Origin of the sequence: Pseudomonas lurida, assembly GCF_013522705.1 — a bacterium.
GTDB classification, from domain to species: domain Bacteria; phylum Pseudomonadota; class Gammaproteobacteria; order Pseudomonadales; family Pseudomonadaceae; genus Aquipseudomonas; species Aquipseudomonas quebecensis.
On record NZ_JAAMRE010000005.1, the window covers coordinates 1 to 56,541 of the forward strand.

53 protein-coding genes (1 of these 53 only partly in view) are annotated in these 56,541 nt (G+C 60.9%); 22 read left to right on the forward strand and 31 right to left on the reverse strand.

The window, feature by feature from the left end:
* Positions 1-337: 337 nt before the first annotated feature.
* The 7 genes from G7025_RS05905 (at position 338) to G7025_RS05935 (ending at position 8,087) form a co-directional block, all read left to right on the forward strand.
* Positions 338-1,996 (forward strand): Na/Pi cotransporter family protein, encoded by a 1,659-nt coding sequence (locus tag G7025_RS05905; RefSeq protein ID WP_181077372.1) that lies wholly within the window; start codon positions 338-340, stop codon positions 1,994-1,996.
* A 57-nt stretch (positions 1,997-2,053) separates the two neighbouring features.
* Complete coding sequence (locus G7025_RS05910; protein WP_181077374.1) at positions 2,054-3,436, forward strand: M16 family metallopeptidase; 1,383 nt, start codon at positions 2,054-2,056, stop codon at positions 3,434-3,436.
* A gap of 69 nt (positions 3,437-3,505) precedes the next feature.
* Entirely contained in the window at positions 3,506-4,537 is a 1,032-nt protein-coding gene (locus tag G7025_RS05915) for a DUF5924 family protein (RefSeq protein ID WP_181077375.1), read from the forward strand.
* 53 nt (positions 4,538-4,590) lie between these two features.
* Positions 4,591-5,739, forward strand: coding sequence for an ABC transporter permease (locus G7025_RS05920; protein ID WP_181077377.1), 1,149 nt, complete (start codon positions 4,591-4,593; stop codon positions 5,737-5,739).
* Complete coding sequence (locus tag G7025_RS05925; protein WP_181077379.1) at positions 5,736-6,539, forward strand: ABC transporter ATP-binding protein; 804 nt, start codon at positions 5,736-5,738, stop codon at positions 6,537-6,539. Before G7025_RS05920 ends, G7025_RS05925 begins: the two co-directional genes overlap by 4 nt.
* Position 6,540: 1 nt before the next feature.
* Positions 6,541-7,479 carry an MlaD family protein gene (locus G7025_RS05930; RefSeq protein WP_181077381.1) on the forward strand — a complete coding sequence of 313 codons (939 nt, stop codon included), beginning with the start codon at positions 6,541-6,543 and terminating at the stop codon, positions 7,477-7,479.
* A complete protein-coding gene (locus G7025_RS05935; RefSeq protein ID WP_181077382.1) occupies positions 7,476-8,087 on the forward strand; it encodes an ABC-type transport auxiliary lipoprotein family protein in 612 nt (203 codons plus the stop codon). Before G7025_RS05930 ends, G7025_RS05935 begins: the two co-directional genes overlap by 4 nt.
* Before the next feature lie 91 nt (positions 8,088-8,178).
* Here G7025_RS05935 and G7025_RS05940 read toward each other — a convergent pair whose 3' ends face one another.
* The 5 genes from G7025_RS05940 to G7025_RS05960 form a co-directional block, all read right to left on the reverse strand.
* Entirely contained in the window at positions 8,179-9,408 is a 1,230-nt protein-coding gene (locus G7025_RS05940; protein WP_181077384.1) for a nucleoside recognition domain-containing protein, read from the reverse strand.
* A gap of 99 nt (positions 9,409-9,507) precedes the next feature.
* The gene (gltP, locus tag G7025_RS05945; protein ID WP_181077386.1) at positions 9,508-10,839 is read right to left on the reverse strand and encodes a glutamate/aspartate:proton symporter GltP; all 1,332 of its coding nucleotides are present in this window, start codon (positions 10,837-10,839) and stop codon (positions 9,508-9,510) included.
* Positions 10,840-11,562: 723 nt separating this feature from the next.
* A complete protein-coding gene (locus G7025_RS05950; RefSeq protein WP_181077387.1) occupies positions 11,563-12,030 on the reverse strand; it encodes an inhibitor of vertebrate lysozyme family protein in 468 nt (155 codons plus the stop codon).
* Positions 12,031-12,032: 2 nt separating this feature from the next.
* Positions 12,033-12,197, reverse strand: coding sequence for a DUF1328 domain-containing protein (locus G7025_RS05955; protein ID WP_003170804.1), 165 nt, complete (start codon positions 12,195-12,197; stop codon positions 12,033-12,035).
* An 81-nt stretch (positions 12,198-12,278) separates the two neighbouring features.
* Positions 12,279-12,578, reverse strand: a complete 300-nt coding sequence (locus G7025_RS05960; RefSeq protein WP_181077389.1) for a hypothetical protein — start codon at positions 12,576-12,578, stop codon at positions 12,279-12,281.
* A gap of 393 nt (positions 12,579-12,971) precedes the next feature.
* On the opposite strand from G7025_RS05960, the gene algB reads away from it, so the two are divergent.
* Positions 12,972-14,318, forward strand: a complete 1,347-nt coding sequence (algB, locus tag G7025_RS05965) for a sigma-54-dependent response regulator transcription factor AlgB (protein ID WP_124384508.1) — start codon at positions 12,972-12,974, stop codon at positions 14,316-14,318.
* Between the two features lie 10 nt (positions 14,319-14,328).
* Positions 14,329-16,116: a KinB sensor domain-containing domain gene (locus G7025_RS05970; RefSeq protein WP_181077390.1), complete on the forward strand. Its 1,788-nt coding sequence runs from the start codon at positions 14,329-14,331 to the stop codon at positions 16,114-16,116.
* Between the two features lie 3 nt (positions 16,117-16,119).
* Here G7025_RS05970 and G7025_RS05975 read toward each other — a convergent pair whose 3' ends face one another.
* The 6 genes from G7025_RS05975 to G7025_RS06000 all read right to left on the reverse strand — a co-directional run bounded on the left by G7025_RS05975 (position 16,120) and on the right by G7025_RS06000 (position 21,671).
* On the reverse strand, positions 16,120-16,896 hold the full coding sequence (locus G7025_RS05975; RefSeq protein WP_181077392.1) for an N-acetylmuramoyl-L-alanine amidase: 777 nt from the start codon (positions 16,894-16,896) through the stop codon (positions 16,120-16,122).
* Positions 16,897-16,983: 87 nt separating this feature from the next.
* Positions 16,984-19,032, reverse strand: coding sequence for a GGDEF domain-containing protein (locus tag G7025_RS05980; protein ID WP_181077394.1), 2,049 nt, complete (start codon positions 19,030-19,032; stop codon positions 16,984-16,986).
* Entirely contained in the window at positions 19,029-19,907 is an 879-nt protein-coding gene (locus G7025_RS05985) for an endonuclease/exonuclease/phosphatase family protein (protein ID WP_181077395.1), read from the reverse strand. Before G7025_RS05985 ends, G7025_RS05980 begins: the two co-directional genes overlap by 4 nt.
* A 10-nt stretch (positions 19,908-19,917) precedes the next feature.
* The gene (locus tag G7025_RS05990; RefSeq protein ID WP_181077397.1) at positions 19,918-20,553 is read right to left on the reverse strand and encodes a thiol:disulfide interchange protein DsbA/DsbL; all 636 of its coding nucleotides are present in this window, start codon (positions 20,551-20,553) and stop codon (positions 19,918-19,920) included.
* Between the two features lie 169 nt (positions 20,554-20,722).
* The gene (locus G7025_RS05995) at positions 20,723-21,334 is read right to left on the reverse strand and encodes a c-type cytochrome (RefSeq protein WP_181077399.1); all 612 of its coding nucleotides are present in this window, start codon (positions 21,332-21,334) and stop codon (positions 20,723-20,725) included.
* A 34-nt stretch (positions 21,335-21,368) separates the two neighbouring features.
* The gene (locus G7025_RS06000) at positions 21,369-21,671 is read right to left on the reverse strand and encodes a c-type cytochrome (RefSeq protein WP_181077401.1); all 303 of its coding nucleotides are present in this window, start codon (positions 21,669-21,671) and stop codon (positions 21,369-21,371) included.
* Between the two features lie 192 nt (positions 21,672-21,863).
* Between G7025_RS06000 and yihA the strand changes: the two genes are divergently transcribed.
* Positions 21,864-22,505 (forward strand): ribosome biogenesis GTP-binding protein YihA/YsxC, encoded by a 642-nt coding sequence (gene yihA, locus G7025_RS06005; protein WP_181077402.1) that lies wholly within the window; start codon positions 21,864-21,866, stop codon positions 22,503-22,505.
* A gap of 269 nt (positions 22,506-22,774) precedes the next feature.
* Here the strand turns inward: yihA and polA are convergent, their stop codons facing one another.
* Positions 22,775-25,570, reverse strand: coding sequence for a DNA polymerase I (gene polA, locus G7025_RS06010; RefSeq protein ID WP_181077404.1), 2,796 nt, complete (start codon positions 25,568-25,570; stop codon positions 22,775-22,777).
* A 74-nt stretch (positions 25,571-25,644) separates the two neighbouring features.
* Between polA and G7025_RS06015 the strand changes: the two genes are divergently transcribed.
* Both G7025_RS06015 and G7025_RS06020 read left to right on the forward strand, forming a co-directional pair.
* Positions 25,645-25,935, forward strand: a complete 291-nt coding sequence (locus G7025_RS06015) for a DUF2782 domain-containing protein (RefSeq protein ID WP_017528747.1) — start codon at positions 25,645-25,647, stop codon at positions 25,933-25,935.
* A 56-nt stretch (positions 25,936-25,991) separates the two neighbouring features.
* Entirely contained in the window at positions 25,992-26,945 is a 954-nt protein-coding gene (locus G7025_RS06020) for a homoserine kinase (RefSeq protein WP_181077406.1), read from the forward strand.
* Between the two features lie 64 nt (positions 26,946-27,009).
* Here the strand turns inward: G7025_RS06020 and G7025_RS06025 are convergent, their stop codons facing one another.
* Positions 27,010-27,939, reverse strand: coding sequence for a zinc ABC transporter substrate-binding protein (locus tag G7025_RS06025; protein WP_181077407.1), 930 nt, complete (start codon positions 27,937-27,939; stop codon positions 27,010-27,012).
* A gap of 58 nt (positions 27,940-27,997) precedes the next feature.
* Between G7025_RS06025 and zur the strand changes: the two genes are divergently transcribed.
* Genes zur through G7025_RS06045 form a run of 4 tightly spaced genes read left to right on the forward strand, consistent with a single transcriptional unit; the run spans position 27,998 to position 30,803 of the window.
* Positions 27,998-28,480 carry a zinc uptake transcriptional repressor Zur gene (gene zur / locus G7025_RS06030; protein WP_181077409.1) on the forward strand — a complete coding sequence of 161 codons (483 nt, stop codon included), beginning with the start codon at positions 27,998-28,000 and terminating at the stop codon, positions 28,478-28,480.
* Positions 28,480-29,265 carry a zinc ABC transporter ATP-binding protein ZnuC gene (gene znuC / locus G7025_RS06035; RefSeq protein ID WP_181077411.1) on the forward strand — a complete coding sequence of 262 codons (786 nt, stop codon included), beginning with the start codon at positions 28,480-28,482 and terminating at the stop codon, positions 29,263-29,265. Before zur ends, znuC begins: the two co-directional genes overlap by 1 nt.
* Positions 29,258-30,046 (forward strand): zinc ABC transporter permease subunit ZnuB, encoded by a 789-nt coding sequence (gene znuB / locus G7025_RS06040; protein WP_181077413.1) that lies wholly within the window; start codon positions 29,258-29,260, stop codon positions 30,044-30,046. Before znuC ends, znuB begins: the two co-directional genes overlap by 8 nt.
* Before the next feature lie 37 nt (positions 30,047-30,083).
* Complete coding sequence (locus G7025_RS06045; protein WP_181077415.1) at positions 30,084-30,803, forward strand: PA5502 family lipoprotein; 720 nt, start codon at positions 30,084-30,086, stop codon at positions 30,801-30,803.
* Positions 30,804-30,909: 106 nt separating this feature from the next.
* Here the strand turns inward: G7025_RS06045 and katE are convergent, their stop codons facing one another.
* Positions 30,910-33,051 carry a catalase HPII gene (gene katE / locus G7025_RS06050; protein WP_181077417.1) on the reverse strand — a complete coding sequence of 714 codons (2,142 nt, stop codon included), beginning with the start codon at positions 33,049-33,051 and terminating at the stop codon, positions 30,910-30,912.
* 266 nt (positions 33,052-33,317) lie between these two features.
* Here katE and G7025_RS06055 point away from each other — a divergent pair, with 266 nt between their 5' ends.
* From G7025_RS06055 to G7025_RS06065, 3 genes are read left to right on the forward strand one after another with little or no spacing between them, the layout of a single operon-like run.
* Positions 33,318-34,325: a methionine ABC transporter ATP-binding protein gene (locus G7025_RS06055; protein WP_181077418.1), complete on the forward strand. Its 1,008-nt coding sequence runs from the start codon at positions 33,318-33,320 to the stop codon at positions 34,323-34,325.
* On the forward strand, positions 34,325-34,999 hold the full coding sequence (locus G7025_RS06060) for a methionine ABC transporter permease (protein WP_034101701.1): 675 nt from the start codon (positions 34,325-34,327) through the stop codon (positions 34,997-34,999). Before G7025_RS06055 ends, G7025_RS06060 begins: the two co-directional genes overlap by 1 nt.
* Positions 35,000-35,050: 51 nt before the next feature.
* Positions 35,051-35,824 carry a MetQ/NlpA family ABC transporter substrate-binding protein gene (locus G7025_RS06065; protein ID WP_181077420.1) on the forward strand — a complete coding sequence of 258 codons (774 nt, stop codon included), beginning with the start codon at positions 35,051-35,053 and terminating at the stop codon, positions 35,822-35,824.
* Positions 35,825-36,227: 403 nt separating this feature from the next.
* Here G7025_RS06065 and G7025_RS06070 read toward each other — a convergent pair whose 3' ends face one another.
* From G7025_RS06070 to G7025_RS06090, 5 genes are read right to left on the reverse strand one after another with little or no spacing between them, the layout of a single operon-like run.
* A complete protein-coding gene (locus G7025_RS06070; protein WP_181077422.1) occupies positions 36,228-36,863 on the reverse strand; it encodes an SCO family protein in 636 nt (211 codons plus the stop codon).
* Positions 36,860-37,759, reverse strand: a complete 900-nt coding sequence (cyoE, locus tag G7025_RS06075) for a heme o synthase (RefSeq protein WP_181077424.1) — start codon at positions 37,757-37,759, stop codon at positions 36,860-36,862. The genes G7025_RS06070 and cyoE overlap by 4 nt, the downstream gene beginning before the upstream one ends.
* Positions 37,747-38,826: a COX15/CtaA family protein gene (locus G7025_RS06080; protein ID WP_181077425.1), complete on the reverse strand. Its 1,080-nt coding sequence runs from the start codon at positions 38,824-38,826 to the stop codon at positions 37,747-37,749. The genes cyoE and G7025_RS06080 overlap by 13 nt, the downstream gene beginning before the upstream one ends.
* Positions 38,827-38,836: 10 nt before the next feature.
* Positions 38,837-39,421, reverse strand: coding sequence for a hypothetical protein (locus G7025_RS06085; RefSeq protein ID WP_181077427.1), 585 nt, complete (start codon positions 39,419-39,421; stop codon positions 38,837-38,839).
* On the reverse strand, positions 39,387-40,154 hold the full coding sequence (locus G7025_RS06090; protein ID WP_181077429.1) for an SURF1 family protein: 768 nt from the start codon (positions 40,152-40,154) through the stop codon (positions 39,387-39,389). The genes G7025_RS06085 and G7025_RS06090 overlap by 35 nt, the downstream gene beginning before the upstream one ends.
* A gap of 33 nt (positions 40,155-40,187) precedes the next feature.
* Between G7025_RS06090 and G7025_RS06095 the strand changes: the two genes are divergently transcribed.
* A complete protein-coding gene (locus tag G7025_RS06095; protein WP_181077430.1) occupies positions 40,188-40,391 on the forward strand; it encodes a twin transmembrane helix small protein in 204 nt (67 codons plus the stop codon).
* Between the two features lie 6 nt (positions 40,392-40,397).
* Here G7025_RS06095 and G7025_RS06100 read toward each other — a convergent pair whose 3' ends face one another.
* The 4 genes from G7025_RS06100 to coxB all read right to left on the reverse strand — a co-directional run bounded on the left by G7025_RS06100 (position 40,398) and on the right by coxB (position 44,738).
* Positions 40,398-41,285, reverse strand: a complete 888-nt coding sequence (locus tag G7025_RS06100; RefSeq protein ID WP_181077432.1) for a cytochrome c oxidase subunit 3 — start codon at positions 41,283-41,285, stop codon at positions 40,398-40,400.
* A gap of 35 nt (positions 41,286-41,320) precedes the next feature.
* Positions 41,321-41,872 carry a cytochrome c oxidase assembly protein gene (locus G7025_RS06105; protein ID WP_181077434.1) on the reverse strand — a complete coding sequence of 184 codons (552 nt, stop codon included), beginning with the start codon at positions 41,870-41,872 and terminating at the stop codon, positions 41,321-41,323.
* 90 nt (positions 41,873-41,962) lie between these two features.
* The gene (gene ctaD / locus G7025_RS06110) at positions 41,963-43,552 is read right to left on the reverse strand and encodes a cytochrome c oxidase subunit I (protein WP_181077435.1); all 1,590 of its coding nucleotides are present in this window, start codon (positions 43,550-43,552) and stop codon (positions 41,963-41,965) included.
* A 58-nt stretch (positions 43,553-43,610) separates the two neighbouring features.
* A complete protein-coding gene (gene coxB, locus G7025_RS06115) occupies positions 43,611-44,738 on the reverse strand; it encodes a cytochrome c oxidase subunit II (RefSeq protein WP_181077437.1) in 1,128 nt (375 codons plus the stop codon).
* Positions 44,739-45,106: 368 nt separating this feature from the next.
* Here coxB and G7025_RS06120 point away from each other — a divergent pair, with 368 nt between their 5' ends.
* Positions 45,107-45,754, forward strand: a complete 648-nt coding sequence (locus tag G7025_RS06120; RefSeq protein ID WP_181077438.1) for a hypothetical protein — start codon at positions 45,107-45,109, stop codon at positions 45,752-45,754.
* Positions 45,755-45,811: 57 nt separating this feature from the next.
* Here the strand turns inward: G7025_RS06120 and G7025_RS06125 are convergent, their stop codons facing one another.
* The 6 genes from G7025_RS06125 to G7025_RS06150 form a co-directional block, all read right to left on the reverse strand.
* The gene (locus G7025_RS06125) at positions 45,812-47,359 is read right to left on the reverse strand and encodes a SulP family inorganic anion transporter (RefSeq protein WP_181077440.1); all 1,548 of its coding nucleotides are present in this window, start codon (positions 47,357-47,359) and stop codon (positions 45,812-45,814) included.
* A gap of 85 nt (positions 47,360-47,444) precedes the next feature.
* Positions 47,445-48,176, reverse strand: coding sequence for a carbonic anhydrase (locus G7025_RS06130; RefSeq protein ID WP_181077441.1), 732 nt, complete (start codon positions 48,174-48,176; stop codon positions 47,445-47,447).
* A 227-nt stretch (positions 48,177-48,403) separates the two neighbouring features.
* Positions 48,404-49,462, reverse strand: a complete 1,059-nt coding sequence (locus G7025_RS06135; protein WP_181077443.1) for a PA0069 family radical SAM protein — start codon at positions 49,460-49,462, stop codon at positions 48,404-48,406.
* Between the two features lie 82 nt (positions 49,463-49,544).
* Positions 49,545-50,843, reverse strand: a complete 1,299-nt coding sequence (locus tag G7025_RS06140) for a cytochrome c (RefSeq protein WP_181077444.1) — start codon at positions 50,841-50,843, stop codon at positions 49,545-49,547.
* 12 nt (positions 50,844-50,855) lie between these two features.
* Positions 50,856-52,640 (reverse strand): GMC family oxidoreductase, encoded by a 1,785-nt coding sequence (locus G7025_RS06145; protein ID WP_181077446.1) that lies wholly within the window; start codon positions 52,638-52,640, stop codon positions 50,856-50,858.
* A 2-nt stretch (positions 52,641-52,642) separates the two neighbouring features.
* Positions 52,643-53,395 (reverse strand): gluconate 2-dehydrogenase subunit 3 family protein, encoded by a 753-nt coding sequence (locus G7025_RS06150; RefSeq protein ID WP_181077447.1) that lies wholly within the window; start codon positions 53,393-53,395, stop codon positions 52,643-52,645.
* Between the two features lie 284 nt (positions 53,396-53,679).
* Between G7025_RS06150 and G7025_RS06155 the strand changes: the two genes are divergently transcribed.
* On the forward strand, positions 53,680-54,336 hold the full coding sequence (locus G7025_RS06155; protein ID WP_181077449.1) for a tyrosine-protein phosphatase: 657 nt from the start codon (positions 53,680-53,682) through the stop codon (positions 54,334-54,336).
* Positions 54,337-54,394: 58 nt separating this feature from the next.
* Here G7025_RS06155 and G7025_RS06160 read toward each other — a convergent pair whose 3' ends face one another.
* Complete coding sequence (locus G7025_RS06160; RefSeq protein WP_181077450.1) at positions 54,395-54,667, reverse strand: YheV family putative zinc ribbon protein; 273 nt, start codon at positions 54,665-54,667, stop codon at positions 54,395-54,397.
* A protein-coding gene (prlC, locus tag G7025_RS06165; protein ID WP_267165232.1) for an oligopeptidase A crosses the window boundary here: on the reverse strand, positions 54,664-56,541 show its 3' portion. The gene runs 174 nt beyond the window's last position; the window shows 1,878 of its 2,052 coding nt (coding positions 175-2,052); its start codon lies off the right edge, out of view — the gene reads right to left on this strand; its stop codon occupies positions 54,664-54,666. The genes G7025_RS06160 and prlC overlap by 4 nt, the downstream gene beginning before the upstream one ends.

Sequence of the window (56,541 nt, forward strand, 5' to 3'; positions counted from 1 at the left end):
GCGTTGGGCTGCGAAGCAGCCCCAAAACATAGTCCCGGAGCTGCCTGGCATACTGCGACGCTCCTATTGGGGGCTGCTGCGCAGCCCAACGCGGGGCAAGCCCGCTCGCCACAGTTACAGTGTTCCTCCTTAACTGACTGGCATTAGGCCCTCGCGCCCCGTTTTTTTTGATCGCAAAAAGCTGATTTCATGACAGTTTTGTTTCAATCCCCACTTTAGCTATGCGATGCTGGCGCCGAGCCCATTCGCCAACTACAGCTTAAGTACAAGACGTAGAACGGCACGCGGCAATTTTTCATTGGCTCCTTCTGGAGCCCACCTACACGGGGGGCCGAGCATGCTGACCTTGCTCAATCTGCTTTCCGCCGTGACCCTGCTCATCTGGGGCACGCACATCGTCCGTACCGGCATCCTGCGGGTCTACGGTTCCAACTTGCGCCAAGTCATCGGTCAGAACATGGCCAAGCGCTGGCTGGCGTTTATCGCCGGCATTCTGGTGACGGCCATGGTGCAGAGCAGCAACGCCACGGCCATGCTGGTGACGTCGTTCGTCGGCCAGGGCCTGATGGGGCTGATGCCCGCCATGGCGACCATGCTCGGTGCCGATGTGGGCACCGCCCTGATGGCACGGGTGCTCACCTTTGACCTGTCCTGGCTGTCGCCGCTGTTGATCTTCCTGGGGGTGATTTTCTTCCTGTCGCGCAAACAGACGCGGGCAGGGCAGTTGGGTCGGGTGGGCATCGGCCTGGGGCTGATCATTCTGGCACTGCAGTTGATCGTCGAAGCGGCGGGGCCAATCACCCATGCCCAGGGCGTCAAAGTCATCTTTGCCTCGCTGACCGGCGACATCCTGCTCGATGCCTTGGTCGGCGCCCTGTTCGCGATGATCTCCTACTCCAGCCTGGCCGCCGTGCTGCTGACCGCCACCCTCGCCGGTGCCGGTGTGATCGGCCTGCATGTGGCAATCGGTCTGGTGATCGGCGCCAATATCGGCAGCGGCGTGCTGGCGTTTCTCAGTACCAGCATGCAAAACGCAGCCGGTCGCCAAGTGGCACTCGGCAGCCTGCTGTACAAACTGATCGGCCTGTTGCTGATCATCCCGGTGCTCGACCCGCTCGTACGCTGGATGGATAACCTGGACTACAGCGCCCAGGGCATGGTCATCACCTTTCATCTGCTCTACAACGTCAGCCGCTGCCTGATCCTGCTGCCGACCATCGGCCCCATGGCGCGCCTGTGTGCCTGGTTGCTGCCCGAGCGTGAAGAGGTCAACGGCAAAGCCAAACCACGGCATCTGGACCCTACCGCCCTCACCACCCCTAGCTTGGCGCTAGCCAACGCCGCGCGAGAAACCCTGCGCCTGGGCGACCTGATCGACAATATGCTCACCGCCATGCAGGAAGTGCTGCGCGGCAAACAGACAGCGATCACCCAGGAAATGCGCAGCCTCAGCGACGATGTCGAAGCACTCTACAGCGCCATCAAACTTTATCTGGCGCAAATGCCGCGTGAAGACCTCAGCGAACAAGACAGCCGTCGCTGGGCCGAAATCATTGAACTGTCGATCAACCTGAAGCTGGCCGGCGACTTGATCGAACGCATGCTGCGCAAGGTCCAGCAGCAGAAAACGTCCCAGCGCCGACAATTCTCGGAGGTGGGCCTGGAAGAACTCACCGACCTGCACAGCCAGTTGATCGCCAACCTGCGCCTGGGCCTGTCGGTGTTTCTGAGCGCCGACCCGGAAAGTGCCCGCCAGTTGCTGCGCGAGAAACGCCGCTTCCGCGCGCAGGAGCGGCGCCTGGCCCACGCCCATGTAAGCCGTCTGCAGCGCAAGATCGTACAGAGCCTGGAAACCAGTTCCCTGCACCTTGAGCTGATTGCCGACATGAAGCGTCTGAACTCGTTGTTTTGCAGCAGTGCCTACGTCGTATTGGAAACGTCCGACACCGGCGCACTCTCGGCCGAAGATATTGCCGACATCACGCATTCCCCCTGAACGTAAGATGGCCCGTGAAGTCAGTTACAACTGACCTCACTCGCCAGGAAGCCAGTTATGCGTCGCCTGTTTTTCGTCTGCCTGCTGTTGGGCGCCGCTCATGCCTTTGCCTTTGACCGCTTGCAAGTCGAGGGCTACACCTTGCCCAACGGTCTGCAATTGCTGCTCAAACCCGGCACCGAGCGCGGGCATGTGGCTATTCGCCTGGTGGTCGGCGTGGGCCTGGATGACTTCCCGTGCGAAGACAAAGAGCTGCCCCATCTGTTCGAGCACTTGCTGTTCAGCGGCATCGATGGCGGCGGCGAGGGCGACCTAGAAGAGCGCATGCAGGCCCTGGGCGGCGAATGGAACGCCTACACCAGTAATGCGGACACCACCTTCGTGATCGAGGCCCCCGCGTACAACCAGCGCAAAGTGCTGGACCTGCTGCTGGCGATCCTCACCCGCACCGAGCTGACCGACGCCCACATCAATGCAGCCAAACAGGTGGTGGAGCGTGAGGACGGCGGCCATTACTCACGGCTGCAACGCCTGCTTGATCGCCAGGATCTGGGCCACACCGCCAGCAACCAGCTGGCCGTCGAACTGGGGCTCAAATGCGCCGAACGTGCCGAGGTCAATCACCTGACCCGCGATCAATTGCAAACGCTACGCAAGGACTGGTACGCGCCCAATAACATGACGCTGATCATCGTCGGCGACCTCGATAAACTGCTGCCGGCCTATCTCGAGCGCACCTACGGGCAACTGACGCCGGTCGAGCCCAGCGAACATTTGCCGCTGCCGCAGATCCAGCAAACGGCCGCCAGTCATCGCGAACTGATCCACGGTTGGGTAGGCAACAGCGCCAAATTGCACTGGCTGCTGCCGGAACCGGTACTGGACGACCAACATGATGAAACCTATGACCTGCTCAAGGACTACCTGGACTGGGCGCTGTACCGCCAGTTGCGCCTCAGGCATGGGTTGTCCTACGGCCCCTGGGCCGAGCGCGAAGTGCTCGGAGGCGTCGGCTTTCTGAGCCTGAATGCCGATCTTGAGCGCGAAAACCTCGACGAAGCCGAACAGGTGCTGCACGACCTCAAGGCGCAACTGCTCAAGGACGGCCTGGACCCGGCCACCTTTACACGCCTGCAACAAGCGGCCATCGCCCGACAAGCCTGGGCCGTGCAGGGCAACAGCGCACTGGCCGACTACTACTGGAGTGCCGCAGGCGACTACGACAACGGCCATTTCAGCGACCCCGCCAAGCGCATCAAGGCCATCAAGCTGGACCAGGCAAACCAGGCCTTGCGCGAGCTTCTCAAGCAACCGGGCTACTGGCGCATCGAAAAGCCGCTGTTCAGTTACGACACCCTCAGTTGGAGCGGCGCAGGCCTGCTGGCACTGATGGTGATCGGCTGGGTGGGCGTGCGCCGTTATCGCAAACGGGTTGAGTAATGAGGCACCGAACAGCAGCCTAAGACGCTATTCTGTCTAAGATTTCTCCTACACAGTGCGAACCGCCGAATGCCCAACCTGACCCACTATATCCAGCGCATCCTCGAACTGATGAAGCGCTACCCAGGGGTGATTGCACTCGGCGGCTTCATCTCGGGGGTAGGCAGCTTCATTCTGGTGGACCGTCAGCAGGGGATGGCCAGCTGGATCGCCGTGATCATGCTGGTGAGCTGGCTCTGGCTGATGCTCGAGAACAGTTTTACCCAACTGTTCACCAAACTCTTCAAGCGCGAGATCCCCGAGCCCCTGCTGCGCTACGCGACCCAGATGATCCACCAGGAAAGCCTGTTTTTCGTACTGCCGTTCTTCTTCGTCACCACCGCGTGGAACAGCGGCCAATCGGTGTTCACAGGGCTGCTCGGCGCGGCAGCGCTGGTGTCGATCATCGACCCGTTGTACTACAAATGGCTGGCGCCCAAGCGTTCACTGTTCCTGGCCCTGCACACCCTGACCCTGTTCGCCGCGCTGCTCACTGCGCTGCCGATCATCCTGCACCTGACCACCGCCGAGAGCTACAAACTCGCCCTTGGCGTGGCCATGGCGCTATCAATTCCAAGCCTGGCGGTGAGCATGCCGCTGCGCAGTCTTAAAGGTTGGGCCATGTTGCTGGGTGTTACTGCGGCCATTGGTTGTGCCGGCTGGTTCCTGCGCAGCTGGGTGCCGCCGGCCACCCTGTGGATGACAGAGGTGGCCATCAGCACCCAGCTGCAGGACCGTACGCCGGGACATGACCTCAAGGAAGTCTCCGCCGCACAACTGCGCAGCGGCGGGCTGTACGCTTATACCGCGATTAACGCGCCGCGCGGGTTGGATGAACGCATCTACCATGTGTGGAAATTCAACGGTAAGGAAGTAGACCGCATTGCCCTGGACATTCATGGCGGGCGCAAGGAAGGCTACCGTGCCTGGACCCACAAGCAGAACTTCCCGGGGGACTCGGCAGGGCGCTGGCAGGTCCAGGTATTGACCGAGGATGGACAGGTTATCGGCGTGCTGCGCTTTAAAGTCACCGACACAGCACAAACGGACAACCCACAGTAGGCAGCTTCGTGCTATTACGTAGGGCTTTGTGAAAACAGACACGCTCGCAGCTTATGACCACCCGCATCACGGCCGGCGCCGCCCATCTCGATACGTCCACCACCCCTCCGTTGCTCAGGATTACGGGGGACTGGACGCTTGCCCACTATGCGAGCCTGAAGAAGCTGTCGGACAAACTCGACGGCCAATACGATGCCGGCGCGCGTATCGACCTCAACGGGCTCGGTGCCCTGGACACCGCCGGCGCGTCGCTGCTGGTGGAACTGCTGGGGCCGACTCGCATCGAGCAATCCGCCGAGCAGACCGATTGCAGCCTGTCCGCCGCCGACCGCGCACTGCTTAAAACGGTGTATCGCTCCCTCAACGACTTCTGCGTGCCGGACAAAGCGCCCGAAGAAGCCACCGGTATTCAGGTGCTGGCGCGTATCGGCGCGGCCGTGGACAAGGTGTGGCAGGACAGCAAGCAACTGCTCGGCTTTATCGGCCTGATCCTCGAAACCCTGGCCCGCGGCCTGTTGCGCCCCAAACGCTGGCGCCTGACCCCGATGGTCGCTCACCTTGAACAGGTTGGCCTGGACGCCGCGCCCATCGTGGCCTTGCTCACGTTCCTGGTAGGCGCCGTGGTGGCCTTTCTCGGCGCCACCGTGCTTAAAAGCTTCGGCGCGACAATTTTTACCGTGGACTTGGTGGCGTTCTCTTTCCTACGGGAATTCGGCGTGTTGCTGACCGCGATCCTGATCGCCGGCCGCACCGCCAGTGCGTTTACCGCGCAAATCGGTTCGATGAAAGCCAATGAAGAAATCGACGCCATCCGCACCCTGGGCCTGGACCCGATGGAGCTGCTGGTACTGCCCCGCGTGCTGGCGCTGCTGGTGGCGCTGCCGATGCTGACGTTCCTGGCGATGCTCTCGGGGATTATCGGCGGCGGCGTGGTGTGCGCCGTGGCGCTGGATATTTCGCCGGCGATGTTTCTCTCGCTGCTGCAATCGGACATTGGCGTTCAACACTTTCTGGTAGGCATGGTGAAAGCGCCGGTGTTCGCCTTCCTGATCGCCGCCATTGGCTGCCTGGAAGGATTCAAGGTCAGCGGCAGCGCCGAGTCGGTCGGTGCGCACACCACTTCCAGCGTGGTGCAATCGATCTTTGTAGTGATCGTGCTGGATGCGGTCGCGGCGCTGTTCTTCATGGAGATGAGCTGGTGAGCCGTCTACACCGAACACCCGCCGAGGCGGTGATTGAAGTGCGCGGCCTGTGCAATCGCTTTGGCAGCCAAAGCGTGCATGAAAACCTCGACCTGGACTTGTACAAGGGCGAAATACTCGCCGTGGTCGGCGGTTCCGGCAGCGGTAAGTCAGTGCTGCTGCGCAGCATCGTCGGCCTGCGCCGGCCAAGCGAGGGTGAAGTGCGGGTGTTCGGCAAAAACCTGCCAAACCTGCCGGAACAGGAGCGTTCCCTGGTGGAACGGCGCTTTGGTGTGTTGTTCCAGAAGGGCGCGCTGTTTTCCTCGCTGACGGTGACCGAAAACGTCGCGCTGCCGTTGATCGAGCATGCGGGCCTCAGCCGTGCCGATGCCGAGCATTTGGCCGCGGTGAAGCTGGCGCTGGCCGGGCTTCCGCTGTCGGCGGCCGACAAGTACCCGGCGTCGCTGTCCGGCGGCATGATCAAGCGCGCCGCCCTGGCCCGCGCCTTGGCGCTGGATCCGGACATCCTGTTTCTGGATGAGCCCACCGCCGGCCTCGACCCGATCGGCGCGGCGCAATTTGACCAACTGATCCTGACCCTGCGCGACGCGTTGGGCTTGAGTGTGTTCCTGGTGACCCACGACCTGGACACGCTGTACACCATCACCGACCGCGTGGCGGTGCTGGCCCGGAAAAAAGTGCTGGTGGCCGATGCCATCGATGTCGTCTCGGAAACGGACGACGCGTGGATTCACGAATATTTCCACGGCCCCCGTGGCCGCGCGGCATTGGATGCCGCTCAATCGCTCAACGAGGTATGACATGGAAACCCGAGCCCATCATGTGATGATCGGACTGTTCAGCGTGATCGTGGTGGTCGGCGCCATGCTGTTTGGCCTGTGGCTGGCCAAGTCCAGCGTCGACAGCGCGTTCCAGGACTACGAAGTGGTCTTCAACGAAGCGGTCAGCGGTCTGTCACAGGGCAGCGCGGTGCAATACAGCGGCATCAAGGTGGGTGACGTGATCAGCCTGCGCCTGGATCCCAAAGACCCGCGGCGCGTCCTCGCCCGCATTCGCCTGGCCGGGCAGACGCCGATCAAGGAAGACACTCAGGCCAAGCTCGCGCTGACCGGCATCACCGGTACCTCGATCATCCAGCTCAGCGGCGGCACGCCACAAAGCCCCGAACTCAAGGGTAAGAATGGCAATCTGCCGGAAATCATCGCCTCGCCTTCGCCCATCGCGCGCCTGCTCAATAACAGCAATGACCTGATGACCAGCATTAATGTGCTGCTGCACAACGCCAACAGCATGTTCTCTGCGCAAAACGTCGAGCACCTGAGCAACACCCTGGCGCATTTGGAGCAAACCACAGGCGCCATCGCCGATCAGCGTGGCGATATCAAAGTGGTGATGCAGCAACTGTTGCAGGTCAGCAAACAGGCTACGGCTGCGCTGGAGCAGACGACCGTGCTGATGCGCAATGCCAATGGCCTGCTGAACGAGCAGGGCAAGCAGGCCTTCGGCAGCGCCGAACAGGCCATGAAGTCCCTTGAGCAAAGCACTGCCACCATCAATACCTTGCTGACCAACAACAAGGATTCGGTTAACAGCGGCATGCAAGGGCTCAACGAACTGGCGCCGGCCGTGCGCGAACTGCGCGAAACCCTCGGTTCGCTGCGCGCCATCTCCCGCCGCCTGGAAGCCAACCCCAGCGGCTACCTGCTGGGCAGTGACAAGAACAAGGAGTTCACGCCATGAAGCGTGCATATCAACTGATCGCCCCTATGGCCCTGGTGTTGATCAGCGCGTGTTCGATCCTGCCCAAGGCCGACCCGTCCGACGTGTACCGTCTGGCGTCGGCCCAAGCCACGGCCCAAGGCACACCGGTGAGTTGGTCGCTGCGCGTGACCAAGCCGCAAACCAGCGAATTTCTCGACAGCCCACGCATTGCCGTGGTGCCCAATGGCGACTTGATCAGCAGCTATGCAAACGCGCGCTGGAGCGATCCGGCTCCCGTGCTGTTGCGCAATCGCCTGCTCGACGGCTTCCAGCGCGATGGTCGGGTAACGCTGCTCAGCACCGACGACACCAACCTGCAGGCCGACTATGAGCTTGGCGGGCAGTTGCAGGCGTTTCAGAGTGAGTACCGAGGCCGCGCGGTGGACGTAGTGATCCGCCTCGACGCGCGATTGGTGCGAGGGAACGATCAACGGATTATTGCCAGTCGGCGCTTTGAAGTGCGCCAGCCGGTGAGCGATACCCAGGTGCCGGCGGTGGTGGCTGCTTTTGGTCAGGCTGGGGATCAGCTGAATAAGCAGGTGGTGGATTGGGTGGTGGCACAGGGCAACATGGGTGTGAAACGCTGAGGGCCTCATCGGGGGCAAGCCCCCTCCCACATTTGAATGTATTCACAGGCCAATAGGTGGGAGGAGCTTGCCCCCTATAGCTATCTAAGCCTCAGCCAAAGAACCAGTAGCACACCGAAATAGCCGCCACGACGCCGGCAAACTCAGCCAGCAATGCACAACCCACCGCATGCCGCGCGCGCTGGATGCCCACCGAGCCGAAGTACACCGCCAACACGTAGAAGGTGGTTTCGGTACTGCCCTGAATCGTCGCGGCTACCAGCGCCGGAAAACTGTCCACGCCCTGCGTCTGCATGGTTTCGATCAGCATCGCCCGTGCGGCACTGCCGGAGAACGGCTTGACCATGGCGGTCGGCAAGGCATCGACAAAGCGCGTGTCCATGCCCGTCCACGCCACCACATGGCGAATACCTTCAAGGCCGAAATCCAGCGCGCCGGAGGCACGTAACACGCCCACCGCACATAGCATCGCCACCAGGTACGGCAGCAGGTTTTTGGCGACGTCGAAGCCTTCTTTGGCGCCTTCGACAAATGCCTCGTACACCTTCACCTTGCGCAACGCGCCGATCAGCAGGAACAACATGATCAGGCCGAAGAGGGTCAGGTTGCCGAGAATCGACGACAACCCGGCCAGCGCCGTGGCGGACAGGGTCGCCAGTAACGCCATAAAGCCGCCCAGCACCAGCGCGCCGGGTATCAGATAGGCCAGCACCACAGGGTCCCACAACCGCAGGCGCTGCATGATGGCGACCGACAGCAGGCCCACCAGTGTCGACGCGCTGGTCGCCAGCAGGATCGGCAGGAACACCAGCGTCGGGTCGGCGGCACCCTGCTGGGCGCGATACATGAAGATGGTCACCGGCAGCAGCGTCAACGACGAGGCGTTGAGCACCAGGAACAGGATCTGCGCATTGCTCGCCGTGGTCGGCAGCGGGTTGAGTTCCTGCAGCGCCTTCATGGCTTTGAGGCCGATGGGGGTGGCGGCGTTGTCCAGGCCCAGGCCGTTGGCGGCGAAGTTGAGGGTGATCAGGCCGATGGCAGGGTGGCCAGCCGGCACTTCCGGCATCAGGCGACGGAACAAGGGGCCCAGTGCCTTGGCCAGCCAATCGACGATCCCGGCTTTCTCGGCGATGCGCAAAAAGCCCAGCCATAAGGTCAGGGTGCCGAACAGCAGCACCATCACTTCCACCGACAATTTGGCCATGGCGAAAATGCTTTCCACCATCGCCGCGAAAATCCCGGCGTTACCGCCCACCAGCCATTGCGCCAAGGCTGAGACCATTGCCACGACAAAGAAGCCAAGCCACAGGCCATTGAGCATCAGTTGAATCCCCTCGAATGATGGGGCGAATGATAGCGGGGCTGGCAGAAACGACAAACCCCGGATTTCTCCGGGGTTTGGGTCAGTGCCAGCGTGCGATCAACCGCGAGTGGCCTGAGCAGTCGGCATCGCCGGCTTACTGCGCCAGTGCGGCAGCGAGTTCCAGTAGCGCTCGCCCTTGGCATCGTCGTACATGCCTTCCCAACGGGAAATCACCAGTACCGCCAGGGCGTTGCCGATCACGTTCAGGGCGGTACGCGCCATGTCCATCACACGGTCGACACCGGCAATGAACGCCAGGCCTTCGAGCGGAATGCCCACACTGCCCAGGGTGGCCAGCAGCACCACGAAGGACACACCCGGTACGCCGGCGATGCCTTTGGAGGTGACCATCAGGGTCAGTACCAGCATCAATTGCTGACCGATCGACAGGTCGATGCCATACAGCTGGGCGATGAAGATCGCGGCGATGCTCTGATACAAGGTCGAACCGTCGAGGTTGAACGAGTACCCGGTCGGCACTACAAAGCTGCAGATCGCCTTCGGCGCGCCGTAGGCTTCCATCTTCTCGATCACGCGTGGCAACACCGTTTCGGAACTGGCGGTGGAGTAGGCGAGCACCAGCTCATCCTTGAAGATGCGCATCAGCTTGATCACCGAGAAGCCGAACAGGCGCGCGATCAGGCCCAGGACCACGAAGGCGAAGAACAGAATGGCGACATAAACCAGGATCACCAGCTTGGCCAGCGGCAGCAGCGAGGCGAACCCGAAGTTGGCCACGGTCACGGCGATCAGGGCGAATACACCGATCGGCGCGTACTTCATGATCATGTGGGTGACTTTGAACATGCTCTCGGACACGCCCTGGAACATCGTGACCAGCGGCTCGCGCAGTTCTGGCTTGAGGCTCGACAGGCCCAGGCCGAACAGCACGGAGAAGAAGATGATCGGCAGCATTTCACCACGGGCGACGGCGGCGAAAATGTTGGAGGGGATCAGGTTGAGGATGGTCTGGATAAACGCATGCTCGTGCTGCACCTCGGCGGCAGTCGCCTGGTACTTGGAAATGTCCACGGTACCCAGGGTACTCATGTCGATCCCGGCACCGGGATGGAACAGGTTGGCCAGCAACAGGCCGACCACGATGGCGATGGTGGTGACCACTTCGAAGTAAAGGATGGTTTTGACGCCGATGCGACCGAGTTTCTTCGCATCGCCGACACCGGCAATGCCGACGATCAGCGAGGAAATCACAATCGGGATCACGATCATCTTGATCAGGCGGATAAAGATATCGCCCGCCGGCTGCAGCACATTGCTGATCCACCAGGCCTTTTCGGCACTGAAATGGTTGAGCACTGCGCCGATTGCGATCCCCAGTACCAAACCGATGAGGATCTGCCAGGCGAGGCTTAGCTTTGCCTTCTTCATGTCATTACCCTTACTTCAAGTGGACTTAAGGCAAATGCGCCAGCTGGAACGCTCGAGAGCGAAAAAGTGTGAGCATCCGCCTCCATGGAAGGTCGCCGCCCGATGGCCGAAATGGCTTATTGGCAGGCGAAAAAAGGCGCAACTATTCCCATGCAAGGGGGCGACGTCTAATGCCGTAAACGCCTACCCTATGCCGAATCGGCATGGCTTTTTGCAATGATAACTGTCCGAACGGTCAGTTCAAATGCGACATATTGCCCGTTGAATATGCCGTAAAACGGCCAAACCAGGCTTATGCAGGGATGAAGGAGGGGTTGGATCGATCGGCACAAATGCCTGGGAATTCAGCTGTCTGGTGTCGGAAATGTCCTATACACCCGGCGAAACTTTCTCGATAGATGGTCAACGCGACACACCCAGTAATGGTTGAGAGCGAGCAAAACCAAAATAAGCGGCTATGGGCGGCATAAGGCACGCAGGACGCTGTAAGCCCGCCGCAAGTTCAGCAAGTCGATGACTTGTGAACTTGCGTCGCAGCTTGTCACCTGACCCGGCCCTTGCGCAGGCACTACCTGTACCCGTAGGTCACGCCGATCCCAATCGATCAGAGCGACCCGGCCCCCTGGTCATGCACGGCTCTTGTCGAATCGTGCAGCTAGAAAGAAGCGAGGGGCTTCTTTCTATGGACGCCGGCTCCGACTGCGGCAGCGCCGCAAGCGAAACCTAGTACCAATTCGGATCTTTCTTAAGCTGTTCCATCAGCAGTTTTTGCATGCCTTCGTCCGGCTTACCGATAAAACGGTAATCGGCATGCCGCGTAGGGGATTTGTCCGCCGGCAGGCCGGCAGGCACTTCCACCAACATGGCGTAGGCGTCTTCCTTGTCGAAGCTGAAAGCAACGATCAAGCGCTTGTTCAGGCAGGTGTCAGCGGTTTCGCAGAGCGGCCCGACCAAGTACTTATCGCCATCTTCTTCAACGGCGTTCATCTGTTCAGCCGTACCGGTCAGGTTCATTACCCATTCCGGCAAGCGCTCTTCTTTCTTCACCACGCCTTGCCAGGTTTCACGGTATTGCGGATCCGCGCTGAGCAATTCGTTGGCCCGCGTCTGGCCATCATTGGCGGCCATCGCCAGACCGCTGCCGCCCAGCAACAGGGCGGCAACAATGGCTTTGAGAGACAAAGTGCTCATATTCAGCCTCGGCCGCGACGACCAAAGAAGAACGAAGCAATGAACATCACCAGGAAGACGACAAACAGGATCTTGGCGATACCGGTTGCGGTGCCCGCGATACCACCGAAGCCCAGCACTGCAGCAACAATGGCGATGATCAGAAATGTGATTGCCCAACTCAACATGGTGATTCTCCTTACGCTTCTATTAGAGGTTACAGCGGTCATGCCGTACGGACGCCCGGTGCGGACGACCGCTTGTTTTGCTTAGAAAACCCACCGTTCCTGGGCTGGCAGCTGATCCAGGGTTGAATCCTGATCAGCCACTCGCAATTGCTTGACGCTGACCTCACCCGCAACACTGGCAACGGGACGGCCCTGCATCGAACTGAAATGGGTCTGCATCATGGCCGGACGCTCGAATACTTGGGCTTGCTGCTGACTCTCCTGCCAATGCTGAATGTGCTGGCCTGCAATCAACGTGACCATCAGGGCCAGGCTGGCAAACAGACCTTGCTGCAAGCGCAGTGGCGATACACGCAATTGGCTGAGGGTTTGGCGAGTCATGCTGCTGTTCTCCCGCATTCTGATTATTCATTCATGACGCTCTTGTGAGGGGATATTGCAGAGCCCATGCCAGGTTTTTAACAAAATAAAACCTTTTAAAATCAGCAGGTTATAGATTCATGCTCGATGACAAGGCCAGCATCCTGCACGATGCCCCCCTATAGGCCGTGCGAAATGCACGATGGTCAGCGGTCGGATCAACGGATAGAAAGCGGGGCCGTTGATGCCCAATTGAGCGCAAGGCGGGAAAACCCAGGCTGATCTCGCCCGTTGTAAGAAGATGCGCAGATACCTGCACGACGTTGCCGTTTATCGATCAGAATAAACCATGCAACTTGCCCGATTATTCCGGGACTAAACACCATCATTTATCAGTTAAGGAGCGCGGGACAGATGGAATCAGCCAAGGAACTTCAAGGCCGCATTCTTTTAGTGGATGACGAGTCCGCGATCCTCCGCACCTTCCGTTATTGCCTGGAAGATGAAGGCTACACCGTCGCCACCGCTAACAGCGCCGCCCAAGCCGACGCGCTGATGCAACGCCAAGTGTTCGACCTGTGCTTCCTGGATCTGCGCCTGGGCGAAGACAATGGCCTGGATGTACTGGCCCAGATGCGCATACAGGCGCCATGGATGCGCGTGGTGATCGTGACGGCGCACTCTGCCGTGGACACCGCTGTGGATGCCATCCAGGCCGGCGCCGCTGACTATCTGGTCAAGCCCTGCAGCCCGGACCAACTGCGTCTGGCTACGGCCAAGCAGTTGGAGGTGCGCCAACTCTCGGCTCGCCTGGAAGCGCTGGAAGGCGCCGTGCGCCAGCCCAAGGACGGCCTCGACTCCCATAGCCCGGCGATGATGGTGGTGCTGGAAACCGCGCGCCAAGTGGCCGGCACAGACGCCAACATCCTGATCCTCGGCGAGTCGGGCACCGGTAAAGGTGAACTGGCGCGGGCCATCCACGGCTGGAGCAAACGCTCGAAGAAGTCCTGCGTGACCATCAACTGCCCTTCGCTGACCGCCGAATTGATGGAAAGCGAACTGTTCGGCCATAGCCGCGGCGCGTTTACCGGCGCCAGCGAAAGCACCCTGGGCCGGGTCAACCAGGCCGACGGCGGTACGTTGTTTCTTGACGAGATTGGCGACTTTCCCCTCACGTTGCAGCCTAAACTCCTGCGCTTCATCCAGGATAAGGAGTACGAGCGCGTGGGCGATCCGGTGACCCGGCGCGCCGATGTGCGCATCCTCGCCGCCACTAACCTGAACCTGGAAGACATGGTGCGCGACGGCCGCTTTCGGGAAGACTTGCTGTACCGCCTCAATGTCATCACGCTCCACCTGCCGCCGCTGCGTGAGCGCAGTGAAGACATTCTGACTCTCGCCGACCGCTTCCTGGCCCGCTTCGTCAAGGAATACGCACGGCCCGCGCGGGGGTTCAGCGACCAGGCACGTGAAGCGCTGCTCAACTACCGCTGGCCGGGTAATATCCGCGAGCTGCGCAACGTGGTGGAGCGCGCGAGCATTATCTGCCCGCAGGAAAAGGTTGAAATCAGCCACTTGGGGATGGCCGAGCAACCGACCAACAACGCTCCGCGCATCGGTGCCGCGCTGAGCCTGGATGAGCTGGAAAAAGCCCACATCGGCGCCGTACTGGCCACCAGCGACACGCTCGATCAGGCGGCCCGCACCCTCGGCATTGACGCGTCGACGCTGTACCGCAAACGAAAACAGTACAACCTGTGAGCTGTACCTTATGAAGTTAGCGATGAAGCTGCGGACTCGGCTGTTCTTGAGTATCTCGGCGCTGATCACCGTCGCCCTGCTTGGATTGATCCTGGGCCTGGTCAGCGTCATGCAGATGGCCAAGACCCAGGAGTCACTGATCCGCAGCAATTTCGTCACCCTGGAACTGGGCCTGAAGCTGCGCCAGAGCCTGGGCGACCAGTTGATCCTGATGCTCGACGAACGCCCCAATCCAAAAGCCCTGGAGGCCTCCAAACAGCAGTATTTCGAACTGTTGGACGAAGGCATCGCCCATGAGCGGCAGGACGGCATGACCAGCGGATTCAGCCAGGCGCGCAGCGACTACCTGAATTTCCTCAAGGCCTTCGACGAATCCCAACCGGCCTCGCTGATCAGCGGCAATAACGACAAGCTCACCCAGACATTCAACGTGCTGCGCAACGGTTTGATCGCCGAGCACAAGCGCGCGCTGGAAGCCATCAATACCAGCGAGCGCAAATCCCGCGACCGCGCGCTGCTGATCGCTGGACTGATGGGCCTGGTGGGCCTTGCGGTGCTGATCATCGGTTTCGTGACTGCCCACGGAATCGCACGGCGCTTCGGCGGCCCCATCGAAGCGCTGGCCAAGGCTGCCGATAAAATCGGCCAGGGTGATTTCGAAGTCACACTGCCGATCTCGTCAGCGGCGGAAATGAACCAGTTGACCCGGCGCTTCGGGATCATGGCCGAGGCATTGCGCCAGCACCAAGCCACCAATGTGGACGAATTGTTGGCCGGCCAGCAGCGCCTGCAGGCGGTGCTCGACAGCATTGATGATGGCCTGTTGATGATTGACCGCCAAGGGCGCCTGGAACACCTCAACCCGGTTGCCCAACGCCAGCTGGGTTGGGACGAAGAACGCCTCGGCCAGGGCCTGGGAGAAGCGCTGTCGCGCCCGGAGCTGGATGAACAGCTGCACCTGGTGCTGCGCGGCGGCAACCTTGAGCGCGCGCCGGAAGATCTTGAAGTGGAAGTCGAGGGTGAGCTGCGCCTGCTGACCTACAGCCTGACGCCGGTGAGCCACACTCAGGGCCACATCCTTGGCGCGGTAATGGTCATGCACGACGTGACCGAGCAACGCGCCTTCGAACGTGTGCGCAGTGAATTTGTGCTGCGCGCCTCCCATGAGCTGCGCACCCCCGTGACCGGCATGCACATGGCGTTCGGGCTGTTTCGCGAGCGCGCCAAATTCCCCGCCGAGTCCCGTGAAGCGGACCTGCTGGATACGGTAAACGAAGAAATGCAGCGCTTGATGCAATTGATCAACGACCTGCTCAACTTCTCGCGCTACCAGAACGGCCTGCAGAAACTCACCCTCGGGCCCTGCGAGATTCCCGACCTGCTGGAACATGCCCGCGGGCGCTTCATTGAGCAGGCCAACGCGCAGCACATCGAACTGCTCATAGAAGCGCAGCCCGACCTGCCACGACTGTACGCCGACCGGGCGCAATTGGAGCGGGTGCTCGACAACCTGTTGGCCAACGCCCTGCGCCATACGGCCGACGGAGGCCAGATTCGCCTGCAGGCACGCCGTCATGGCGAGCGGGTGATTATCAGCGTCGAAGACAATGGCGAAGGCATTGCCTATGGGCAGCAAGGCCGCATCTTCGAGCCCTTTGTGCAAGTGGGCCGCAAAAAAGGCGGCGCCGGCCTGGGGTTGGCGCTATGCAAGGAGATCGTGCAATTGCACGGTGGCCGCATGGGCGTGTATTCGCGACCGGGGCAGGGCACTCAGTTCTACATGGCGCTGCCGCTCTAAGGGTCAGCGCCGGCTGAGGGCACGCAGGATCGCCGCACTTTCAGCATCCGGCGTGCCGTCGAACAACGCTGGCCGGAAATGCATCTGGAACGCCGCCAGCACATGCCGCGTGGCCACATCCAGTTCACCCGTTTGCGGGGTCTGGTAGCCCAGGCGAGCCAGCTCTTCCTGGAACCAGGTGATGCTTGGCAAACCCGCAGCGTACTGCAGCTTGAACCGCGCTACTGCCTGCGCATCCGGCCACATACCCAGCCCTTCATCGGCCAGGCGCTTCCACGGGAACAGCGGCCCCGGGTCGAGCTTGCGCAGCGGCGCTATATCGCTATGGCCGATGATATTTTTCGGGTCGATGCCGTTGCGTTTGCTGATGTCTTTGAGCAGCACGATCAACGCTTTCACCTGCGCGTCCGAATACGGGTACCACAGGCGCCCTGTCGGCGTATCCGTGTAACCGGGGTTCACGATCTCAATACCGATAGAGCTGGAGTTGAGCCAGGTGCGGCCCATCCATTCACTCTCACCGGCGTGCCAGGCGCGCTGGCTTTCATCCACCAGCTTGTAGATGGTTGCCGAAGCGTCATCGCCGATCAGGTAATGGCTGCTCACCTGCCCGTGGGTCAACAGGGCCAGGGAACGTTCAAGATTGGCCGAGGTGTAGTGGACGACCACGAATTGCACGCGGTTGTCATAGTTGACCGAAGGGTGGCTGGTATTCAGGCGCGGGCCGCTGGCGCAACCGGCGAGCAGAAGAACCGCAAAGGCGAAACAAAGGGATTTCATGGCGGAGAACAGTACACTGAAGACGATAATGCAACAGTGTAACGTACCGCTTGAGGCGCAGCGGGCAATTTACACAGAAGGAACATCTTAAGCCGCCTGCACCTGATTGCGCCCCGCCGCCTTGGCTCGATACAACGCTTCATCGGCACGCTTGAGCGCCAACTCACTGCGCTCGCCAGACTGCAACTGCGCCACGCCCATCGAGACCGTGACCGTCACCCGTTCGCCCTTGAAGTGGAACGGACAGGCCTGAATCGCCTCACGCAATCCTTCCCCAACCGCCAAGGCGTCGGCCAGGGACGAGTCGGGCATCAGCAACACAAACTCTTCACCGCCAAAACGCGCGATAAAATCGTTAGGCCGCAGACGTTTGCTCAACACGCTGGCGATGATCTTCAACACCTTATCGCCGGCCAGGTGGCCGTAGCCGTCGTTGATGCGTTTGAAATGGTCCAGGTCCAGCATGGCCAGTGAAAGGTTGTTGCCGCGCTGGTGCCACGCATTGATTTCGTGGTCCAGGCGCTCGCTCCAGGCCGCGCGGTTGGGCAAGCCGGTCAGGGGGTCGATCAGGGCTTTCTGGCGCTGCACTTCCAAGTGCTCACGGTAGCCCTGAGCTTCCTGCTCCATGTTGGCGACCCGCTCGGCCAAGCCTTTGAGGCGCGCCGCCACTTCCTGCTCGCGCTGGTCGCGTTGTTGCTGATGCTGGTCCATGGTGCCCAGCAGACCCTCCAGATGGTTCTCCAGCAGCTGCTTGAGGCTGTCCAGGTCGGCGGCGTCCTGAACGCTGCTTTGCAGGCCGTCGACCTGTTCGCGAATCTGCGTATCCAGCTCCCGCGCGGCGCAGTTACTGTCGGCGTGTTCATCAGTGGCGACCTTCAAGTGCCCCTGGAAAGCTTCCAGGCGTTCATTGAGCCGCTTGAGATAAGCCTCGAACTCATGCTGGCCACTGTCGGTAATCGCCAGCATCAGGATCGCCAGATCATCCAGGATCGGCAGCAGCTCGTACCAGTTCAAGCCGTTGGCCAAGCGCTCGCGCAGGGCTTCGGCCTGGGGTCGATGACGCTCCGGCAGGTCCAGCTCTTCGAGCAGGCCAATCAACGTGTCTTCGATGTGCTTGGCCACGGAGCTGTAGGAAGGCTCCGGCGAATCCGGTAACGCATACTGGGCGTCCGCTTGCAGCTCGTCGGGGTCGAGCGACTCGACACTCAGCACAGGAGGAAGCGAGAGGCTACCGATAGCGGTTTCCTGCGGCGCCTCAGGTGCATCGTGCTCGTCTATAAAAGCGGCCAGGGCGCTTTCAGAGGGCGGCGCTTGCGTCGGCGATTCCGGGAGCTGCGCGGGTGTCGCGACAGCGTCGGGCAGCTGCGCCACTGCGTTGGCTTGGACCGGAGCCTCGTAAATAAACGTTTCGCCAGTGACGTGGGCAGGCTCGGCTGGCGTATCGGCAGCGGGTTCTGCGGCAGCAGCTTGCGGCGCAAAGGCACGCAAGGCGTGAGTCAATTCCTCGGATTGCTCCGACTCCTGGGGCTCAACGGGAACCTGGGGCACGGCAGGGGGTGCCGCAGCGGGCGAGGCAGGCTCGCCGGCGGCAGGCTCACTGACGGCTTCCTTGGTACCGAACAACCGCTGCAGAAGCCCAGGCCCGGGCCGCGCGATTTCGCCATCCGGCTCCAGGTTATCCAGCGCCTGCCCCTGCAGCCCGCTCAGTTCGCTGAGCAACAGGGGGATCTCCCGAGCCTGGCCGACACGACTGTCCAATTGCTTGGCAAAGGCTTTCAGCGGGCGCGCCACTTCGCGGGGCAGCGGTAATTTCTGTAACTGCGTGACCAGCGCGGTGAGCGCGGTATTCATCTGCTCCACCCGCGTCTCGCGGCGCTGCTCCGAGTCCAGCACGGCCTTTTCGAGGCGCGGCAGCAAAGCAGCAAGGGCGGCGTCCATGTCGTCGGTGCGCACCACGTCACGCATTTCCTTCATGCACTGGTCAACGGCGCGATCGGTGCCTTCCGCCGCCAGAGTGCTGCGTACCAGCCCCCGGCGCAGCAAGTCCAGACGTGCGGCCCAGCGGCGCTCGAGCTTTTCTTGTTGCTCAACGCTTAACAGGTATTTTTCTTTCCAGCGCTGGGCATCGTCGCTCATGCAAGAGGTCCGCGAGGGCCTGGGCTCAACGCGGGTAATGCATCCGCCGTGAGCGAACCCGGCAGACGTATTTCTACCGCGACCGGCAGGTGATCGGAAATGGGCTGCGCCAGCACCTGCACGCTTTCAAGCGTGAGGGTAGGGCTGAGCAGGATATGGTCAAGACAGCGTTGCGGGCGCCAGCTCGGGAATGTGGCTTCGGCCTGTGGCGCCAGCAAGCCGAGGTCACGCAGCGGGGAATTCAAAAGCAGATCGTTGGCATGGGTGTTCATGTCCCCCATGAGCACCTGATGCTTGTAGTTGCCGATCATGTCGCGCACATAGGCCAGCTGCAGATTGCGCGTCCGCCCCCCGAGCGCCAGGTGCATCATGACCACGACCAGGGCTTCCGGTCCTTCGCCGAAACGCACAAGGATCGCACCACGCCCCTTGGGGCCTGGCAGCGGATGGTCTTCGATAGCGGACGGTTTGAGGCGGCTGAGCACGCCGTTGCTATGTTGCGCCAGACGCCCGAGGTTGCGATTGAGTTGCTGGTACCAATAGGGAAACGCCCCAAGCTTGGCCAGGTGTTCCACCTGGTTGATGTAGCCGGAGCGCATGCTGCCGCCATCGGCCTCCTGCAGCGCCACCAGGTCGAAATCGCTCAGCAGGTCGCCGATCTTCTGCAGGTTGCCGGCCCGCCCGTTGTGCGGCAGCAAGTGCTGCCAGCCACGGGTGAGGTAGTGTCGATACTTCTCGGTGCTGTTACCGACTTGGATATTGAAGCTGAGCAGGCGCAGGCGGCTGTCTGCCGCCAGGCCCGTGGATTCCAGATGATCCTCATTGACCCGCGCATCATGCAGGCCAACGACGCGTTCGGTACCCCAGCGGCGCATGACAGGCCCCTTACTTGGCTGCGCGCTCTTTGGCGATCAGCTGGTCGGCGACGTTGAGGGTCTGTTCAGGACCACCGGTGGAGCCCAGGTCGAAACGGTATTTGCCGTTGACGATCATGGTCGGAACGCCTTGCACGCCGTACTTCTGCGCCAGCTCCCTGGCCTGTTTGATCTGGCCCTGGATGGCGAAGGAGTTGAAGGTGGCCATGAACTTGTCTCTGTCGACACCCTGAGTGGCAACGAAGTCAGCCATGTCATCAGGCTTGGTCAGGCGCTTGCCTTCTTTCTGGATAGCATTGAACACCGCATTGTGGACCTTGTGCTCAACACCCATGGCTTCCAGGGTCAGGAACAGTTGGCCGTGGGCGTCCCACGGGCCGCCGAACATGGCCGGAATGCGCTTGAAGTTAACGTCTTTCGGCAATTTTTCAACCCATGGGTTGATGGTCGGTTCAAAAGCGTAGCAATGCGGGCAGCCGTACCAGAACAGCTCAACCACTTCGATCTTGCCCGGCACCGAGACTGGCACTGGGTTGGCCAATTCAACATAGGTTTTACCGGCTTCAAGCGGCACGTCGGCAGCTTGCGCGGTCATGCCGAAAAGGCTGGCAGTGACGAGAGCGGCGCTGAGGATCAGATTACGCATGCTTTACTCCTGGACAAATAAAGTCGCCTCACGCGACCTTGGTTGTGACCGGTCTACGCGGGCATGAGTTCGTTAGTGTAACGGCAGCGGCCACAAAAAAGGGCGGCCAAAGCCACCCTTTTTATGCTTGCATCGCTGTATTAATCGAGCGTTAACGTCGCCGCGTCGATCAGTGCAGGCCCTGGATGTAACTGGACACGGCCGCGATGTCCTCGTCGCTGAGCTTGCGGGCGATGGTGCGCATGGTCATCGCATCGCCATCGTTGGCACGGCCGGCTTCTTCCTTGCGGAAATCGGTCAGTTGCTTGGCGATGTACTGCGCGTGCTGGCCACCCAGATGTGGGAACCCGGCGGCGGCATTACCCGCGCCATTGGGCGAGTGGCAACCGGTACAGGCCGGCAGGCCTTTGTCCAGGTCGCCGCCACGGAACAGCTTCTCCCCGCGCGCCACCAGCTTCGGATCGGCAGCTCCCACACTGCCTTTCTGGCCGGCGAAATAGGCGGCGAGATCCGCCAGGTCCTGATCGCTGAGGTTGGTCAGCAAGCCGGTCATTTCCAGCACCGTGCGCTTGCCGCTCTTGATGTCCTGCAACTGCTTGGTCAGGTAACGTTCACCCTGGCCGGCCAGCTTGGGGAAGTTCGGCGCCGGGCTGTTGCCATCCGGCCCGTGGCAAGCACCACACACGGCGGCTTTCGCCTGGCCCGCAGCAGCGTCGCCTGCAGCATGGGCCACACCGGTGATGCCCAGGGTCAACAGCAGACTCACGATCAGTTTGTTCATCAGCTAATCCAACTACGGCTAAGGGGTTTAAGAGTTATCTACCGGGTCTACTCACCATCAACTCAATGACGGCCTGGTAGTCCTCAGTACTGCAGTCCATGCACAAACCACGCGGCGGCATTGCCTTGAAACCCTGTGTCACGTGCTGCACCAGCGTGTCCATGCCTTGCGCCAGTCTTGGCGCCCAGGCTGCCGCGTCACCCCGCTTCGGGGCGCTCGGCAACTGGCCAGCATGGCAAGCCCCGCAAACTCGGTTGTACAGCGCCTCCGGATCCTGTGTAGCCTGCGCGCCATAAAGCGGTATCAGGGCTCCGAACGCGAGCAACCAGCGGGTCATACGTCGACCCATTCAGGGTTTGAGAGCGTTTTGCGTTCTAATGCGCAATAAAGGTCTATCGCTCCCGTGAACTTCATCCTTCGCTGGGACAAAGCACACACAAAATCTGCGGCATTATATACTGGCGCTACTGAAACGGAAACGACACCGCTTGCCGCACCCTTTTTCGGCACCGCCCACATCGGAAATCTCATGCAACTCAAGAATCCCATCCTCGGCCTGTGCCAACAGTCCACGTTTATGCTCAGCGCTGCCAAAGTTGACCAATGCCCCGATGACGAAGGCTTCGAAGTCGCCTTCGCCGGCCGCTCCAATGCCGGTAAATCCAGCGCCCTGAACACCCTGACTCACGCCAGCCTGGCGCGCACCTCGAAAACCCCGGGTCGCACGCAACTGCTCAATTTCTTCAAGCTAGACGATGATCGGCGTCTGGTCGACCTGCCGGGCTACGGTTACGCAAAAGTACCTATCCCGTTGAAGCTGCACTGGCAGCGTCACCTGGAGGCTTATCTGGGTGGCCGGGAGAGTTTGAAGGGCTTGATCCTGATGATGGACATCCGTCATCCAATGACCGACTTCGACCTGCTGATGCTCGATTGGGCCGTTGCCAGCGGCATGCCGATGCACATTCTGTTGACCAAAGCCGACAAGCTGACCTACGGCGCCGCCAAGAACACCTTGCTCAAAGTGCAATCCGAAATCCGCAAGGGTTGGGGCGACACGAGCACCATCCAATTGTTCTCCGCCCCTAAGCGCCTGGGCTTGGAAGAGGCTTACACCGTTCTCGCGGGCTGGATGGAATTGGCCGACAAGGGCGCGGAAATCGCTGAATAACTTTTCTGCAGGCAAAAAAAACCCCGGACTTCTTATGGGGAGGGGAAGTTCGGGGTTCAAGTTCCGGACCGCTAGGGCGGGGCCCAGATATCTGCCAACACTTAACACAACATAGGAGCATTGAAGGGCTTCACCACCCATTCAGTAACTCTGAGTGGCAGTTCACAGGTTAAGTTCCGGGCTGCTCGAAAACTATTGGAAATAACTGTCAGGCGTTTCCGACATAAGGCGCATCGCCACCGCGCAGGGTGGTGGCAACGCGTCGACAATCAATGTGCTTCGTCCCAGTTATCGCCCACACCTACTTCTACCAGCAGCGGCACATCCAGTTGCGCCGCCGCGCTCATGTGCTCGCGGATCTTCTCGCTGACTTGCGGCACCAGATCCTCACGCACTTCCAGCACCAGTTCATCGTGCACCTGCAGGATCACCTTGGCATCCAGGCCCGAATCGGTCAGCCAGTTGTCCACCCGCACCATGGCTTTCTTGATGATGTCCGCCGCGGTGCCTTGCATCGGCGCGTTGATCGCGGTGCGTTCCGCCGCCGCGCGCTCCTGCGGTTTATTGGAGTTGATGTCAGGCAGGTATAGCCGGCGTCCGAAAAAGGTCTCGACATACCCTTGATCGGCCGCCTGGGCACGGGTGCGCTCCATGTATTCGCGCACGCCCGGGTAGCGGGCGAAGTAGACGTCGATGTAAGCCTTGGCGGTCTTGGTATCAACACCGATGTCCTTGCCCAGCTTCTGCGCACCCATGCCGTAGATCAGGCCAAAGTTGATCGCTTTGGCGCTGCGACGCTGGTCGGACGTGACCGCATCCAGCTCGACCTTGAACACTTCGGCTGCCGTGGCCGTATGCACATCCAGGTTATGGCGGAAGGCATTCATCAGCCCTTCGTCCTTGGACAAGTGCGCCATGATTCGCAGCTCGATCTGCGAATAGTCCGCCGCCAGCAGCTTGTAGCCCTTGGGCGCGACAAACGCCTGGCGGATGCGCCGCCCCTCGGCGGTACGCACGGGAATGTTCTGCAGGTTCGGGTCGCTGGAAGACAGTCGCCCGGTCGCTGCGACCGCCTGTTGATAAGACGTGTGGATGCGCCCGGTGCGCGGGTTGATCTGCTGCGGCAGGCGATCGGTGTAGGTGCTCTTGAGTTTGCTCATGCTGCGGTACTGCATCAGCACCTTGGGCAGCGGGTAATCATCTTCGGCCAGCTTCGCCAGCACTTCTTCAGCGGTGGAGGCCTGGCCTTTGCCGGTTTTCTTCAGCACCGGCAGCCCGAGTTTTTCATAGAGAATCGCCCCCAGTTGCTTGGGTGAACCGAGGTTGAACGCCTCACCGGCGATCTCGTACGCCTGGCGCTCCAGCTCCACCATCTTATTGCCCAGCTCGATACTCTGGACACCCAGCAGGTCGGCATCCACCAAGGCACCCTGGCGTTCAATGCGCGCCAACACCGGGACCAACGGCATTTCGATATCCGTCAGTACATCGGCCAGGCTCGGGATAGCGGCCAGCTGCGCGTGCAGCGCCTGGTGCAGACGCAGCGTTATATCCGCATCTTCGGCGGCATAGGGGCCAGCCTGCTCAAGCGCAATCTGGTCGAACGTGAGTTGCTTGGCGCCTTTGCCGGCGATGTCCTGGAAGCTGACGGTGTCGTAGTCCAGGTATTTCTTCGCCAGGCTGTCCATATCGTGGCGAGTCGCGGTGGAGTTGAGCACATAGGATTCGAGCATGGTGTCGAACGCGATGCCGCGCACCGTGATGCCGTGCGCGGGATCACCGCCGATGGCGCAGTTGGCCAGGATGTTCATGTCGAACTTGGCGTGCTGGCCGACCTTGAGCTTGTTCGGGTCTTCCAGCAGTGGTTTGAGGGCCAGCAGCACGGTATCACGATCCAGTTGCTGCGGCGCGCCGATGTAGGAATGAGTCAGCGGGACGTAGGCCGCTTCGTGGGGTTGCACGGCAAAGGACACACCGACCAACTGCGCCTGATGGGCGTCGACCCCGGTAGTTTCGGTGTCAAACGCAATCAACGTCGCAGCGTCGAGCTTGCGCAACCAGGCGTCGAATGTGGCCTGGTCAAGAATGGTGGTGTATACCGCCTCGACGGGGGCGATGACCACTGCGTCCGCCACCGCTGCAACGGCAGGTATGACTTCGGTCGAAGCCTTGAGCTCGACACGCTTGGCGTCGCGCTGCACTTCGTCGTACCAGCTCTTGAATTCCAGCAGGGTATACAACTCCAGCAGCTTGTCCCGGTCCGGCTCGATCAGGTGCAGGTCGTCCAGGCCGACATCAAGGGGTACATCGATCTTGATGGTCGCCAATTGGTAGGAAAGAAACGCCATCTCCTTATGTTCTTCCAGCTTGGCCGGCAGGTTCTTGGCCCCACGGATCGGCAGCGTCGGCACCATATCCAGCTGTTCATAAAGTTCTTTGAGACCGCCATTGACACCCACCAGCAGGCCGGAGGCGGTTTTGGGACCGATGCCGGGAACGCCGGGGATGTTGTCGGACGAGTCCCCCATCAGTGCCAGATAATCGATGATCTGCTCGGGAGCGACGCCAAATTTCTCCTTTACGCCCTCCACGTCCAGGGCGCTACCGGTCATGGTATTGACCAGGGTAATGTGCCCGTCGACCAACTGCGCCATGTCCTTGTCACCCGTGGAGATCACCACCGGGCGGTCAGCGGCCGCACTGCTGCGCGCCAGGGTGCCGATCACGTCGTCGGCCTCGACGCCTTCGACACACAGCAACGGGAAGCCCAGGGCGATCACGCTCTGATGCAGCGGTTCGATCTGCAGGCGCATGTCGTCGGGCATGCTGGGGCGGTTGGCCTTGTATTGGGCGTACATGTCATCGCGAAAAGTCCCGCCCTTGGCGTCGAACACCACCGCGAACGGGCTGTCCGGGTACTGTTTGCGCAGACTCTTGAGCATGTTCAACACGCCCTTGACCGCACCGGTCGGCAGGCCTTTGGAGGTGGTGAGCGGAGGCAGCGCGTGGAAGGCGCGGTACAGGTAGGACGAACCGTCCACCAGGACGAGGGGGGCTTGGCTCATGTGCAGGATCAACCTTTTCGGCGGGTCAGGCGCTAGAATAGCCGGACCAATGAAAACAAAGGGACAAGGTTATCATGCGTACATTCAATCGCCTGCTGTTGACCGGCTTGATTGCACTCGCTCCGATGGCTGCCATGGCGGCGGACGATGCGCCCTCGGGCGACCCGGAAGTCACCATTCGCACGGAAGGCGACAAGACCATTCAGGAGTATCGCCAAAACGGTTTTCTGTACGCCATCAAGGTGACTCCGAAGGGAGCCCCTCCGTATTTCCTGGTGCGCGCGGACGGAACCGACGCGAACTTCATCCGCTCTGACCAGCCGGATATGCTGATCCCGTCATGGAAGATCTTCGAATGGAAATGATTTCTTAACTTCAATCGGCGCCGCCCACCGCGGCGCCCGTACTGGCAGTTTTAACCATGTCTGTGTTTACCCCCCTGGCTCGGCCCGAGCTGGAAACCTTTCTTGCCCCCTACGGGCTCGGCCGCCTGCTTGATTTCCAGGGGATTGCCGCCGGTAGCGAAAACACCAACTTCTTTATCAGCCTGGAGCAGGGCGAGTTTGTCCTGACCCTGGTCGAACGTGGCCCGGTGCAGGAGATGCCGTTCTTCATCGAGTTGCTGGACGTGCTCCACGACGCCGACCTCCCCGTTCCATACGCCCTGCGCACCGCCGACGGCGTGGCCCTGCGCGAACTGGCCGGTAAACCGGCCCTGCTGCAACCGCGTCTGGCCGGCAAGCACATCAAGGACGCCAATGCCCAGCACTGCGCCCAGGTCGGCGAACTGCTCGGCCACCTGCACTTGGCGACTCAGGGTGACAAGCTGCTGGAGCGCAAGACCGATCGCGGGCTGGACTGGATGCTCAGCGAAGGCAAGCAGCTGATTTCTCACCTCAATAACGACCAGCAGCGCCTGCTGCAGGCCGCGCTCGATGAAATCACTGCGCATAAGGCGCAGATCCTCGCCTTGCCTCGCGCTAACGTGCACGCGGACCTGTTTCGCGACAACGCGATGTTCGAAGGCACGCACCTGACCGGTCTGATCGACTTCTACAATGCCTGCTCGGGCCCGATGCTGTACGACGTGGCGATTGCCCTGAACGACTGGTGTTCGGACGCTGAGGGTGTGATCGACGCCCCCCGTGCCCGCGCACTGCTGGGTGCCTATGCGAGCCTGCGGCCCTTTACCGCCAAGGAAGCCGAACTGTGGCCGACCCTGCTGCGGGTGGCGTGTGTACGCTTTTGGCTGTCGCGCCTGATCGCGGCCGAGTCGTTTGCCGGGCAGGATGTTCTCATCCACGATCCCGCCGAGTTCGAGCATCGCCTGGCGCAGCGTCAGCAGGTCACCGTCCACCTGCCATTCGCACTCTGAGGAGCAGCCCGGTCGAACATGCGGGAGGGCGCAAACCTTTCCCGCATATGATCGTCGCTGAGGCTTACAACGACTCCAGGCACCCCGCCAAGTCATTGCCCAGCTTTTCCAGCACCTGCTCATAACCTTGCGCAGTCGCAGGGGTGTAACCACCCAACGCGTCCAGCTCCGCCAGTTTCACCGGCAGACCTGCCACCAGGGTTTCAGCCAAACGCGGACGCAGCGGGGGCTCGCTGAACACACAGGTCTTGCCCACCTCCTGCAACCGCGTACGCATCGCTGCGACGTGCTGGGCGCCCGGCTGAACCTCGGCCGCGACGCTGAACACGCCCGCATGCTTGAGGCCGTAAGCGGCTTCGAAATAATCGAAGGCTTCGTGGAAGACGAAGTAGGGTTTGTCGCCGATCCCGGCCAGACGCGCCTTCAGGCGCGCATCCAACGCATCCAGGCGTGCGGCGAAAGCCTTGGCGTTGCTCTGATAACGCGCGGCGTTGGCAGGGTCGGCGCTGGCGAGGTCGGACGCCATGCGCGCGGCAATCACGCGGGCGTTCACTGTCGATAGCCACAGGTGGGCATCCACACTGCCAGGACGATGATCGTGGTCATGCTCGTCGGCTTCGTCGGCGTGAGAATGGCTGTCTTCGGCGAAACGGCGCAATTGCATGCCCGGCAGGTCCTGCACGGCCGCGGTTGTGGCTGTACGATTTTTGAGCACGCGAGGCAGGAAGGTTTCCATGTCCGGCCCGATCCAATACAGCAGATCGACCGACTGCACGCGCCGTACGTCGGATGGGCGCAAAGCAAAGTTATGCGGCGACGCACCCGGCGGCAACAGCACCTCCGGAACCGCCACGCCGTCCTGTACCGCCGCGGCGATCAGCTGCAATGGCTTGATGCTGGTAAGCACCTTGACCTCGGCCTGAGCAGCGCCGACAACGAATAAACTGGTGACAAATACGACAAAAACGGGAAAAAGTCGGGACACGATGACCACTCAATGGCGTAGGAACGGGTAACATAATAACGTCTCTATCAAATATCTGTCGCCGCTCATGCCTATAACACCGCTTGCCAGCCGTCCCCACGACCACTCTCACTGCGTGCACACCGCGCTGTCGGAGGCCGATGCGCTGTGCGCACGCCAGGGCCTGCGCCTGACCGCCCTGCGGCGGCGCGTGCTGGAACTGGTTTGGCAAAGCCACAAACCGCTGGGCGCCTACGACATTCTCGGCGTGCTCAGCGAACAGGACGGTCGCCGCGCCGCGCCGCCCACGGTGTACCGCGCACTGGATTTCCTGCTGGAAAACGGCTTGGTTCACCGCATCGCCTCCCTCAACGCGTTTGTCGGCTGCAACCACCCGGAGCATGCGCACCAAGGTCAGTTCCTGATCTGCCGGGTGTGCCACGCCGCTATCGAACTTGAACAAAAAACCATCAGCGATGCGATTATCCACAGCGCCGCCGAGGTTGGCTTTCGGGTCGAAGGGCAAACGGTCGAAGTCGTCGGCCTGTGCTCGGGCTGCCAGGGGGCTTGATGAGCAACGCGTTGATTCGCCTGGAGCAGGTCGGCGTCACGTTCGCCGGGCAAAACGTGCTGGATAACATTGCGCTGAGCGTGGAGCCGGGGCAGATCGTCACCCTGATCGGCCCCAATGGCGCCGGCAAGACCACCCTGGTGCGCGCCGTGCTCGGCCTGCTCAAACCCGACAGAGGCAGTGTGTGGCGCAAGCCCAGACTGCGCGTGGGCTATATGCCACAGAAACTGCATGTGGACCCGACCCTGCCATTGTCCGTGTTGCGCTTCCTGCGCCTGGTGCCGGGTGTGGACCGTGCCCGCGCCCAAGCCGCACTCAAGGAAGTCGGTGCCGAACAGGTGATCGACAGCCCGGTGCAGAGCATCTCCGGTGGCGAAATGCAACGCGTGCTACTGGCCCGCGCCCTGCTGCGCGAGCCGGAACTGTTAGTGCTCGACGAACCTGTGCAAGGCGTCGATGTCGCCGGCCAGGCGGAGCTCTACAGCCTGATCACTCGCCTGCGCGACCGCCATGGCTGCGGCGTGCTGATGGTGTCCCACGATCTGCATCTGGTCATGAGCACCACCGACCAAGTGGTATGCCTCAACCGCCATGTGTGCTGCTCCGGCCACCCGGAACAGGTCAGCGGCGACCCGGCATTTGTCGAGCTGTTCGGCAAAAACGCGCAGAGCCTGGCGATTTACCACCACCATCACGACCATGCGCATGACCTGCATGGCGCGGTGGTCGATGACCCGAGCACGTCTCATACCCACGTTCATGGAGATAGCTGCAAGCATGGCTGATTTTCTGCTCTACGCCCTGCTGGCAGGCTTGGCTCTGGCACTGGTCGCGGGCCCTTTGGGCTCGTTCGTGGTCTGGCGGCGCATGGCCTATTTTGGCGACACCTTGTCACACGCCGCGCTGCTGGGCGTGGCGATGGGCTTTCTGTTGGATGTGAGCCCGACCATCGCCGTGACCGCAGGCTGCCTGCTGCTCGCGGTGCTGTTGGTGACGCTGCAACAACGCCAGCCGCTGGCTTCAGACACCCTGCTGGGGATTCTGGCACCGAGCACCTTATCCCTGGGTCTGGTGGTACTGAGCTTCATGCACGAAGTGCGCATCGACCTGATGGCTTACCTGTTCGGCGATCTGCTGGCGATCAGCCCCACCGACCTGGCCTGGATCCTCGGCGGCAGTGCGATGGTGCTGGTGTTGCTGGTGACGCTGTGGCGCCCGTTGCTGGCGGTCACCGTGCATGAAGAACTGGCCAGGGTCGAAGGCCTGCCGGTGCCCGCGCTGCGCATGGCTCTGATGTTGCTGATCGCGGTGGTGATTGCTGTCGCGATGAAGATTGTCGGCGTATTGTTGATCACATCGCTGCTGATCATTCCCGCCGCCGCCGCCCAGCGTCACGCCCGCTCACCGGAGCAGATGGCGATCGGCGCCAGCCTGCTGGGGATGCTTGCAGTGTGTGGGGGCCTGGCGTTGTCGTGGTTCAAGGACACTCCGGCCGGACCGTCGATCGTGGTCACCGCCGCCGCCCTGTTTCTGCTGAGTTTTGTCCTGCCCCGTCGAGGGGTGTAGACTTGCTCGCTTTTTGCGCAAATAGAGAGTCGCAGGAATGAAGCCGTTCACCGCACGTTATCTGCTCCTTGCCGCATTTTCCCTGCTGCTGGGTGCCTGTCAAAGCACACCGCCCGCGGCCCCCGAGGCAACGGACCCGCGCGCCGCCGCCATCGCGCAGCTGGAGCAAAACCTGGCCAGCAGTGAGCTGGCCACCGCCGAAGATCAGCTCGCCACGCTGCAGGCCCAGACGCCTGACGATCCGGCGCTGGAAACCTATCAGCGCCAGCTGGCCGAAGCCTATCTGCAGCGCAGCCAGATCGTGCTGCAAAAAGGCGACGTCAACGCAGCCGCCACCGCCCTGAGCCGCGCCCGGGCTCTGATGCCCAAGGCACCGGCGCTGACCGGCGGCGTCAACAGCGCAATCACCCATGCCCGCAAAGTCGAGCTGGATAAAGCCGAGGAGGCCCTTAAAGCTGCTGAAGCCAAGCCTGCCGCCAAGGTCATCGACCCGGCAGCGCCGAGCACCACAGTGGCGCTGGACCTCACCCACATTCAAGACATGCGCCATCAGCTCGACGCCATTGCCACCGACGTGGTGAATTACCAGTGCGACGTGAGCATCCAGGTGCCACGCACGGAAGATTACCCGTGGCTGGCCAGCCTGCTGACCAAACGGGTAAAGCGCATCGATTCGGGGTATGACCTGAAGATCCACCGGCAGATTCTGAAGAATATCCCGGCGCAGATCGTGTTGATTCCGCGCAAGGCGCAGTGAAGTAAAAGCATCGGGGGCAAGCCCCCTCCCACACATTGAACTGTGAATACATTCAAATGTGGGAGGGGGCTTGCCCCCGATAGCTATCTAACTAACAACTCCTGCCTTAAGCCGGAATCGCCTTGGCCTTCGGCTCACGCTCCCACACTCGGTGCTGCGCAATCGCGGCGAAAAACGCCTTGAACGCCTTGGCATCCGAGCCGACGATCAGTCCCGCATCCGCTTCAAGCTTCAGCTGATCCAGCAGCGGCTTCACGTCCGCACCCACGGCAATCGCCTTCAAGTGCTTGTAGGCTTCCAGCACGTAATGCAACGCCACACCGTCGCCGCTCAAGGCGTTCACCGAGTCTTTGCCGCCTGGGATAAACACCGCATCGAACGCAATGGATGGCATACCTTCCATCGACGCATCCACCGCCAGGGTTTTGCCATCGGCCGTCTTCACCGGCGCCGAGGTCGGCCCCAGCAGTTTGGCGTGAGCACCTTCGGCCTCCAGAGCCTTTTTCAACGCATCAATCGCGGCGCCATCCACACCGTTGGCCGCCAGGATCGCGACTTTGCGTGTTTTGATATCCCCCGACAGCAGGTTCACCTGGCTCAACGCCGGCGATGTTTTCACCGAGGTCTCGCGTGGCGGCACGGTGCCCTTGGTCGGCGCCGGCAGGCCCAGGTTCTGCGCCACGCGCTTGGCCAGTTCCAGATCGATGTTGGCGAGGATCTCGTTCACCTGGCGCGCACGAATATGCTCGCGCTCAACCTTGCCCAGCTCAAAGCTGTAGGCGGCGATGATGTGCTCTTTCTCGTGGTGGCTCATGCTGTTGAAAAACAGCGTGGCCTGGGAGAAGTGATCGCCGAACGATTCACTGCGCTCACGCACCTTATTGGCATCGACGCGCTCGTAATAGGTTTCGAAACCGCCATCGGTCGGGCCTGGCGGGGTCTCTTTCGGCCAGCCGCCATCGATCGAATTCGGTTCGTACGCCGCGCGGCCCTTGTCGATCACACTGCGGTGCTGCGCGTCGCGCTGGCCATTATGGAACGGCGCCACGGGTCGGTTGATCGGGATTTCATGGAAGTTCGGACCACCCAGGCGGCTGATCTGCGTGTCCGTGTAGGAAAACAGACGGCCTTGCAGCAGCGGGTCGTTGGTAAAATCGATACCCGGCACGATATGCCCAGGGCAGAACGCCACCTGCTCGACTTCGGCAAAGAAGTTGTCCGGGTTGCGGTTAAGCACCATCTTGCCAAGCGGCGTAATCGGCACCAGCTCTTCGGGGATAATCTTGGTCGGGTCGAGCAGGTCGAAGTCAAACTTATGCTCGTCCTCTTCGGCGACGATCTGTACGCCCAATTCCCATTCGGGGTAGTCACCGCTCTCGATGGACTCCCACAGGTCGCGGCGATGGTAGTCGGTATCTTTACCGGCGAGCTTCTGCGCTTCGTCCCACACCAGGGAGCAGGTGCCCACCTTCGGACGCCAGTGGAATTTGACGAAGCTGGACTTGCCCTCGGTGTTGATCAGGCGAAAGGTGTGCACGCCAAAGCCCTGCATGGCGCGCAGGCTTTTAGGAATCGCACGGTCGGACATTGCCCACACCACCATGTGCGCCGACTCCGGCACCAGGGAGACGAAGTCCCAGAAAGTGTCGTGCGCCGAGCCGCCGGTAGGAATTTCGTTGTGAGGCTCGGGTTTTACCGCATGCACGAAGTCAGGAAACTTGATCGCATCCTGAATGAAAAACACCGGCATGTTATTGCCCACCAGGTCGAAGTTGCCTTCTTCGGTGAAAAACTTCACGGCAAAGCCGCGCACGTCGCGCACCGTGTCACCCGAACCACGCGGGCCCTGCACGGTGGAGAATCGCGCAAATACCGGGGTTTTATGCTCGGGGGTGCGCAGGAACCCGGCCTTGGTCAGTGCCGAGTGATCTTCGTAAGTCTGGAAATAGCCATGGGCACCGGTACCGCGAGCATGCACGATGCGCTCCGGGATACGTTCATGGTCAAAATGCGTGATTTTTTCCCGCATGATGAAATCTTCGAGCAGCGAGGGGCCCCGGGAGCCAACTTTCAAGCTGTTCTGGTTGTCGGAAATCTTCACGCCCTGGTTGGTGCGCAAAGCCTGGCCGGTGGCGTCGGAGCGGAAAGCTTCCAAGGCCTGCAGCTTGGCATTGGTATTGCCGCGGTCCAGGGTATCGGTCCCCGCGAGTTCGCTCTTGGGCGGGGTAGCTGGCTTGTTGTCGCTCATCAGTCAAAACTCCTTATTCAAAGTGGCCAGAGCGTTCCCCCGGCTCGTTTGAGCAAAACCCCAGGCACGGCACCTGAGAAATCGAGTTGCTTAAATAGGGACTGACAGGGTTTTGCGCCGTTCCTTTTTTATGACCTTTGATCGCGTTATTGCCAAATCGCTGGTTGGATGCGAAATAAATGCTAAGAAACGCTAAACGGACAGGCTAAAATGCGCGCCCGGCTAACCGCTGATCCCCTTTTCATGCGCCCCACAAGGTTCGCTACGTGATCGAGTTTCAAAACGTCCATAAAACCTACCGTGTCGACGGTAGGGATATCCCCGCGCTGCATCCCACCAGCCTGCGTGTCGAGAACGGCCAGGTGTTCGGCCTGATCGGCCATTCGGGTGCGGGTAAAAGCACACTGCTACGCTTGATCAACCGCCTGGAAGAGCCCAGTGGCGGTCAGATCACGGTCGATGGCGAAGAAGTCACCGCCCTGGACGCCAACGGCCTGCGCCGTTTCCGCCAGCAGGTCGGCATGATCTTCCAGCACTTCAACCTGCTGGCGTCCAAGACTGTCGCCGACAACGTGGCGCTGCCGTTGACCCTGGCCGGCGAATTGTCGCGCAAGGCTATCGACCAACGCGTGGCTGAACTGCTGGCCCGCGTCGGCTTGTCGGACCACGCCAAAAAGTACCCGGCGCAATTGTCAGGCGGCCAGAAGCAACGCGTCGGCATCGCCCGCGCCCTGGCGACCAAGCCCAAGATTTTGCTGTGCGACGAAGCCACCAGCGCACTCGACCCGCAGACCACCGCGTCGGTGCTGCAACTGCTGGCTGAAATCAACCGCGAGTTGAAGCTGACCATCGTGCTGATCACCCATGAAATGGACGTGATCCGTCGCGTATGCGACCAGGTCGCCGTGATGGACGCCGGTGTGATCGTGGAGCAGGGTTCGGTGGCGGATGTGTTCCTGCATCCTAAGCACCCGACCACCAAGCGTTTTGTGCAGGAAGCCGACCAAATCGACGAAAGCGAACAGCGCGATGACTTCGCTCACGTGCCTGGCCGTATCGTGCGCCTGACATTCCAGGGCGAAGCGACTTACGCGCCATTGTTGGGTACCGTCGCGCGCGAGACGGGAGTGGACTACAGCATCCTTGCCGGTCGTATCGATCGCATCAAAGACATTCCCTACGGGCAACTGACTCTGGCCATCACCGGCGGTGATATGGAAGCAGCTTTCGCCCGCTTCACCGCAGCCGACGTACATATGGAGGTCCTGCGTTAATGGACGTGTTACTGCATTACTTCGACAAGGTGGATTGGGCCGACATTTGGGTCGCCACCGGTGACACCATGCTGATGCTCAGCACTTCGCTACTGTTCACCGTGCTGGTCGGCCTGCCGCTCGGCATCCTGCTCTTCCTGTTCAGCCCACGTCAGTTGCTGGAGCAGAAAGCCACCTACGGCGTTCTGGCGTTTATCGTCAACGCTATACGCTCACTGCCGTTTATCATTCTGCTGATTGTGATGATTCCTACAACGATCTTTATCACCGGCACATCCCTGGGAGTGGCCGGCGCGATTCCGCCGTTGGTGGTAGGCGCCTCAACGTTCTTCGCGCGGCTGGTGGAAACGGCTCTGCGCGAAGTGGATCGCGGCATCATCGAAGCAACACAAGCCATGGGCGCTACCACTCGGCAGATCATCGTCAAGGCACTTTTGCCCGAGGCGAAGCCTGGCATCATTGCCGCAATCACCGTGACCGCCATTGCACTGGTGGGCTACACCGCCATGGCCGGCGTGGTCGGTGCCGGCGGGTTGGGTGACCTGGCGATCCGCTATGGATACCAGCGTTTCCAGGACGACGTCATGGTCGTCACCGTCATCATGTTGATTGTGCTGGTGCAGATTCTGCAAACCATCGGCGACAAGCTGGTGACACACTATTCTCGAAAATAACGGCCATTGCCGGCCAACTGCCGGCAGATGCCCGAACAAGGAGCTTGCTGGATGAAAAAACTACTGGTTGCTTTCGCCGCCGTTGCCGCGTTTTCCGCTCACGCGGACGAGACCCTCACCGTCGCGGCTTCGCCGGTGCCCCACGCGGAAATCCTCGAATTCGTGAAGCCGGCCCTGGCTAAAGAAGGCGTGGACCTCAAGGTCAAGGTGTTCACCGATTACGTGCAACCCAACGTACAAGTGGCCGAGAAGCGACTGGATGCCAACTTCTTCCAGCACCAGCCGTACCTCGATGAGTTCAACAAGACCAAGGGCAGTCACTTGGTAAGCGTGGGAGGGGTACACCTGGAGCCTCTGGGCGCTTACTCCAGCAAGTACAAAAAACTGGACGAGCTGCCAAGCGGCGCCAACGTTGTGATACCGAACGACGCCACCAACGGTGGCCGCGCCCTGCTGCTTCTGGCCAACAACGGCCTGATTACCCTGAAGGACCCAACCAACATCCTGTCGACCACCAAAGACATTACCGCCAACCCGAAAAACCTGAAGTTCCGCGAACTGGAAGCCGCCACCCTGCCGCGCGTGCTGACTCAGGTCGACCTGGCGCTGATCAACACCAACTACGCCCTCGAAGCCAAGCTGGACCCTTCCAAGGACGCCCTGTTGATTGAAGGCAGCGACTCGCCGTATGTGAACATCCTGGTCACCCGCGAAGACAACAAGGACGCGGACGCCGTGAAGAAACTGATCGCCGCTTTGCACACCCCTGAGGTGAAGCAATTCATCGAAGAAAAATACAAAGGCGCGATCAAGCCGGCGTTCTGATCCTGAAGAAACAACCTGATCCCCAGTCCACTCGCGATCAACAATATGGGAGGGGGCTTGCTCCCGATAGCAATGCTTCAGTCGGCATCTACATCGACTGGCACTCTGCTATCGGGGGCAAGCCCCCTCCCACATTAGGTTTGTGCAAGATTCGAATGTGCTAATCGACGACCAACCGTAGTGCCTCTGACATCGGCCACCTGATGGGCTTGCATCTCGATTCAGCATTACGGCGTGAACTCGATTCCGATCAACAGCAGACGCTGGCCCCGATCCCTCAGGCAACACAAAGCAAATGTGGGAGGGGGCTTGCCCCCGATGGCAGTGCTTCAGTCGGCATCTACATCGGCTGACACTCTGCTATCGGGGCAAGCCCCCTTCCACATGTGTGGTGTGTCGGCTATTACTGACGCTGCAACAACCCTGGCAATTGCGCCACCAGCTTCTGGTTGTTCAACGGCGCGCGGATAAAACCACGTTGCGTCCCGTCCGGGCCGATCAGCGCGAGGTTGCCGCTGTGATCGACGGTGTAGTTGGGCTTGCTGGTATCGGCCGGGATGAACGGGATACTCACGGCGTTCGAGACCTTTTGCACCTCAGCCACATTTGCGCCGGTCAGACCCTGGAATTGCGGATCGAAATAGCCCAGGTATTGCTTGAGCTGGGTCGGGGTATCGCGGTTGGGGTCGACGCTCACCAGGATCACCTGAAGTTTATCCACAACGTCCTTGGGCAGCTCGCTTTTGATCTGGCGCAGCTGGGCGAGGGTAGTAGGGCAGATGTCCGGGCAGAAGGTGTAGCCGAAGAACAGCAGACTCCACTTGCCCTTCAATTCATTGATCAGCACCGGCTGGCCGTCCTGATTGGCCATGGTCACCGGCGGCAGCGCACGGCTTTGCGGCAGCAGGATAATGCCGGCGTCGATTAACGCGGTCGGGTCGCCCTGGCCTTTGCCGTTGAGCACTTTGTTGACGGTCAGGCCCATGATCAACGCGACGATGGCCACCAGGATAAAGACGGTTTTTTGAGTTCGAGTCATAGGTTCAACAGTAAGTAGTGGTCTACGAGCAGCGCGATAAACAGCAGGAACAGGTACCAGACAGAGTACTTGAAGGTGTTGATCGCCGCGTGCGGCCGACCGCCACGGTACAACACCCAGGCCCATTGCAGAAAGCGCGCACCCAAGACCAGCGCGCAACCCAGGTAGAGCGGGCCGCTCATATGGATCACATAGGGCATAAGGCTTACCGCCAGCAGGGCGAAGGTGTAGAGCAGGATATGCACCTTGGTGTAATGCTCGCCGTGGGTTACCGGCAGCATCGGAATATCGGCCTTGGCATATTCCTCCTTGCGGTGAATGGCCAGGGCCCAGAAGTGCGGCGGGGTCCAGGCGAAGATAATCAGCACCAGCAGCAGCGGCTCGGCGCTGACATGCCCGGTAACCGCAACCCAGCCCAGCAACGGCGGCGCGGCCCCGGCCAGGCCGCCGATGACGATATTCTGCGGCGTCGCGCGCTTGAGAAGACCGGTGTAGATCACCGCATAGCCCAATAACGACGCCAAGGTCAGCCACGCCGCCAGCGCATTGGTAAACGCCAGCAACAGCGTAAGCCCGGCCACCGCCAACACCAACGCAAAGGCCAGCGCGGCCACGGGCTGCACGCGCCCTTGCGCCAGCGGCCGCTTGTGGGTGCGAGCCATCACGGCGTCGATCCGCCGGTCCACCACGTGGTTGATCGCCGCGGCGCCGCCGGCACACAGAGCGATCCCCAGGTTGCCGAAAACCAGTACTGTCCACGGCACCCCTGCGCGGGTTGCGAGAAACATACCAACCAGGGACGTGATCAGCATCAGCACCACCACTTTCGGCTTGGTCAGCTCCAGATAATCGCGCCAGAGCGCCTGGTCGTGCCGCGCGCCGGTCAAGGTCGCCATGGCATCTCTCCTTTAAGGGTGATCAGGCCCGATACCGGTTTGCGCGGGATAAAACGCCAGCCGTACGGCCGCTGACTGCGCGCCCGCACCAGGCTGGTACGCGCGTGGTAATTGACCAGCACCAGCGTCAGCAACAACCCGGCGCCGCCGGCGTTATGGGCCACGGCCACCGGCAGCGGCAGATGGAAATACACATTGCTCAAGCCCAGGCCGATCTGCGCGGCCATGGCGATCAGCAACAGGCCCGCCAGCCGCGTCATGCCCACTGCGCGCAGTTGCCAGGCCAGGCCGAGCAGAGCCAAAGTGACGATAACCGCGCCCACGCGGTGGGTCAGGTGAATGGCCGTGCGCGCCTCGCTGTCGAGTTGCCCGCCCAGGTAGTTCGGGCCGATGTGCTGGGTCAGGTGAAAGCCGTTGGCAAAGTCCGCCGCCGGCCACCATTGACCATGGCAGGTAGGCAGGTCGATGCAGGCCACCGCCGCGTAGTTGGAGCTCACCCAGCCGCCCAGGGCGATCTGTCCGATCACCAGCACCAGCCCGGCCGTCGCCCAATACTGCAGGCGCCTGGGCACGACCAGCGCCGGCAGTACACCGGACAATCGCAGGGTCAACAGGAACAGCAGGCTCAAGGTGGCAAAGCCGCCCAGCAGATGCCCGGTGACGACCTGGGGCCACAGCTTCAACGTCACCGTCCACATGCCGAATGCGGCCTGGGCAACTACCACGACCAACAAAAACAGCGGCAATTTCACCGGCTGGCCGGGATCGCGCCGATGGCTCCAGCACCGCGCCGCCAGCACGCCGATCACCAACCCCAAGGTGCCGGCGAAGTAGCGGTGGATCATCTCGCTCCAGCCTTTGCCAGCCTCCACCGGCGTATCGGGAAAATGCAGCTCGGCATGGGCCAGCTGGGCTTCGCTGTTGGGCACGGCGATAAAGCCGTAGCAACCGGGCCAGTCAGGGCAGCCCAGGCCGGCGTGGGTCAGGCGCGTATAGGCACCGAGCAGCACGACGATCAGCGCCAGCAGGGTGGCAAACAACGCGAGGCGAAATCCAGGCTTGGCCATGACGATGCCCTTATCCGATATTTGACAGTTTCAGCAGGTGACGCAGGTCGTTGAGCAGATCCTTGCCCTTGACCGTGGCGTCGTAGCGCAGAACCAGGTTGCCGTGGGGGTCGACGATCCACAGCTGCGCCTCACCCGGCGCGGCGGCGTTTCGGTTGAAGGTCGATAGATCCAGCACATAGCGTTGCAACTGCGGATATTCGGCCTTGAGCCTGGCGTCGTAGTCCGCACTCAGCGGCTGCGCGCTGGCCAGCGCGTGGCTGGCGCGGGAGGCATCGCGCCCCAGACCGATCTGCAGCTGCCGGGCCAGATACACCAGTTGCCGGCAATCGGTGGCGCAGGCGGTGGGCGCGGTCACCAACAGTTGCCAGCGCTGCTCGTCGGCCTGCACGCCGATATCGGCGCGGGTCTGGCCATCACCGATCATCTCGCCGTGATAGCTGCGGCTGTCAGGCACCCAGAACTGCAGCTTGTACATGAGCGTGGCCAACACCATCGGGCCGATGACCATCAGCAGGATCAGGATCAATTGCCAGCGACCTTTGCGGCGGTCGGGCAGCTCAGACAGGTCGGGTGGATTCATGGCCGCTCCCATGGGGCTTCTCCTTTTTTGTGTGGTGCCATCCGAGATAGAGATAAAGCGCCAGCAGCGCCACTGCCATGGCGAACCACTGCACGGCATACGCCAAGTGTTTTTCCGGCCCCATGGCCACTACCGGCCACTGGGTTTCGTAGGTGGCAGGGCCAGGTTCGGCGCGCAGCTCGTAGGCATAACCGCTGCGGCCCAGCTCGGCCCACAATGCGACCGGGTGCAGTGCGGTGAGCAAGCGCGGCCAACTCGACACGACCGGGTCGGCCTGCAACTGGAAGGTCTCGCCCGGTGCCACGTACACCCAGGCGTCGAGATTCAGCGGTTGTTCAGGGGTGGTAAAGGCCGGCGGCGTGCGCCGGTCCGGCCAGGGCAGCCAGCCGCGATTGAGCAGCAACCACAGACCGCTGGCCTGGTCATGGAAGGGTTGCAGCAGCTCGACGCCGGCCTTGCCATCGCGCATGCGGTTGTCGAGCAGTACGCTGTGTTCGGCATCGAACCGCCCGCGCAGGTGAACTCGGCGAAATGCGGGGTCCACCTGTTGCGTGAGCTGGTCGCTGGTGATGGGTTCGGCGGCGCGGCGCTCTGCGTAGCTGTCCATCAACGCCTGCTTTTCCTGGCCGCGAGACAGCTGCCAGCAGCCCAGCCCCACCATCAGCGGTAACAGCAGCAGCACCACTACCGTCGGCGCGATACCGGGACGAAAGCGCTGCCAGGCACTGGCTATACTGGATTCCATCGCCCCTCCCCTTGAAAGCCCAGGAGCCGCACCATGCTCAAAGCAGCCATTGCCCTGATGCTGATCGCGACCGTCGTGAGCCTGTTCAGTGGCTTGTTCTTCCTGGTCAAGGACGAGGGCCACTCCAGCCGCCTCGTCACCGCCCTGACCGTGCGCGTGGTGCTGGCCGTGATCACCCTGGGATTGATCACCTGGGGCTTTTTCAGCGGCCAGCTGGTGTCGCACGCGCCGTGGTGAAACGCCTCACAGCACGTATACGAAGAAAAACAGGCCGATCCACACCACATCCACAAAGTGCCAATACCAACTGGCCGCTTCGAAGCCGAACTGGTGCTCGGCATTGAAATGCCCACGCAGGATGCGCATCAGCATCACAAATAGAATGACCGTGCCGATGGTGACGTGGGCGCCGTGGAAACCGGTGAGCATAAAGAACGTCGCGCCGTACACGCCCGAGCCCAATGTCAGGCCCAGTTCCTTATATGCATGGATATATTCCTCAGCCTGGAACCCCAGGAACGCCAGGCCCAGCAGAACAGTGATAGCCAACCAGAGTTTCAGCGCGCCGCGATGGCCTTTGCGCAGGGCATGGTGGGCGATGGTGATGGTGACGCTGGAACTGACCAGCAGAATCGTATTAACCAGCGGCAAGCCCCACGGGCTGATAGTGCCTTCCGGCGCGGGGTAGAGTTTCGGGTCCGGGTTGTTGAGCAACGGCCAGGCAAATTCAAAGTTCGGCCACAGCATGTGCGCAATGCCTTTGGGCCCTTCGCCGGCCAACGCGGGACCGGACACATGGCGCACATAGAACAGCGCGCCGAAGAACGCGATAAAGAACATCACTTCGGAAAAGATGAACCAGCTCATCCCCCAGCGAAACGAGCGATCCATCTGCGCACTGTACAAACCGGCGCGACTTTCCTTTATTACCGCGCCGAACCAGCCGAAGAGCATGTAGGCCAACAGCAAGCCACCGACGAAAAAGATCCACGGCCCGTGGGATTCCGGGCGCGCCGCCTTGAGATCGTTGAACCACAGGCCCAGGCCGTACACGGTGATCAACAGGCCAAACGTGGCAATTATTGGCCATTTGCTTTGCGCTGGTACGTAGTACGTATCATGAGTCGACATGTATTCGCTCTCCTGATTGAGCGGGCAAACAGTAGCTAGCCGCCGCTGTGGGCGGCCACGGGCGGTTGGCGCGCGGTGATATCAAACAGCGTGTACGCCAGGGTCAGATGCTTCACATCCTTGGGCATGTCACGGTCGACGATGAACCGCACGGGCATTTCGATGCGCTCGCCGGGCTGCAGCACTTGCTGTGTGAAGCAAAAGCACTCGGTTTTGTGGAAGTACACCGCCGCTTCGGCCGGGGAAATGCTCGGGATCGCCTGCGCAGTCATCGGTTTTTTGCTGGGGTTGTAGGCTACGAACAGCATCTCGTTGACCGCCCCGGGGTTGACCACCAGCTCATCGGCCTTGGAGCGAAATTCCCAGACCATGTCGATGGCATTAGTGGCCAGAAACTGCACGCGCACTTGGCGCGACGGGTCCACTACCTGCGAGCCCTCGTACTGCCCTGCGGTCTTGCCGTTGATGCCGAACGCCTTGCACATCACGTCATAGATGGGCACCAGCGCGAAGCCGAAGGCGAACATCGCCACTACCAGGATCAACAGCCGGGTGACCAGGCGCTTGAGGGGCACGGAGTCAGCCATGGCGTCCACCTGCTGCGCCGCAAACCAGGCTGATGTCGGCTGACATACCGTCATCGCGGGCAAGCCCCCTCCCACAAGGGATCAGCGTCTTCATTTGACCTCCGGCGGCGTGGTGAAGGTGTGGTACGGCGCCGGCGATGGAATGCTCCATTCCAACCCTTCGGCGCCATCCCACGGTTTGGCCGGTGCCGGTGGGCCGCCACGGATGCACTTGATCACGATAAACAGGAAGAAGATTTGCGTGGCGCCAAACATGAACGCGCCGATCGACGACACCATGTTGAAGTCGGCGAACTGCAGGTTGTAGTCCGGCACCCGCCGCGGCATGCCGGCCAGGCCCACGAAGTGCATCGGGAAGAACGCCATGTTCATGCCCACGAAAGACAGCCAGAAGTGCAGCTTGCCCAGGGTTTCGTCGTACATGTGGCCGGTCCATTTCGGCAGCCAGTAGTACGCCGAAGCGAAAATGCCGAAGATCGCGCCGGGCACCAGTACGTAATGGAAGTGCGCCACCACGAAGTAGGTGTCGTGGTATTGGAAGTCCGCCGGCGCAATGGCCAGCATCAAGCCGGAGAAACCGCCGATGGTGAACAGGATCACGAAGGCCACGGCGAACAGCATCGGCGTCTCGAAGGTCAGCGAGCCTTGCCACATGGTGCTGACCCAGTTGAACACCTTCACCCCCGTCGGCACGGCGATCAGCAACGTGGCGTACATGAAGAATAACTCGCCCACCAGCGGAATGCCCACCACGAACATATGGTGCGCCCACACGATGAACGACAGGAACGCGATGCTCGCCGTGGCGTAGACCATCGAGGTGTAGCCGAACAGCGGCTTGCGCGAAAAAGTCGGGATGATCGAGCTGACGGCGCCGAAGGCCGGCAGGATCATGATGTACACCTCGGGGTGGCCGAAGAACCAGAACACGTGCTGGAACAGCACCGGATCACCGCCACCGGCGGCACTGAAGAAGCTGGTGCCGAAGTGAATATCCATCAGCATCATGGTCACGCAGCCCGCCAGCACCGGCATCACCGCAATCAGCAGGAAGGCGGTGATCAGCCAGGTCCACACAAACAGCGGCATCTTCATCAACGTCATGCCGGGGGCGCGCAGGTTGAGGATGGTGGCGACCACGTTGATCGCACCCATGATCGAGCTGATGCCCATCAGGTGGATGGCGAAGATGAAAAACGTCACGCTTTGCGGCGCATACGTGGTGGAGAGCGGCGCATAGAAGGTCCAGCCGAAATTCGGCCCTCCGCCCGGCGTGAACAAGGTCGACACCAGCAACAGGAACGCCGCCGGCAACAGCCAGAAGCTGAAGTTGTTCATGCGTGGCAGCGCCATGTCGGGCGCGCCGATCATCAGCGGTATCATCCAGTTGGCCAGGCCGACAAACGCCGGCATTACCGCGCCGAACACCATGATCAGACCGTGCATCGTGGTCATCTGGTTGAAGAACGCCGGCTCCACGATCTGCAACCCCGGCTGAAATAACTCGGCGCGGATCACCATGGCGAAGGAGCCGCCCAGCAGGAACATGGTGAAGGCGAACCACAGATACATCGTGCCGATGTCCTTGTGGTTGGTGGTCAGCACCCAGCGCATCAATCCTTTGGCGGGGCCGTGGGCGTGGTCACTGGCGTGGCCATGGTCATCGATCACAGCGCTCATGGCCGTTCTCCTGCAAAAGAAGGGGCGGGGCGGTTCAGGGCATTTGCAATGAAAGAAGTCATTTGCTTTCCGCCTGCTTGATGGCCAACACATCTTTAGGCGTGACCATGTCGCCCTTGTTGTTGCCCCACGCGTTGCGCTCGTAGGTCACTACGGCGGCGATATCCACTTCCGAGAGCTGCTTGCCGAACGCGGCCATCGCAGTGCCAGGCTTACCGTGGTAGACAAGGCTCAGGTGATCGGCCGCAGGCCCGGTGGCAATTTTCGAGCCCTTGAGCGCCGGGAACATCGGCGGCAAGCCCTGGCCCTCAGCCTGGTGACAGGCCACGCAAGTGGTGTGGTAAACCTTGTCGCCACGGGCCACCAGCTCTTCAAGGGTCCACTCTTTGGAGGTCAGCTCCTTGAGCTTGGCGGCGTCGGCCTTGCGCTCGCCGAGCCAGGTGTCGTAGTCGGCCTTGGATTTGACCTCCACCACGATGGGCATGAAGCCATGGTCCTTGCCGCACAGCTCAGCGCATTGACCACGGTAGAGGCCAGGCTTTTCGATACGGGTCCAGGCTTCGTTGACGAATCCGGGGATGGCGTCACGCTTGACCGCAAACGCCGGCACCCACCAGGAGTGGATCACATCGGCGGCGGTCACCAGAAAGCGCACCTTGGCGCCCACCGGCAGCACCAGCGGCTGGTCGACTTCCAGCAGGTAGTGCTCGCCCTTGGTGGCCTGGTTGCGGATCTGCTCGGCAGGCGTAGCCAGGTTGCTGAAGAATTCAACATCCTGGCCCAGGTATTTGTAATGCCATTTCCACTGGTAGCCGGTGACCTGGATATCGATGTCCGACTCACTGCTGTCGTAGATATTGATCAGGGTCTTGGTGGCCGGGATGGCCATCGCGATCAGGATCAGCAGGGGCACGACAGTCCAGAGGATTTCCACGGTGGTGCTCTCGTGGAACTTGGCCGCGACCTGGCCGGTGGAGCGGCGGTGGACGATCATCGACCAGAACATGGCGCCGAACACGACGATGCCGATCACTACACAGATCCAGAAAATGGTCATGTGCAGGTCAAACACCGCGTGACTGACTTCTGTCGCCCCTGGCGCCATATTCGTGGTCCAGGCGGCGTGCGCCTGGCCGAATACCGACCACAACAGGAGGCCCATCCAAACATGTGGATGTCGCATCATTGCGAGTTCCCCTTATCGTTCTTGTTATCCCGCCGGTTGTGCACCTGCGTCGAAGGGAGCGGCTTCCATACTGCTTACAACCGCTTAGCCTTGCCTGCTTATGCAGTCTGGCGTCATCAGCTAATCGCGTACAAATCCGAGTATAGACAGGGTCTGCAACCCCGCAATGTGTAGGGGCAAATGAGCGAAAATGATCGGAGAAACTCAATAAACCCGGGTGCGGAATCGTTTTTCCGACGAACGATGGCTATTCGATATAACCCCCGCGCATAACCGTGAAATAATTATGACAAATGCGTCTTAGCCGCTCGTATAAACGAGCTAACTTATGCTGTCCCTATTCCTACACCTGCTTGACTGGAGCCTTCATGAACACCGCCGCATTGCGCGAGCAGATTTCCCGTGCCCATCAACACGAAGCCACAACGGGCCAGCTTGCCCTGCAACTGGAAAAACAATTGCCGGATCTGCATTCGGCCATTTCCCTTGCTGATGATGATCGCAACTTAGTCATGACCCGCTTCGTCACCGCTTACATCGATCTTGTCCCGGAGTTGCTCGAGGCCGCCAACGACGTGGCCCGCGAAGCCGGTATCGAAAGCCAGATCAAGCCTGTGCTGAAGATCGCCGAGCATTTTTTCCTGCAGCCGCCCGCCATGCTGGAAGGTCATGAAGGGCTCGACGGCCTGCTGGACGAAGCGTACCTGGCCCATCGTCTGGTGGAAGAGGTCAACGACTTGTATATCAAACACTTTGGCCAGCCTCTGATTCCGGCGGATACCACCGTGGCCAACGTGATTGCCCATCAGTTGATCGGCGAAACGTTCGCCAACCAACTGGATGAAGTCGTACACCATGCCGTGGATGAAATGCTCAACGAAGACAGCTTTGCGCTGGAATCCGTCGAAGCCTATCGCGAGCAGCTCAAAAGCCCGGAAACGGAAGCGGCGTGGAAGCGCTGGCCGTGCCTTTCCCGCCAGCTGGGGGTTGAACTGGCGCTGGATCGCCCGGCTTAAACTTTCAATCTGATGTGGGAGGGAGCCGGTCCTCTCCCACATGTTGATTCGACTCCGTCAGCCGATAGAGGGTGCCGAGCCGATCCCCGTCGTCATCCTGATGCGGCCTTCGAGCCTGCGTTTCAACCCTCGCGCTTCAATCACCAACTTCGACCCTTTGGCAGCATTGGCCCGCCCCCATTCTTCCAGCAACTCCAGACAGGAATGATCGATGTAACTCAGGTTATTGAGCGGCACATGCACAGTGGTGCCGGCCGGCACGGTCGACAGCACCTGGGTCAGCGCCGGCACTTTGAGAAATGTCGCCGCGCCGATCAAGCGCAACTCCATCTCACCGTCCTGAGGCAGATCAATCAGGCTCACCTTCAAGCGTGACGCCTTGAACGCGAGCTTGACCAGCGTCAGACCAAAACCCACCAGCACGCCGGTCAGCAAGTCGGTGAAGATGATCGCCAGTGCGGTCGCGGCATAGGTAAACATCGGCATCCGGCCATAACGTCCCAATGCCTTGAAGGCCTTGAGGTCAACCAGCTTGATCCCGGTGTACACCAGCACACCCGCCAGGCTCGCCACCGGAATGCTTTGCAGCACGCTCGACAGCAGCAGCACAAAACCCAGCAGCCACACGCCGTGAAACATGGCAGACAATCGCGTGGTAGCACCAGCCTGTACGTTGGCCGAACTGCGCACGATTACACCGGTCATCGGCAAGGCGCCCACCAGGCCGCACAGCATGTTGCCTACGCCTTGGGCGGACAATTCCTTGTCGAAATCGGAACGTTGACCACTGTGCATGCGATCCACAGCGGCCGCGGAGAGCAGGGTTTCGGCACTGGCAATAAACGCAACGGCAAACGCGGCGATCAGCAATTGTGGGTCGGCCAGGTTGAGCAGGTCGCTGGGGCGCAGCCAGTCGATCGCGTCGGCGAGGTTCTCGGGCACCTCAACCCGCTTGACCTGCAACGCCAGCACCAGGCTGGTGACCGTGGCCAGGCCGACACCGAGCAGGGCGCCCGGCACGAAGCGCAGCGACTGCGGGCGCAGCTTGTCCCACAGGTACATCACCAGCATCGTGGACAAGCCGAGCACTCCCGCCTGCCAGCCGAGGCCGCCGCCGAGGGTGGGGATAGCTTCGACCAGTGCGGCCGGGAAGCCCGCCAGGTTATCCAGCCCTGAAGGCTTGGGCGCGCCATCGAGCATCACATGAATCTGCGACAGCACAATCAGCACGCCAATGCCCGCCAGCATGCCGTAGACCACCGCCGGTGCCGTCACGCGGAACCAGCAGCCCAGACGCAAACGCCCGGCCGCCAGTTGCAGAAACCCCGCCAACAACAGGATCGGCCCCAGCATCAGCATGCCGTGCTGGCGCACCAACTCGAACACCAGCACCGCCAAACCCGCCGCCGGGCCGCTGACTTGCAGCGGCGACCCCGCCAGCCAGCCCACCACGAGGCCACCGATAATACCGGTGATCAGGCCCTTGGCCGGCGGCATGCCGGACGCAATGGCGATACCCATGCACAAGGGCAGGGCGACCAGAAACACAACCACCGAAGCAAGCAACTCCCGTGGCAATACAGCTTTCAATTGAGCAGCACGCATGATGGCTCTCCCGAGGCATTCGCCGGGCGCGGTAAAGCCTGGCTGCGTCCATGGCAGCCACCGCTTTACCCGGCAGGGAAGTGTTTTAGAAGCGCGCTTTAGGCGTCGCGCAAGGGATAGGTCCGGAACCGCTCAACGGTCGGAACGCCGATTCATCCGCATCGTAAGCGCGAATTTCGCTGGTCTCGATGTTGTAAATCCAGCCATGGATAAACAACTGACCGTTGGCCATGCGCGAAGCCACCGAAGGGTGGGTGCGCAAATGCTGCAACTGGGCGATGACGTTTTCTTCGGTCAGCACCTTCATGCTCTCGCCTTCATTGGCGCAGTCGCAGTTGTCATGAACCATGGCCTTGGCGACCTCGGCGTGCCGCAGCCAGGCCTTGACCGTCGGCATCTTCTCCAGGCTGTCGGGGTTGAGGACCGCGCGCATGGCGCCGCAATCGGAATGCCCGCAAACGATGATGTGTTGTACCCCGAGGGCGAGTACCGCGTACTCGATTGCCGTGGACACACCGCCGTTCATCTGCCCGTATGGGGGCACTACGTTACCGACGTTACGGGTAACGAACAGGTCGCCGGGCGAACTTTGAGTAATCAGTTCAGGGACGATGCGCGAGTCGGCGCAGGTAATAAACATCGCCCTCGGGCTCTGGGCCGTGGCGAGTTTCTTGAAGAGTTCTTCCTGCTGAGGGAAGACGTCGTGATGGAAATGCAAAAAACCGTCAACGATATGCTGCAGCGCTGCATCGGCGGATTCCGCCACCTGAGGGGCTGATGCCGACGCAGCCAACGGCTGTTTATCCTTATCACTCATGATTCATCCTCTTGATTAATGCAGGGGAGTTTTCAGCTCAGTTCGACGCCTGGATAGTGGAATAGTTGTAAAACGCCGCGGGCTCCAGGGCCGACTCATCAGTCACTCGCCGAACAAGGTAACCATCGAAACTTAACTCAAACTGAATGAACCGCTCTAGATCGCGGGTTTCAGTGATATCAAAACGCGACTATTCCTACAGTAGCGGTGCATTCTTCCCAGCCAGTCTACAACAATGCCATTTGTCTGCCCGGTGGGCAGAACGCCTCGCAATCCAGATTGAAGCCCTCCCGGCGATCCATACCCAGGCGCTTGATCGCTTTGCTGAAGCGCTGCGCCAGCAGGTCGGCAAACGGCCCTTCACCGCGCATGCGTACGCCAAATCGACTGTCATACACCTCACCGCCCCGCACCTGGCGCACCAGGCTCATCACATGGGCGGCGCGCTGCGGGTAATGCGCCGCCAGCCACTCCTCGAACAGCGGCGCCACCTCCAGCGGCAGGCGCAACATCATGTAGGCCGCGCTCTGGGCTCCGGCGGTATGGGCCTCGGCCAAAAGGCTTTCCAGTTCGCTGTCGTTGATCATCGGGATCATCGGCGAACACAGTACGCCCACCGGTATCCCCGCCTCACGCATCACTCGAATCGCCCGCAACCGCGCCTTGGGCGCCGCCGTGCGCGGCTCAAGGATGCGCTTGAGTTCGTCGTCCAGGCTGGTGAGGCTGATCATCACCGCCACCAGACGCTGGCGCGCCAGCTCGGTGAGCAGATCCAGGTCGCGCAGAATCAGCGAGCCCTTGGTGATGATGGTCACCGGGTGTCGGTAGCGCAGCAGCACCTCCAGGAGCTGGCGGGTGATGCGGTACTCGCGCTCAATGGGCTGGTAGGGATCGGTATTGGAACCCAGGTTGATCGGTGCGCACACGTAGCCGGGCTTGGACAGTTGCTGCTCCAGCACGTCAGCCGCGTTGCTCTTGGCGATCAGCTTGGTTTCGAAATCCAGCCCCGGGGACATGTCCCAATAGGCATGGCTGGGCCGCGCGTAGCAGTAGATGCAGCCGTGTTCGCAGCCGCGATAGGGGTTGATCGAACGGTCGAACGGCAAATCCGGCGAGTTATTACGGGTGATGATGGTCTTGGCCGTTTCAATGCGCACTTCAGTGCCTTGGGTCGGCGGCACTTCCTGGTGCCAGCCGTCGTCCTCGGCCACGCTGACCGTGGGCGCAAAGCGGTTGTGCAGGTTAGTGGCCGTGCCCCGGCCACGGGGTGGCAGCGCAGTGGACATAAGAACGCCTCGATACTGTTTTTATATACAGTATCGAGGCGCGAAGGATCTGACCAGTGCCGTTTGGCGGGTCAGCACACTGTCAGTGCTTTTGCGTCACTTGCCCCAGATCGTCACCCGAGGTGGTGCGCATGTCGTTTTTGCGCAGGTCCGCCACTTCACTGGCCTTTACCGGCGCTCCCTGGTTGCCCCAACTGCCACGGATAAAACTCACCACATCCGCCACTTCCTGATCCGAAAGACGCCAGGCGAACGCCGGCATGGTGAAGGTGGACGGCGCCGTGTGGGTGGCCGGCAAAGTGCCGCCGTTCAACACGATGTTGATCAGCGACGTCGCGTCCGCCGTCTGCAACACCGGGTTGCCCGCCAGCGCCGGGAACACCCGCGTATAACCATGCCCGTCGGTACGGTGGCACGCCGCGCAGTTGTCGATATACACCGAGGCGCCGCGCTGGCTGTCGTCGCCCTTCCACAGGGCTTGCGCCACCTGCTTGTCGTACTGGTGCGGCTGATCCTTGGGGTCCACCACCGGCAGACTCTTGAGGTACCGGGCGATAGCCGTCAGGTCGTCTTGCGACAGGTACTGCATGCTGTGCACTACCACATCGCTCATGCCGCCAAACACTGCGCTGCGGTCGCTGCGACCGGTCTTGAGAAATTGCACCAATTGTTCCTCGCTCCAACTACCGAGCCCGTCCTTGTGGTCACCGCGCAGGCTTTTGGCGATCCAGCCTTCCAACGGCGCACTGCCGGACAGAAACGCGCTGCCGTCCTGAGCACTCAGGGCTTTTTCCTGCATGGTCAGGGCGCGCGGCGTATGGCACGCGCCACAGTGGCCAAGGCCCTCCACCAGATAGGCGCCGCGACTGATCACCGGGTCGGCCCCCGCCTTGGCCTGGTAGTCCTCAACGGCCGGCGCAAACATCCAGCGCCACGCCGTCAACGGCCAGCGCATGCTCAACGGCCAGGGAATATCGCTGTCCTTGTTCTCCTGGGCGACCGGCTCGACGCCTTTCATGAAATACGCGTACAACGCCTGCATATCGCTTTCGCTGACACGAGCGTAAGACGGGTAGGGCATGGCTGGGTAAAGCGTACTACCGCTTTTGGCGACACCATGGCGCACGGCCTTGTCGAAGTCCTCGAAGCTGTAATCACCCAGGCCGGTCTTGTCCGGGGTGATGTTGGTGGAATAGATCACACCGATGGGGGTTTCCATCGGCAGGCCACCGGCGAAGGGTTTGCCGCCCTTGGCGGTGTGGCAGGCCACGCAGTCACCGGCACGAGCGAGGTATTCGCCCTGCTTGACCAGGTCGGTTTCTGCGGCGCTGATCGAGCAACTGCTGAGCAGCGCCAAGGTCGCGATAACGAATGTTTTCATGCTCATCGCTCCTTATGCCTGAACCAGCGGGCCGGGATTTTTCAGGTACTGCTCGCGAATCGCACGGGCCGACCAATAAGTCAGTGCCGCCACCAGGCCGGTAGGGTTGTAGCCCAAGCCTTGTGGGAAAGCGGATGCGCCCGGGACAAACACGTTGTGTACATCCCAGCATTGCAGGTAGCGGTTCAACGCACTGGTTTTCGGGTCGGTGCCCATGATCGCGCCACCGTTGAGGTGGGTGGTCTGGTAAGACGCAGTGTTGAAGTGCTCACCGACCTTCTTGCCCAACACGGCGATCGCCTTGGGGTTCATTGCCTGAGCGACCTTGCCCATCTTCTCGACCATGAAGCGGTTCATCTTGATGTCGTTTTCCTGCCAATCGAATGTCATCCGCAGCAATGGCAGGCCGTAGGCATCGCGGTAGACCGGGTCCAGATCCAGGTAATTACCCCGGTAGGATTGATGGGCGCCGTGGGCATCCATCGACACCTGATGGGTGTAGTAATCAGCGGTGGCGCGCTTCCAGGCACTGCCCCAGGCGGGCGTACCTGGAGGATTGGACGTGCCGGCGATCGGCCGGCTGCCGGCCTGGTTGACCCACATCGGCGAGCCGCCGACGAAACCGTGGGGGCCGTGGTCGAAGTTATCGGCGTTGAAGTCATCGATGGCCACACCGTTGCCGCCTGCACCGATGAAGTTATTGGTGTGCGTGTCTTTGTCGAAGAACGCCTTGATGGTGGCCATGTTCTGGTAAGCGAAATTCTTGCCCACCACGCCTTCGCCACTGATCGGGTCGTAAGGCTTGCCGATACCCGACAGCAGCATCAAGCGCACGTTGTGGAACTGGAACGCGCCAAGAATCACCAAGTCCGCCGGCTGCTCGCACTCGCGACCCTGGCCGTCGATGTAGGTCACGCCGGTGGCCTTGCTCTTGGTACTGTCGAGATTGACCTTGAGTACGTGGGAATTGGGCCTCAGTTCGAAATTCGGCACCTGCCGCAGCGCCGGCAGGATGTTTACGTTAGGCGACGCCTTGGAGTACATGTAGCAGACATAGCCACTGCAGAACCCGCAGAAATTGCACGGCCCCATCTGCGCCCCGTAGGGGTTTGTGTATGGCCCCGAAGTGTTGGCGGATGGCAGGTTGTAGGGTTTGTAACCCACCTCGGCAGCCGCCTTCTGAAACAGCTGTGCAGAGACGGTGTTTTTCTGCGACTCCAGCGGGAACGGGTTGGAGCGGTCCGGCGCATAAGGGTTACCGCCGCGGCCTTCACCCACCACTTGACCCTTGACGGTCCAGGCCTGGCCGGAGGTGCCGAAGACTTTCTCCGCGTAATCAAAGAACGGCTCCAGCTCTTCGTAACTGACGCCGAAGTCCTGGATAGTCATGTCCTTGGGAATGAAATGCTTGCCGTAGCGCTCTTCATAGTGGCTGCGCATGCGCAACTCGATCGGGTCGACACGGAAATGCACGCCGGACCAATGCAGGCCCGCTCCACCCACACCGTTGCCCGGCAGAAATGCGCCCAGCTGACGGTTGGGCAGGGCGACGTCATTCACGCTATGGCGAATGGTCACGGTCTCTTTGGAAATGTCCTGGAAGAGTTTTTTACGTACGCTGTAGGTCAGTTCGTCGATGACCTGGGGATAGTTGCCATCGGGGTAAGTGTCCTGCATCGGGCCGCGCTCCAGCGCAACCACGTTCAAACCCGCTTCCGTCAGCTCCTTGGCCATGATCGCGCCGGTCCAGCCAAAACCTACGATCACCGCATCGACTTTTTTCATGATGGTCGCCATGTTTATGCCCTCTCGCCGCGGATGGAAACTGCCGGGAAGGGGTATTGCTCGTTGCGTTCCACCCAATCCATGAAGTCGGCGCGCGCGCCGGGGAAGCCGATCAGGGTCCAGCCGACCATACCTTTATTGCCGCCGTGAATCGGGTCGCAGAAGAAACCTTCCTTGGTGTTTTGCAGCAACAGATTGAAGAACATCCTGGCCGGCACCGCCTCGAAATGGTCGGCCACTTCACCGCCGCCAGCTTCCAGGCGACGCAGCATGTCCTCCTGGGTAGCGCTGTCTTGAGCGGCAAAGACCTTGCCGTTGAACGCCTTGGACCATGCATCCGTCGCAGCAATGCCCAGGCGATAAATTTCCTTGGGCACCAGCTTGCTCTGCCAGCCCATCTCCGGTGCGGCATCGGCGTTGAACGGCCCCTGCATGTACCACAGCGCACCGCTGGCATAGGGCGTGTTCATCTGACGGTCGATGTACTCAGGCACACCCGCTTCAAGGGCGCCGGGGCCTTGGTCATCGGCAGGGATCAAGCGCGCGACTGCGGCGTGAATAAACGCCCATTCCTCAGCCGTGAAGTAGCTGGGTTCGTAGGCTTTTTCGCTAACTGCTGGCCTAGCCGGACTGGCCTGGACCGGTTCAGGCGTCGCCATCAGCATCGAACCACCCAAGCTGGTACTGGCAACCGTGACCACCGGGATCAAGGTCAAGGATTTGCGCAAAAAATCACGCCGGGGGTTGTCTTGATCTTGATCAGACATGGGTGCACCTCATCATGTGGTCACGGATTGATCAGCCGCTTCTAGCGAGCGGCTTGGGGAATATGAACAGCTATTGGATCCAACCTGTTCAGATAGATAGAACGCGGCTGTCATGAATAGTTACGAATGATAGCAGGCTAAGCATCAAGGGAATCGATTCAGCTCAGAAAACAGCGGCAGCGCTGCTCGCCGATCACGTTTCTTTGACGAACGCCTCACACGGCATTGACTCGACGTCACCCACTCTGACGACCACTCACCACCTCCTTTCGGTTACGTCGACCATGCTGAAACACCCCGTGTTACCTGCCCTGTGCCTGGCGCTCGTCAGTCTATTCGCCAATGTTTCTGTGCAGGCCGACGCAATCGTCACTTCCGTCCGGTCCCCCGAATGGGCCCAACCGATCGACGCTCACTACAACTTGCACCAGATGACGCCCACGCTCTACCGCAGCGGCTTGCCGGACAGCCGCGCGCTGCCTCTGCTGGAAAAACTGAACGTTGGCACCGTCATCAACTTCCTGCCCGAATCCGATGACAGCTGGCTCGCCGACTCCGATATCAAACAAGTGCAGCTGACGTATCGCACCAACCACGTAGACGATTCAGATGTATTGGCCGCATTGCGCGCAATCCGACAGGCAGAAGCCAATGGCTCGGTGTTGATGCACTGCAAGCACGGCTCGGACCGCACCGGCCTGATGGCGGCGATGTATCGGGTGGTGATTCAAGGGTGGAGCAAAGAGGATGCGCTGAACGAAATGACGTTGGGCGGGTTTGGCAGCAGTAATGGCTTCAAGGACGGTGTTCGCTACATGATGCGCGCCGATATCGACAAATTACGCACTGCCTTGGCCACCGGGGATTGCAGCACCAGCGCGTTTGCGCTGTGTTCGATGAAGCAATGGATTTCCACGACAGGCAGTGAGCAGAAGGAGTAGAAACGGATCAGGCAGCAGCGGTCCGGTTGAATGGACGCGCCGCCTGCTCTGGGTGTGCTCAGTCCTTTTTCAACTTCGGATTTGGAAAGAATTGCACCGCCTGCACCTTTGGGTCCGGCACTTTCAGCGCTGAGGTATTAACCCGCGTGCCCAATTCCTTGGGCACCGACAAGCCTTGGTCATTGAGCGTATCGGTGTAGCCGCAGGCCACGCATTCGCGATGGGGCACGCTGTCCTCGGTCCACATTTTCAACTTATCCGGCTCGCTGCACGCGGGGCACACGGCCCCGGCGATAAATTGCTTTTTGGTGATCACAGGCCCTTCGCTCATGCTGCTGCATCCTCACTCAGGCCGCTGTGACGCAACAGTGCGTCAATGGACGGCTCGCGGCCGCGGAAATCGACGAACAGCACCATCGGCGCCTGGGAACCGCCACGCGCCAGGATCGCATCGCGGAACGCACGGCCGGTTTCAGCATTGAGCACGCCTTCTTCTTCAAACTTGGAGAAGGCATCCGCCGACAGCACTTCGGCCCATTTGTAGCTGTAATAACCCGCTGCATAACCACCGGCGAAGATGTGCGCAAAGCTGTTGGGGAACCGGTTGTAGGCCGGCGGACGCATGACCGAAACCTCGTCACGTATGCCTTCAAGCACCTGGGCCACGCTGCGACCATCGCCATGAGTGGCATGCAATTCGAAGTCGAACAGCGAGAACTCCAGTTGCCGCACCATCATCAGGCCGGACTGGAAGTTCTTCGCCGCGAGCATCTTTTCCAGCAGGTCCTGGGGCAGTGGTTCGCCGGTTTCATAGTGGCCGGAGATCAGCGCCAGGCCTTCCGGCTCCCAGCACCAGTTCTCCATGAACTGGCTCGGCAACTCCACCGCATCCCACGCCACGCCGTTGATCCCGGAGACACCGGCGTGTTCGACACGGGTCAACAGGTGGTGCAGGCCGTGGCCGAATTCGTGGAACAGCGTGGTGACTTCATCATGGGTCAGCAGAGCAGGCTTGCCGCTGTCGGCCGGGGTGAAGTTGCACACCAGATTGGCCACCGGGCTTTGCAGCACGCCATCGACAGTGCGGCGACGGTCGCGCGCACCGTCCATCCAGGCACCGCCGCGCTTGTTGGCGCGGGCGTACAGGTCAAAGAAGAAGCGCCCGACGTGCTGGCCGTTTTCCTTGATTTCAAACAGGCGAACGTCCGGGTGCCAGGTGTCGAAGCCTTTTTGCTCGGCGATCTCGATGCCATACAGGCGCTGCACGATAGCGAACAGGCCGCTGAGCACCTTGTCGATCGGGAAGTAGGCGCGCAGGGCTTCCTGGGAAACGCTGTAGCGCTGCTCGCGCAGCTTTTCGCCGTAATACCCGCTGTCCCAGCTCTGCAAATCGGCGCAACCCTGTTCGGCGGCGTAGGCCTTGAGCTGCTCCAGATCCTGGGCTGCAAACGGCTTGCTGCGCTTGGCCAGGTCACGCAGGAAGCTCAGCACCTGGTCGCTGGACTCGGCCATTTTGGTGGCCAGGCTCAGTTCGGAGAACGAGGCGTAGCCCAGCAGGCTGGCCAGTTCCTGACGCAGATCCAGGATCTGTTCCATCACCGGGCCGTTATCGTTCTGGCCGGCATTCGGGCCCTGATCCGACGCACGGGTGCAGTAGGCAGCGTAAATTTCTTCACGCAGGGCGCGGTCCTGAGCGTAGGTCATCACCGCATAGTAGCTAGGGAATTCCAGGGTGATCAGCCAACCGTCGAGGCCCTTGGCCTGAGCGGCGGCGGCCATCTGCGCCTTGGCCGAGTCGGTCAGGCCAGCGAGGGTGGCTTCATCGGTGACGTGCTTGGTCCAGGCCTGGGTAGCGTCGAGCAATTGGTTGGAAAACTTGCTGCCCAGCTCGGAGAGTTTGCTTTGCACTTCGGCATAACGTTTTTGCTGCTCGGGCGGCAGATCGATACCCGACAGGCGGAAGTCGCGCAGGGAGTGTTCCAGGATGGTTTTTTGCGCCACATCGAAGCCTGCGGCTTCCGGGCTGTTGGCCAAGGCTTCGAAGGCCTGGAACAACTCGCGGTTCTGGCCCATTTCAGTGGAATAAGCACTCAATGCCGGCAGGCACGCCTCGTAGGCTTCGCGCAGTTCGGCGCTGTTGCACACGGCGTTGAGGTGGCTCACCGGGCTCCAGGCTGCGCCCAGGCGGTCATTGAGTTCATCCAT

What these genes read in the sequence shown, in the direction of transcription:
- G7025_RS05970 (WP_181077390.1), top strand. Translation starts at nt 14,329, where the DNA reads ATGAAGTTAGCGATGAAGCTGCGGACTCGGCTGTTCTTGAGTATCTCG.
- cyoE (WP_181077424.1), bottom strand. Translation starts at nt 37,759, where the DNA reads ATGGCGACCTTGACCGGCGCGCGGCACGACCAGGCGCTCTGGCGCGAT.
- G7025_RS06100 (WP_181077432.1), bottom strand. Translation starts at nt 41,285, where the DNA reads ATGTCGACTCATGATACGTACTACGTACCAGCGCAAAGCAAATGGCCA.
- G7025_RS06090 (WP_181077429.1), bottom strand. Translation starts at nt 40,154, where the DNA reads ATGGAATCCAGTATAGCCAGTGCCTGGCAGCGCTTTCGTCCCGGTATC.
- G7025_RS05940 (WP_181077384.1), bottom strand. Translation starts at nt 9,408, where the DNA reads ATGCTCAATGGCCTGTGGCTTGGCTTCTTTGTCGTGGCAATGGTCTCA.
- G7025_RS05950 (WP_181077387.1), bottom strand. Translation starts at nt 12,030, where the DNA reads ATGAGCACTTTGTCTCTCAAAGCCATTGTTGCCGCCCTGTTGCTGGGC.
- G7025_RS05930 (WP_181077381.1), top strand. Translation starts at nt 6,541, where the DNA reads ATGGAAACCCGAGCCCATCATGTGATGATCGGACTGTTCAGCGTGATC.
- polA (WP_181077404.1), bottom strand. Translation starts at nt 25,570, where the DNA reads ATGAGCCAAGCCCCCCTCGTCCTGGTGGACGGTTCGTCCTACCTGTAC.
- G7025_RS06085 (WP_181077427.1), bottom strand. Translation starts at nt 39,421, where the DNA reads ATGGGAGCGGCCATGAATCCACCCGACCTGTCTGAGCTGCCCGACCGC.
- G7025_RS06095 (WP_181077430.1), top strand. Translation starts at nt 40,188, where the DNA reads ATGCTCAAAGCAGCCATTGCCCTGATGCTGATCGCGACCGTCGTGAGC.
- G7025_RS05920 (WP_181077377.1), top strand. Translation starts at nt 4,591, where the DNA reads ATGACCACCCGCATCACGGCCGGCGCCGCCCATCTCGATACGTCCACC.
- G7025_RS05910 (WP_181077374.1), top strand. Translation starts at nt 2,054, where the DNA reads ATGCGTCGCCTGTTTTTCGTCTGCCTGCTGTTGGGCGCCGCTCATGCC.
- G7025_RS06130 (WP_181077441.1), bottom strand. Translation starts at nt 48,176, where the DNA reads ATGAGTGATAAGGATAAACAGCCGTTGGCTGCGTCGGCATCAGCCCCT.
- ctaD (WP_181077435.1), bottom strand. Translation starts at nt 43,552, where the DNA reads ATGAGCGCTGTGATCGATGACCATGGCCACGCCAGTGACCACGCCCAC.
- G7025_RS06125 (WP_181077440.1), bottom strand. Translation starts at nt 47,359, where the DNA reads ATGCGTGCTGCTCAATTGAAAGCTGTATTGCCACGGGAGTTGCTTGCT.
- G7025_RS05985 (WP_181077395.1), bottom strand. Translation starts at nt 19,907, where the DNA reads ATGCGCCGCTGGGGTACCGAACGCGTCGTTGGCCTGCATGATGCGCGG.
- G7025_RS05960 (WP_181077389.1), bottom strand. Translation starts at nt 12,578, where the DNA reads ATGACTCGCCAAACCCTCAGCCAATTGCGTGTATCGCCACTGCGCTTG.
- G7025_RS06150 (WP_181077447.1), bottom strand. Translation starts at nt 53,395, where the DNA reads ATGTCTGATCAAGATCAAGACAACCCCCGGCGTGATTTTTTGCGCAAA.
- zur (WP_181077409.1), top strand. Translation starts at nt 27,998, where the DNA reads ATGCCTATAACACCGCTTGCCAGCCGTCCCCACGACCACTCTCACTGC.
- G7025_RS06080 (WP_181077425.1), bottom strand. Translation starts at nt 38,826, where the DNA reads ATGGCCAAGCCTGGATTTCGCCTCGCGTTGTTTGCCACCCTGCTGGCG.
- G7025_RS06160 (WP_181077450.1), bottom strand. Translation starts at nt 54,667, where the DNA reads ATGAGCGAAGGGCCTGTGATCACCAAAAAGCAATTTATCGCCGGGGCC.
- G7025_RS05995 (WP_181077399.1), bottom strand. Translation starts at nt 21,334, where the DNA reads ATGAACAAACTGATCGTGAGTCTGCTGTTGACCCTGGGCATCACCGGT.
- katE (WP_181077417.1), bottom strand. Translation starts at nt 33,051, where the DNA reads ATGAGCGACAACAAGCCAGCTACCCCGCCCAAGAGCGAACTCGCGGGG.
- G7025_RS06105 (WP_181077434.1), bottom strand. Translation starts at nt 41,872, where the DNA reads ATGGCTGACTCCGTGCCCCTCAAGCGCCTGGTCACCCGGCTGTTGATC.
- znuC (WP_181077411.1), top strand. Translation starts at nt 28,480, where the DNA reads ATGAGCAACGCGTTGATTCGCCTGGAGCAGGTCGGCGTCACGTTCGCC.
- G7025_RS06155 (WP_181077449.1), top strand. Translation starts at nt 53,680, where the DNA reads ATGCTGAAACACCCCGTGTTACCTGCCCTGTGCCTGGCGCTCGTCAGT.
- G7025_RS05905 (WP_181077372.1), top strand. Translation starts at nt 338, where the DNA reads ATGCTGACCTTGCTCAATCTGCTTTCCGCCGTGACCCTGCTCATCTGG.
- algB (WP_124384508.1), top strand. Translation starts at nt 12,972, where the DNA reads ATGGAATCAGCCAAGGAACTTCAAGGCCGCATTCTTTTAGTGGATGAC.
- G7025_RS06045 (WP_181077415.1), top strand. Translation starts at nt 30,084, where the DNA reads ATGAAGCCGTTCACCGCACGTTATCTGCTCCTTGCCGCATTTTCCCTG.
- G7025_RS06135 (WP_181077443.1), bottom strand. Translation starts at nt 49,462, where the DNA reads ATGTCCACTGCGCTGCCACCCCGTGGCCGGGGCACGGCCACTAACCTG.
- znuB (WP_181077413.1), top strand. Translation starts at nt 29,258, where the DNA reads ATGGCTGATTTTCTGCTCTACGCCCTGCTGGCAGGCTTGGCTCTGGCA.
- G7025_RS05915 (WP_181077375.1), top strand. Translation starts at nt 3,506, where the DNA reads ATGCCCAACCTGACCCACTATATCCAGCGCATCCTCGAACTGATGAAG.
- G7025_RS05955 (WP_003170804.1), bottom strand. Translation starts at nt 12,197, where the DNA reads ATGTTGAGTTGGGCAATCACATTTCTGATCATCGCCATTGTTGCTGCA.
- G7025_RS06145 (WP_181077446.1), bottom strand. Translation starts at nt 52,640, where the DNA reads ATGGCGACCATCATGAAAAAAGTCGATGCGGTGATCGTAGGTTTTGGC.
- G7025_RS06015 (WP_017528747.1), top strand. Translation starts at nt 25,645, where the DNA reads ATGCGTACATTCAATCGCCTGCTGTTGACCGGCTTGATTGCACTCGCT.
- G7025_RS06060 (WP_034101701.1), top strand. Translation starts at nt 34,325, where the DNA reads ATGGACGTGTTACTGCATTACTTCGACAAGGTGGATTGGGCCGACATT.
- G7025_RS05975 (WP_181077392.1), bottom strand. Translation starts at nt 16,896, where the DNA reads ATGAAATCCCTTTGTTTCGCCTTTGCGGTTCTTCTGCTCGCCGGTTGC.
- G7025_RS06120 (WP_181077438.1), top strand. Translation starts at nt 45,107, where the DNA reads ATGAACACCGCCGCATTGCGCGAGCAGATTTCCCGTGCCCATCAACAC.
- G7025_RS05935 (WP_181077382.1), top strand. Translation starts at nt 7,476, where the DNA reads ATGAAGCGTGCATATCAACTGATCGCCCCTATGGCCCTGGTGTTGATC.
- G7025_RS06065 (WP_181077420.1), top strand. Translation starts at nt 35,051, where the DNA reads ATGAAAAAACTACTGGTTGCTTTCGCCGCCGTTGCCGCGTTTTCCGCT.
- G7025_RS05990 (WP_181077397.1), bottom strand. Translation starts at nt 20,553, where the DNA reads ATGCGTAATCTGATCCTCAGCGCCGCTCTCGTCACTGCCAGCCTTTTC.
- yihA (WP_181077402.1), top strand. Translation starts at nt 21,864, where the DNA reads ATGCAACTCAAGAATCCCATCCTCGGCCTGTGCCAACAGTCCACGTTT.
- G7025_RS06000 (WP_181077401.1), bottom strand. Translation starts at nt 21,671, where the DNA reads ATGACCCGCTGGTTGCTCGCGTTCGGAGCCCTGATACCGCTTTATGGC.
- G7025_RS06020 (WP_181077406.1), top strand. Translation starts at nt 25,992, where the DNA reads ATGTCTGTGTTTACCCCCCTGGCTCGGCCCGAGCTGGAAACCTTTCTT.
- coxB (WP_181077437.1), bottom strand. Translation starts at nt 44,738, where the DNA reads ATGATGCGACATCCACATGTTTGGATGGGCCTCCTGTTGTGGTCGGTA.
- gltP (WP_181077386.1), bottom strand. Translation starts at nt 10,839, where the DNA reads ATGAAGAAGGCAAAGCTAAGCCTCGCCTGGCAGATCCTCATCGGTTTG.
- G7025_RS05980 (WP_181077394.1), bottom strand. Translation starts at nt 19,032, where the DNA reads ATGAGCGACGATGCCCAGCGCTGGAAAGAAAAATACCTGTTAAGCGTT.
- G7025_RS06070 (WP_181077422.1), bottom strand. Translation starts at nt 36,863, where the DNA reads ATGACTCGAACTCAAAAAACCGTCTTTATCCTGGTGGCCATCGTCGCG.
- G7025_RS06140 (WP_181077444.1), bottom strand. Translation starts at nt 50,843, where the DNA reads ATGAAAACATTCGTTATCGCGACCTTGGCGCTGCTCAGCAGTTGCTCG.